Consider the following 57,671-nt stretch of genomic DNA (forward strand, 5'->3'; position numbering starts at 1 on the left):
TTAGCGACTAATCAGATCGCACAAACTGGACTGAGTTCCCTTCCTCCGGTGATCTACTATTCGGAACAGCTATTTAGACTGGTTGCAATAGCCGGGATACCGGCACTCAAATAATGTATATGTTGGCGTAATACATCCTCTGATGTTTTCTGGTTTTTCAGAAATCTGGTTTGACATATCAGGCGGATAAAACGCAGCCAAAATGAGCTATGTATATCGCAGCTCACCAACTGCATAAATCCATTTTTAGTTGCTCGGCGGGTTAGCGTCATTTCGCTATCAAACAATTTCATCGTGGCCAATGTTCCGACAAACATCAACGGGATCCCCACTCGATTTAATAGTTCCTCTAAAAATTTCATGGTCGTTTTCTCGTTGTTACTGATCACTTCATTCTTGGCAGACCTGGCCAGGTTCTGCGCTTCATCAAGGATCAGCAAACCAACCCCATGGCCGATAAACGATTTTTGCACTACCGAAATCAACTCATTAACAGAGCGGTTTCTATGGGTATGGCTATAACTCTCACCAGTGACAGCGTCGAGTGATTCTAACAAGTTCAGCAAAAGTGCTTTTTGGCCACGGCGATCATGAATTTCAATGTACAGATAGGTCACCTGCACTCGACTCACAATAATTTCGTGACCATGCATGTCCGTATAGCGATCATGCTCTATCGTTTGTGGTATCTGTTGGCAAATTTGCCTAACCATCGTGCTCTTCCCACGTCCACTGAGCCCTAGCAGTAACAGGCTATACTGAACTGACAATTCTAGTTCCAATACATGTGAAGCTTTCCATGGCTCGGCCTTGTCACGATCAATCGCAGCTAATATCCGGCGTACATCGGCCCCAATTGGATTGCGTCGAGCATACCCAGCCTCGATCATCCGTCGTATCTGGTCATATAAACGGTACGCCTCATCTGGGGAGGTATACACGTCCGCCAGTTGATCTATGGCAGTGCGGATAAAATATGAATGCAGCGATTCATCCACCCCTGTAAGATCCAGATCACACTGAAAAGGGATCTCACAGTTCGCATAAAATTGTGCCGTTGAGAGCGGCAAGCCAAGCCCCTCGATATAGGGGTTTCCCCGATATTTTGAATTGGGATGTGGGTAATATTGAGGTGCGGCCATGACTATTTCTCCTGAACTGTAAATATTGTCGGATCAGCAAGGTTCTGACTGGGTGTTTTTTTAATATAATTATCTGGCTGACATGGATTTCTTAAATCAGCAGCAATAGCCATTTCCTCATGATGACGTTGCAAGTTCCCTTCGACCTGTTTATGGCTTTTCATTCCTGACTGTATATTTTTTGCAGTGGATTTTTTCAGTCCACGATTAGTTTTTCGAATTACCTCATCACATTCGCGAAAGTCCATTTCTAACACTGCGCGAGCATTGAATCTCTTCTCATCCAACGCAGCCAATTGTTGTTTAACAATATACAGGCGATGCATGACATTTGCCCAAACCTGATTCCGATATGCCTCACTGCGATCTGTCAGCTCAACCTGATAGACCTCATCACTCTCCTCAGTTTTAAACCAAAGATAATTAGTACATGTATCTATGTACCTGACTCTGATTTTGAAACGTCCGAGATTTTTCGCCTGATCCAGCCACTGCATTCGAACAATTTCATTACTGCTATAGTAAAGGCCTCGAAAAAATATCCCCTCAGCACGCACCGTAGCCTCATCCTCTGGCAACAGCGCAAATCGCAGGCGGTCTATGGGAACAGGCCTCACCATCACTGAATTTTTCAGACCCCAGTTCCATACATCACGAGGAGTAAAACCAACCCCATCACGTGACATTTCTAGGTTGTGCGAGGTCACGCGCTGACGATGATTATTTGAATAGATAATGATATTAATGAGTCGATACATGAACTGTTCATACGTCAGCAGGGGGCGACGAGATGCGTGCTGATCCTCCTTATGTGGATACTTAACCACCTTGCCTGCCTCGAACGGGATCGCTAGAGTCTGAATAATGTCGAAAGTTTTCTCCACTTGGCCTTTCATATCCCCGCGATGATAGGCATTAAAATTACCGACTGTGATACCAATGAGTCCGCGCAGCAGGCTGCAAATATTGGTATCAGTATTCTCAGAGCCCCGGTCGAACGTTAATTCACGACATGGTAAATTGCAGGGCCAGTCAGCCTCTTCGATCTCCACACCATACTGCCTACAAAACGCTTGCTTACTGCTCATCGCATTGAATAGAGCCTGACTTGCTCCATGCCAACAAGGCGAGTCGAAACCGACATGCAATCCAACAATCATACTGCTGGCGGTATCAACGACAAAATATATAACCGGTCTTCCAGTACTCAGTAGTTCATCGTTACTGTACGGGTAACGGATGTAAACATCGGCAATAGTACTGTCTATTTCATATCGTGACGTTGGCCCCCTCAGGCCCGCACGGGCAAGACCAGGCTTTCCTGCATGGTCACGAGAATAATTAATACTGCCTACTCGTTTTTTCAGGAACGTGAGATTACTGACGAATTTTTTTAGATGATATTTAAATATTCTTGGTGATATTAAATCTTCCCTATGAAGTAACATTTTAATTGGTTCTGCTATGTCACAATCCTCAACACCCTTCGGTAAAACATTGACACACTCATATTTCAAACAATAGTCAAAGTATAGCTCTGACAACCTCACTTCCGAGCCAGATTTAATAGATTTTGAAAAGCGCTCAATCTGTATAATATCTCGCCGTGTAATGCCACGATATGGTGTACCATATCGCGTAATTGGGCCGCTCTTGGTTGCTCTCTGACCTAAGGGCACATCTGGCAGTTGAAAGTTGCTGCCACAATTAAAATAGTGTGGGAGCAATGAATTTGGAAATGAACCAAAAATGAAATAACTGTTCAATTGAGCACAAATGTATTTCCTACTTCGACCGGAATTTTCAATCAACGTTTTCAATATACCACTTGCATCACCATATAAATAGCAATGTAACAATTCAGGCTGACTAAGCAGCGGACTAATTACAGCCAGTCTCTCATTGCGAATCTTGATCCATTGAGGTTCTAGCTCACTATCAGAGAAAAACAAAACTTGTGGAAATTGATGTTCAGCCAGAGTCCACTCACCACTTTCAATATTAGACTCGACGTTCTCTATTAATAGATTAATCGGCCGTTTTGGTGGCCCATCCAATAATTCACTTACAGCTAAGGAAAGTGCGAACAAGTATCCCACGAACAAAAAATGAAAATTTTAGTCATTTAATATCAATGGGTTACCAGTAAATGCTCTCGTGCCATATGACTTATTCGCACCTTCCCTAACAACCCCATGTCATAACAAATAGAGACAATCAGAAACTCTGAACCACCATTTGTATTAGTGATCAGTTTCTGGTTAACTCGCATGAACCACCTCGTTGAATGGCACAGGCCTATACAACTCTAAACGTTGCGTAAGATCAACGATTATAACACCATGGTAAACTGCATATTGAAATACACATTTCACCTGCACGTCAGAAATATTCAACTCCTTGGCCACCTGCTGGATCAACACTAACAACGTATTTGAGGGATGGGCAATCAGGTGATGTTTGATACGTCCCAATACAATGAGGTATATGGTCTCAGATACCTGAATATACTCAGGCATATCAAAGCACTCACGTAGAAATTCCAGATTATATATATGTGTTTTATTGAAGCTTTTTTCCGTTAACAACACATGATCAATATTTTGAGTGCGCCAATACTCAAGGGCAATTTTCTCTTTTGCTCGTGTTCGATTAACGACTCGGGGACTTGTGATCGCAGGATCCAGTGCATCAGAATATTTAAAGCTGTATGCTGTCAATCGTGCTTTACCACTATCGGATTGCCTCAGCACGACAAAATCCTGAGTCATAGTTTTGGCAGGGATACGGCCCCCATAATTAACTCGATCGATGTAATTACCAGGATGGACAATGTGCAGAGATGCCGCAATTTTGAGCGTTTCATGCAGTGGTAACGGATACTGTTCGAGAATGTCGATAACAGTTGGATCGCGTTCGAAATAGAAAAATGGTGCCCTCTCGCCACGACTCAGCAGATGATGCTCACGCCGAGTTTTGTGACTATACACAATCTGCCCCTGACCATAGGTATGGGACTGCCGCACCGTGACCCAGGGCCGATACCCCCGAGCCTGGATACTGCGGTTGTACCGTTCTGTTTTTGCGATCTCCGCATCGGTGACGATGGGCTGCTGAACCGTTTTTTGCTGCATGACTACTCCTACCTGACCTGCATACAACCTAGTAACTGGGTAGGGGATCGTCAACCGCAAGAGCGAGCGTAAGCCATTGTTTTAACTTATTTATTTTTATAAATAATAACTATCGACGCTATCATGGCAAAAATGCCACACTCAACACAATTTCATTTTTCACCTTAAAAAACATATAGTTATAAAAAATCACATAAGCATACATAATCACGAATATTTATTTTTATAAATAATAAGTAAATGTTTTTTATTCCTTTTTTGACATAAGAGGATGGCGGATATAGAACATTATTCTGAAGCGATTGATGATTCCGCTCAGAAAAAATGTCCGTTTTTGGCTACAAAAGGCTCCATGCGAAGAGTAATCAATGCATCCATAACAAAAAATTCAGCCCGGCAAGGGTGGCCTGCCGGGCTGTGGGTGACTGACGAGCGGATAACTCACGTCAACAAGCGGTTAGCCATGCCATCCAGCTTCGCTTTGGTCTTTTCCCAACCGGGCATCACCTGACCCATCAGCCGGTAAAAGTGCTCGCTGTGATTGTGCTCAGCAATATGGCAGAGCTCGTGCAGGATCACGTAATCGATACACTCGCGGGGCGCTTTGACCAGATGCGGGTTAAGCGTGATCCGGCCATTGGGGGAACAACTGCCCCACTGGGTCTGCATGGTCAGGATGCGCAGGGGCGGACGCTCGGTAACCCAGATGGCCTGATCGAGCATGGCATTGAGTCGTCTGGCAAACACCTCCCTGGCACGAGCCTTGTACCAGTCAGCGAGCAGTGCCTGGACTTTCTCGGCTCTCTTTGCGCTATCAGTGACTAGGCTCCTGACCGACACCTCCAACTTGCCACGCAACATCTTGACCCCCTGCACCGAATCAGGGGCTTTGATCACCTTGAGCAGGTACTGTTTGCCGAGGTAATAGTGGCTCTCACCGCTGATGTACTGGCGTGGGGTGACGTGCTCCAACTGCTGGCGAAAATCGCGTAACTGTTCGTAGATCCAGCGTCCGCGCTGCTTGACCGCTGCGAGAACCGCATCATCAGCCGCCTCACGCGGGGCCGAGACCACGACGCGGCAATCGGGATGCACCTTGATAAGCACCTTGCCGCTAGCCTGTCTCCGTTGCACCCGCTCGAAGGCGATCCGCTCATCGCCGTAGCGAAAGCTAAAGGATGGAGCTGGAGCCTGGGGCTGAGCATCGCCCTTGGCCCGAATAGGCACATTCATCTGATCAGACTCCGCTCAAGCCGACTCGGGTGATCTGCACCACCATCTCGACGATCTTCTTGGCCTGCTCCATACCACTGCCGATTGCTTTGCACTCCTGGAACATGCGTGGCAACAGTTGCTTGCGAATACCCGCCTCGATGTTCTGCGGGTTGATGGAGTGCTCAGCCACAGACGCATCCACGACCGTATCGATCTCGAAGGCCAGCTTTATCCACTTATCCTGTACTTGGCTGTCGGTAATGGCGAACACCTCCGGCAGTACCTTTTTGAACACCCCAAAGTAGGCCTGAGCGTGGCGATGCCCAGCAAAGGCGTCAGGTATGTCACTCAGGCGGCGCTCCTGCACCTGCTCTTCGAACTCCCGAAACAGCATGTACTGCTTGAGCGGGTGCTCGAACAGCTTCTCTGCCTCCTCGATAGCTTGTCGCAGCAGCTTGGAGAAGGCTTCCTGGGCGTAAGGGTCATCTCGTAGCTCCTGCTCAATCATGCGGCTGACCCGCGTTTTGATGATGTCGGTCTCGTTGCGGGTCTTGTTCTCGTTCCACTCTTCTGGCTGCTGCTGGCCCATCTTGCCGACCTCGTAGACGCCACCCGGCTCTTTGACCTCTACACCGACCACATGCTTATCCAGCAGCTTCTTCACCTGCTCGGCATATTCGTCGTAGTCAATCTTCTCACCTGCATCCTGCTGCACCAGTTGGCGCAGGCTGGAGAGCTGTTTCACCGTCTCTTTGTAGTGGCGACGATCCGCCTCGCTAAAGGCGCTGTCCTCGAAAAAAGAGGCCGACTGCAACGCCACTTTCAGGCAACTGGCAAACGCCGTGAGCGCCTCGTAGAAGTCTTCTCGCACCTTGAGGTTCACATCCACCAGTTCGCCGTCCAGTTCCTCCATCTTGGGCACCAGCACTTGGCGCAGTTGCTCGATATCCTGCTTGTTCTTCACCCCGGCGAAGATGTTCCACAGGGTCTGGTAGAGCTGAGGCAGCCGCTTATATTCGGTGCCCATCTGGTTGTAGAGGCCTTTGAGATCGTCAACGTCATAGCCGCCCTGAGTACGGGAAGCGAGATCCTGATACTTGCCGATGGTGGTATCCAGCTCGGATAAGATGCCGCGATAGTCGATAAGCAGGCCGAACTTCTTCTTCGGGTGCAGCCGGTTGACCCGCGCAATCGCCTGGATCAGGTTGTGCTCTTTGAGTGGCTTGTCGATATAGAGCACTGTGTTCTTTGGTTCATCGAAGCCGGTCAGCAACTTGTCCACCACGACCAGCAACTTGAGGGGATCATTCTCATCGGCAAAACGCTCGATAAGCGCCTTGGAATACACCTGCTCATCCTGAGTGCCGACATTATCCTTCCACCACTGGGTAACCAGCGGGGTGGTTGATTCATCCACCTCGGTGTTGCCTTCCCGGCTGTCGGGCGGACTCATCACCACCGCCGACTCGAACAGCCCCGCCTCGTCGAGGTACTTTTTATAGAGCACCGCCGATGCCTTGCTATCGCAGGCCAGCTGGCCCTTGAGCCCCTCGACAATGTGGTTTGAAAAGTGACTGGCGATATCGAACGCAATCAGCTTGATGCGATCTTCCGCGCTGTAGATCTCGCCCTTGCGGGCAAATTTGCGTTTCAGATCGGTCTGCTGCTGCTCGTTTAACCCCTGGGTTATGCGCTCAAACCAGCTGTCGATAGCCCGCTCGTTGACCTCCAGATCGGGAATGCGCTCCTCATAGAGCAGCGGCGTCACCGTCTTGTCCTCGACCGCCCGCTGCATGGTGTAGGCATGGACGATGGGGCCAAACTTATTGGTGGTCTTGTCATCCTTGAGAAGCGGCGTGCCGGTAAAAGCCACAAACGCGGCGTTGGGCAATGCCAGCTTCATGCGGACATGGTTCTCGCCCCCCTGGCTGCGGTGGCCCTCATCGATCAGCACGATGAGATCCGGGCTCTTGTTGATACACTCCGGCAACTTGGTCGCTGAGTTGAACTTCTGAATAAGCGAGAAGATGATCCGCTCGCTGCCCTTACCGATCTGCTCGGCCAGCCGCTTGCCCGAGGTAGCCATGGCCGCTTCTTTATCTTTCTTGCCCGCGAGTTCACCGCTGGAGGCAAAGGTCTTGCTGAGCTGGCTCTCCAGATCCACCCGGTCGGTCACCACCAGCAGGCGACACTGTTTCAAACTGTCATGCAGGATCAGCGCCTTGCTGAGGAACACCATGGTGAACGACTTGCCCGAACCGGTGGTGTGCCAGATCACCCCACCTTCTCTCCCGCCATCGGGACGTTTCTGGTTGATACGCTCGATTAACCGCTTGATGCCAAACACCTGCTGGTAGCGGGCGACTATCTTGCCCGCCTTCTTGTCAAACAGGGTGAACAGGCGGGTCATCTCCAGCAGCCGATCCGGGGAAAGCAGGCTGATTAGCAGCCGATCCTGATCGCTGACCGCCAGCTCGCCAGCCGCAACCAGGGACTGATACCAGCCCAGATCGGCGGCGGGCCGGTGGCTAAACAGGGCAGAGCGTTGTTCGGATGAGAGCGGCTGATTCTTGATGGCTGTCATCTCACCATCGCCGATGTCTTCCTCACGCCAGGCGGCCCAGAACTTCTCCGGCGTACCGCAGGTGCCATATCGCCCTTCGATGCCATTGATGGAGAGCAGTAACTGGCTGTAGGCAAACAGCAGCGGGATCTCATCCGGGCGCTGGTTGCGCAGGCTCTGGGAGATCCCTTCCTTGATGGTCGGCCCTTTTTTGGCGTTGCCATCCGGGCGCTTGGCCTCGATCACCACCAAGGGCAAGCCATTGACGAAGCAGACGATATCCGGGCGACGCGACTCGATGCCGCCTGCGCGGGTAACCCGAAACTCTTCGGTGAAGGTGAAGCGGTTATTGTGCGGGTTGTGCCAATCAATAAGGGGGATGGTTGGGCTCACCTTCTTGCCATCAACAAACTCGGTGACCGACATGCCATAGAGCAAGTGGTTATAGAGCCGCTCGTTGGCCGCCTGCAACCCTTCATTCAGGGCCGGGCTGCACAGCTCGCTGACCAGATTGTCCACTGACTTAGGGGAAAGCGGATAGGTTTTGCCCGCAAACACAAAGGTGCGCTCGGCCAGTACGCTGCGCAGTTGTTGGCGCAGCACCACCTGATCGAACTTGTTATCCCGTGCCGCCAGCGTCTGTTCAGGGGAGAAGAAAGACCAGCCCAACTGGGTCAGCAGGGTCAGGGCTGGGATCTTGGCGCTGTACTCTTCTTGAAATTTCGGCAAGGCCTTCATAACGGGGATGCCTCAAACTGGTTGTCAATTTTTTGCTGAAAGCCGATCAACTCATGAATGGTACTCGTCGTCGGGTTATACACCCACTCATGGTCAAAGAGGCGCTTTAGCCGCTGAACCATATAAGCAGAGCCGACCACCAGAGAGTAAAAGCGGTTACCCTTACCACGCTGTTGCTCGATATTTGCCAGGGTCTCCGGTGGCAGATCCGCCATGATGAAGTCAGAAATCATCAACAGGTCGGCCTTCTGGTAGGTCTCTGCGGCCATGGTTTTCAACGCATGGCCAAGGGCTGGTGCCGCATCAGTACCACCATGAAACGACATTTTCAGAAAGTCGATTATCGACGCAAGGCCCCATTTTCCACTCAACTCCAAGGTCCTGATACCCGTAGAGAAGTTAATCAGGTAACAGGGGCGTTGCTCCTCTCTCGCTTTGGTTGCCAGAAATAGCGTCATCGCTTTGGCGATCGTCTCGGGCGCCCCGCTCATCGAGCCACTGGTATCAACGCAGAGGATCATGGGGCCGCGCTTCTCCTCTTCGTTGACCGGCCTCTCCTCTTCTCGTTCAACATGCAGATGTTGAGTCTGCATACCTGCCATATCAAAGCTCATCAGTCGTGACTCGACGAACTTCAAATCAAACAGCAATGCGGTCTCGTCATCAGCCAACAGGGCTTTCTCGCTGGGCAATACATGCTCCAGATCTCGTCCCAACCTAATACCCACTATCTCCTCTCGGGAGTTGATATCGGGCAGACAGAGATCCAGAACGTGGTTGACCTTCACCCGCTCAATCTTTTCGGAGAGTTCAATCTGCCGGATCTTGCCGAGCAAGTCGCATAACGCATGCAACCCCTTGTCGTTTGCCAGATAGCTTGCCCACTTCTGGAACTGGGCCAGATCTTGGGCAGAGAGCTGGCCACTGGAGAGATCAACCAGTCGCCCCGGATCCAGCCCCAACGCTTCAAGCAGCGGTTGCAACTGCTGCAACAGCTTGAGCATGCTCTCCAATCGTTCCATTAACTGGCGACGCAGCTGCTCGATCCTGGCCAGCTCCCAACTATTGCGGGCTTTATCCAGCACCTTTTGCCATTCAGTAGCCAGCAGTTGGCAACTGACGGCCTTATCCTCTCTCGGCTGCTCTACGTCCTGAGCGAAACTATCGGCAACCTGCTTTTGCCAAAATGGCGGGTCCACCGGGTGCTGGCTGGCTTTACAGAGCGCGAGATAATCCTTCACCGCCCCTTGAAAAGAGGCTTTGGATATATCGCCAAGCGCACTCTCTCTTCGCCAATGGTTCAGCTTGTGGGCATGCTCAGCGAATGGACACTCGTTGGTCAACGCTGCCTCAGTATCTCTCTTCCACTCCTCGATGTGCTGCGAGACCTGGCTGGTCAGCGAGCTGGAGTGAGCCAGCAATCCACCATAGCTGTCGCGGAGTTCTCTGTGAGCGAGAAGCGACGCACTCTCCACCTGACTTATTTGCATAAGGCTTCCAGCCGTTCACAATCTTTGATACGCAATTTGAGCCGAGCAATCTGCTCGGTAATGCCATCAATAGCCAATGCGCTCTGCTGGGCAGGAACGAAAATGGATGCCAATTTTTTCTCATAGCCTTGGCACTGTTTTTCTATCTTATTCAGAGTGGCTATAAGCTGTTCTCTGGTTTTTGCCACCGACTCAGCCAATGAGGTGATAAGCCGCTTGTTAATATTTGGTTTCTTGTCACCTTTATGGAAGAGAACTTCTGGTTTGAAATTAAAACTGCCATATCGGCTCTTCATTGATATCCGACAAGTACCCTGGCCATCAAATTGACAGACAATATAATTTAGTTCATTACCCGTTTCACTTGTCGGGTGGAATTCATGTGTGTTCTTAAGGTTATCCAATGGAATAAAAATGTAAGAACTAATCCTAGTATTATCAAAGTCGTTCTTCACTTTGAAAAAAGCGTGCCCATTAATAATCTGTGTATCGTAAATATCAGTGGCACTGAAAAGTTCATTATGGATCTCTTTCTCCAATGATTCTTTTTCGGCATCAATCTGCGCGAGATTAATACCACTGTCAAAACCGGTATCCTTAACGGCTTGCTCGACGATATCGTTAACGGCAAGACGGTTCTCTTCATGGGTCCACAAGCAGTGCCGCAATAGCAAGGCATCACTGTGATTGGTTTCGCTGCGGCCATTAAAGAGGGCAGCGGCCTTGAGCAGTTGGGTCGCCCGCTGCCAGCGGCGGTCGGAAACATAGACCTTCAGTTTGTCATATTTGGTGGCGAGTTCACTGCGGATCAGGCGAATAATGGTCAGGGTTTCCGGTGACAAACTCACCTCATGCAGTTGCTCTCGCCATTTAGCCCACTCATCGGCCTTCACAATAAGCGAGTCATCAACCCTGATGGCCGCCTCGGTCGGTTTGCACGCCAGCAATCGTTCAAAATTATCAGACTGCTCAATGGGCCCGACCATCAGGCGGATGATAAAGCGATCATAGAGCGCATCCAGCCCCTGATTGGCATCGGGCGTTTCATTTGATGCAGCCACCAAGGCTTTCAGTGGGGCCTGCTCGATCTGTTCGCCGTTGCGAAAGGTGTGCTCATTGATAAGTGTCAGCAGGGTATTGAGGATCGCCGGGCTCGATTTCCATATCTCGTCCAGAAACGCGAAATCGGCCTGGGGCAGATAATGCTCGGTTTTACGAACATACCGATCCTCTTTGAGTGCCTTGATCGAGATGGGGCCAAAGACCTCCTCGGGGGTACTGAACCGGTTCATCAGATACTCGAAGTAGGCCGGATTGGCAAAGGCACAGGCGATGCGACGGGAGATCAGGCTTTTGGCCGTGCCGGGTGGGCCGTAAAGAAAGGTATTCTGACCACACAAGGCACCCAGCAGCGCCACTGAGATCACCTCCTCCCGCTCAAACATCCCTTCACATACCGCGTTGACCAGCCGTTCCATCCGTTGTTGTAATTTCATGTTTATCCCTAACTGACTGTTTATCTTATTTAATTTTTATGGTGATGCGATGCAACCAAGGCTCGCCATTCGCCTGGCCGTCACCCTCACTGAGGGTACGGGCCGAGCGCCTGATCAGTGCAAACAGCACTGCTTGTACTTCTTGCCGCTACCACAGGGGCAGGGCTCATTGCGCCCGACCTTGGCAGGGGCCTTTGCCGGTTTCACCGATGGCACCGCGACAGGCCCCCTGTTTGGCCCCCGTTGGGCGAGAAAATAGGCGTGCAATTTCAACGCGGCAGGGCCCACTTCGGCCACGCTCTGTTGATGTTCCGGCAGCGACAGGCTGGCAAGCAGTGGCAATTGGTCATCGCTGCCATGCAGGCGGATCACCTCAAGCCAGGTATCCAGCTCCTCTGGCAGCGCAGGCCAGTTCCCCAGCGCCATACCACGCAGATAGCCAAAGCACCACTCTTCGGCGTTGCAGATCTCTTGTTCTTCGAAAAGATTGACCATCAACACAGGTATAAAGTGCTCGGGCTGATAACAGAGGGTATGGGCCAGAATATTCATATGGCCGATGATAAGGTCCAGCGCCCGTTTCATCTCCCGCTCGGATGACCACTCGGGGGGCATGCCGCCCCAGAGTACCGGCCACCACTGACTCGGTGATACCAGCTCGGGGCCGGAGAGCACGGCAGTCAGAAAGCCGTCGAGTGCCGACAGACTCAGCATCGAGTCGTCATTGCCATAGTCCATCAGCCGCTGCTCCAGCCACTCAACGTCGGCCTCGGTCATGGGGTGAAGGGTCACTTTTTTCATGCGGCCTCCTCCACCTTGACCCGCCGTTTGCCAGTCAACAGTTGTTGCATTAGGGCTTTTTTCTCTTGCTTTAGGGCATCGAGCTTTTGTTGCAGGGCAATAATTTCTTGATCGGCGGTGGAGAGTATGGTGGCGATTTTTTGTTGTTCTTCTAGTGCGGGAATTTTCACCACGTGAGTTTTTATATTTCCCGTAATCTGTGGCTGGCCAGATCCTGATATTAAGTACGACAGATTGCTTCCATCCAATACATAGAAGAGGAACTTTTTACTTATAGCGGGAAAATTATCGGTATTAATAACCATTGCATTCCCTGTAATCCATGACTGAGCCTGAGTCCAGTTAACAACGCCGCATGTACTACCCCGACAAGTAACCGCGATTTGCTCAGTTGCGTGATTAAATTCTTCGTAGAGGCCAATAATTCCGTTTGCGCCATAAACGGGATAACCAGTTTCAGTCAACATTGACTGCGATATAGTCTTTGGCTGATAGACTTCTGCTATGTCTGATAGAGACTTACTTTCCCACTCCCCACTAAACCTAACTCCATTGTTATCCAGCAGGCGCTTTTTTCCGGTGAGCAGTTGTTGCATCAGCGCCTTTTTCTGCTGCTGACTATTAGCTAGTAGTCGTTCGGTGGTGTTGATCGCCTTATCCCAAGTGGAGAGAATGTTGGCGATTTTCTTTTGCTCTGAAATTGGTGGGATATTGAATAGCCATTTAAACCAATTTTCCACCTTGAAAATCATTTTTTCAATATGAACGCCAATACTTGAATGGAAGCAGGTTTGTTGAAAATATAGTGTTTCAGATAAAAACTCCATATATGGTAGATGGAAACCAGGCTTTCCTGTCATCACGCAATATTCATTTGATACTATTGAACCAGACAATTTTTTAGGCACAATTCCGCATGCACCATGAACTATTTGACGTTTTGAGATTAAGAAGTCACCTTCGTGAATATAGAATTGAGACTTTACAGAAATATCTTTTCCTTTAAGGTGCTCGCGTCTTACGACACCTCCACGAGATCGTTTTACGGTAACCAAATCATATTCTTGGTCATCCAGTACATCTACTTTACGATTTTCTACATTGAGACACTTTTCTAAACTAATGAGATGCCAGCCGTGGGGGCGCGAGCTAAGTGTCGGCTTACCAGCTTTAACGCTTACTGGATATTTTGAATCACGCGCCATATCCCAACTCCTTCAGATAGTTGGCCATCTCGCTTTCCAGCTCGGTCAGCTGGGCTTTCAGCTGCTCGCGCTCGGCCCGCACCGCCAGCAGATCGATCTCCTCTTCCTCCTCAAAGGTATCCACATAACGGGGAATATTGAGGTTGTAGTCGTTCTCCTTGATCTCTTTGAGCGAGGCAAGATAGGCGTATTTATCGACATTGCCACCATTGCGGTAGGTGGCGACAATTTTGGCGATATTGTCCGCGCTCAGCAGATTCTGGTTTTTACCCGCCTTGAAATCGCGGCTGGCATCGATAAATAGCACATTGTCATCCACCTTCTGCTTTTTAAAGATCAGAATGGCGGCGGGGATGCCGGTGCCGTAGAAGAGCTTATCTGGCAGGCCGATCACCGCATCGAGCAGGTTTTCATCGATCAACTGCTGGCGAATTTTCCCCTCGCTGGAACCCCTAAACAGCACGCCGTGGGGCACCACCACCCCCATGCGCCCAGTCTTGGGTTTGAGGGTTTCAATCATATGGAGGATAAAGGCGTAATCCCCCTTGGTTTTGGGCGGCAGCCCGCGCTTGAATCGACCGAACTTATCGTTCCCCGCCTCCTCATAACCCCATTTATCCAGCGAAAAAGGCGGGTTGGCGGCCACGATATCGAAGCGCATCAGGTCGCCGTTTTTATCGAGCAGCTTGGGGTTGCGGATGGTATCGCCCCACTCGATCTTGTGGTTGTCTTCCCCGTGCAGGAACATGTTCATCTTGGCCAGCGACCAGGTAGAGCCAATAGCCTCTTGACCGTAGAGGGCGTAGTGCTTCTCGCCATGGTTTGCCACCACCTTGCGGCCGCACTTCATCAACAGTGACCCCGAGCCACAGGCCGGATCGCAGATGGTGTCGCCCGGTATCGGCTCCAGCAGCTCGGCAATGAGATCGGAAACTTCGGGCGGGGTATAGAACTCCCCCGCCTTCTGGCCGCCGCTGGCGGCGAAGTTCTTGATGAGATACTCGTAGGCGTTGCCGATCACATCCAGGGTGCCAACCCGACTCGGTTTGAGGTTGAGCTCATCCTTGGCAAAGTCTTCCATCAAATGGCGCAGTATGGTGTTCTTCTGCTTCTCTTCGCCGAGGCGGTCGGTGTTGAAGCTGATGTCCTGAAACACGCTCTTGCCCGCGTCTTTGAGCTTGGTGCCGTTGGCCTCTTCGATGGCGTGCAGCGCCTGATCGATCCGCTCGCCGTTGCCCGGTTCAAAGCGACGCTCGAACAGGCTGTAGAAACTGGCCTGTTTGGGCAGCACGAAGCGCTCGTTTTTGAGCATCTCTTCAATGAGCTCCGGCTCATCACCATATTCGGCCCTGTAGCCATCGTAGTGATCCTGCCAGACATCGGAGATGTATTTCAGGAACAGCATGGTGAGCACGAAATCTTTATAGGTATCAGGGCTGACAGTGCCCCGGAAGGTGTCGCAGGCAGACCAGAGGGCCTTGTTGATATCGTCCTGGTTTATCGAGGTAGTCATAAGTCACAATTCCTTGGGTATTTCTTGGAAAAATGGGCTGCTCAGCGAAACTATTTCGGTTGCTGATCGGATTGTTCGAGCAGGCTGGCAGCGATGGCCTGCATCATCTGCTCGCCGTTACGTTGCAGTTGTTGCATCAGGTTCCGTTCTTCACGCAGGCTGTGGGCCAGCTTCATGATGGCGGCTTGTCTCGCAAGAGATGGGATGCCGATAGGGGCCTCCTCCAACACCTGACGGCGAATACTTTTTGCAGCGCTGCCTTCGGCGTGCAGTTCGAAATAACGCTGGCAAGGGGACTGATTGAGCTGCCAGGCCAGAAATTCGGGACTGAGCGCCTCGCTATGCAACCGCACCACATAGAAGTGAGGGGCAGCTACGGCGGGCAATGATGCAAGCCCGGTATCGACCAGCACGGCATAGTTAGTGCTGCCACGGGCCGCCACCAAGATATCGCCGGTTTGCAGCCAATCAGGCTCCTTCTTGCTGGTAGGCTCAGAACGAAGGCAGGCAGACCAGTCAACCCCCCCTTCTGGCGAGGCATCTCTCATCTGCACCACGGCCATGCTGCCGGAATCGATCTCCGGGATCTTGCCGCGATAGGGGTGCCCAGCACTGATGGTGGCAATTTGGTTCAGCTTCACAAAAAATCTCTTCATCGTTAATGATGCAGTTACAGTGTGTCGCATCTGACGCTACTGAGTCAATATCAATGCCCATTATTTTTGCATCAATGGCAATGATGCTTTTGTGTGTGCCATTGACAAGAGGTAGACCCTGACTTGCTTGAAAGATCCAACCGAGATCATTTTTGTAATTTAATTACAGATAATCACCGCACAAAATAAAAAGGCCCTGCTGTTGCAGGGCCTTTGAGTTTCCAACTCAATTGTCGGTTTCCAACTTCAATGTCACGGTTTCCAACTTAAATGTCCGTGATCAGGCGCCGCGATTACTTGGCGTAATCCTCGGTGGGCACGCAGGAGCAGAACAGGTTGCGATCGCCATAGACGTCGTCGATGCGGTTGACCGACGGCCACAACTTGCTGGCGCGCACCGCGTCGGATGGGAAGACCGCCTCGGCGCGGCTGTAGCCACGGTTCCACTCTGCATCCATCACGTCGTCCTGGGTGTGCGGCGCATGGACCAGGGGGTTGTCGGCGAGGCTCCAGTGACCGTCCTGTACCCGGGCAATCTCTGCGCGGATGGCGGTCATGGCTTCCACGAAGCGATCCAGCTCTCGCTTGGATTCGGATTCGGTCGGCTCGACCATCAGGGTGCCCGCTACCGGGAAGCTCATGGTAGGCGCGTGGAAGCCGTAGTCCATCAGGCGCTTGGCCACGTCCATCTCGCTGATGCCACTGGCTTCTTTGAGCGGGCGGATGTCCAGGATGCACTCGTGGGCCACCCGGCCGTTGCGACCTGTATAGAGCACGGGGAAGGACTCGCCGAGCTTCTTGGCCAGGTAGTTGGCGTTGAGGATGGCGACCTGGGTGGATTTCTTGAGCCCCTCGTCACCCAGCATGGCGATGTACATCCAGCTGATGGGCAGGATGCTGGCCGAGCCGAACGGGGCGGCAGACACGGCGCCGTTGTCACGGCTCTCCTTGTCGGTCTTGACCACGGCGTGACCGGCCACAAACGGTGCCAGGTGTTTCTTCACGCCGATGGGGCCCATGCCCGGACCGCCACCGCCATGAGGAATGGCGAAGGTCTTGTGCAGGTTGAGGTGAGAGACGTCCGCGCCGATAAAGCCTGGCGCCGTCAGCCCGACCTGCGCGTTCATGTTGGCGCCGTCGAGGTACACCTGACCACCATACTGGTGAACGATGTCGCACACCTCCTTGATGGTCTCCTCGTACACCCCGTGGGTGGAGGGGTAGGTCACCATCAGGCAGGAGAGCTGGTCTCCGACCTCGGCGGCCTTGGCCCGCAGGTCGTCCAGATCCACGTTGCCGGCCTTGTCACAGGCGGTGACGATGACCTTGAGGCCCGCCATCTGGGCGGAGGCCGGGTTGGTGCCGTGGGCAGAGGCCGGGATGAGGCAGACATCGCGATGCCCCTCGCCGCGAGACTCGTGGTACTTCTTGATGGCCAAGAGGCCCGCGTATTCGCCCTGAGCGCCGGAGTTGGGCTGCATGCAGACCGCATCGTAGCCGGTCACCTTCACCAGCCAGTCTTCCAGATCTGCCAGCAGCAGCTGGTAGCCTTGAGTCTGCTTGAGCGGCGCGAAGGGGTGCAGCTTGCCGAATTCAGGCCAGGTCACCGGGATCATCTCGGCGGTGGCGTTGAGTTTCATGGTGCAGGAGCCCAAGGAGATCATGGCGTAGTTCAGGGCCAGATCTTTCGCTTCGAGACGGTGGATGTAGCGCAGCATCTCGGTCTCGGAGTGGTACTTGTTGAATACCTCGTGGGTCAGCACGGCGTCGGTGCGCAGCAGATCCTGCGGGATGGCCTGATGAGTCTGGGCGGCCTGGTCGAGGGCCTCCACATCGAGGCCGTGACCCGCCCCAAGGAACAGGTCGAACAGCTCGGCCACGTCGCCTCGGGTGGTGGTTTCAGAGAGGGACACACCGACCACACCGTCCAGATCCCCACGCAGGTTGATGCCGAGCCCCTCGGCCTTGGCAATGAGTGCAGCCTTGTCCGACGTCAGTACTGTGAGGGTATCGAACCAGCTTCCGTGCTTGAGGGCCACGCCCTTGGCGGTGAGGCCGAGCGCCAGGATGGTGGTCAGACGGTGCACGCGGGAGGCGATGGTTTTCAGTCCCACCGGACCGTGGTAGACGGCGTAGAAGCTAGCCATGTTGGCCAGCAGCACCTGGGCGGTACAGATGTTGGAGTTGGCCTTCTCGCGGCGGATGTGCTGCTCGCGGGTCTGCATGGCCATGCGCAGGGCGCTCTTGCCACGGGCATCCTTGGAGACGCCGATGATGCGACCCGGCATGGAGCGCTTGTAGGCGTCGCGGGTGGCGAAGAAGGCGGCGTGGGGGCCACCGTAACCCATGGGCACACCAAAGCGCTGGGCACTGCCGAACACCACGTCGGCACCCAGTTCACCCGGGGATTTGAGCAGCAGCAGGGAGAGCATGTCGGTCCCGACGCAGGCCAGCCCCTTCTGGGCCTGGACGGCGGCAATGAGGGAACGCAGATCGGCCACATTACCGGTGGTGCCCGGGTACTGGAGCATGGCACCGAACACCTCTTCGCTCACGGCCTCGCCCGCAGGGCCGACCACCACATCGAAACCGAAGTGGACCGCGCGCTCCTTGACCACGTCGATCACCTGGGGGTGAACGTCGTCGGCCACGAAGAAGAGGTTGGATTTGGATTTGGCCATGCGCTTGGCCAGCGCCATGGCTTCGGCGGCGGCGGTGGCTTCATCGAGCAGGGAGGCGCTCGCCAGATCCATGCCGGTGAGATCCAGGGTGAGCTGCTGGAAGTTGAGCAGGGCTTCGAGACGGCCCTGGGCCAGCTCGGGCTGATAGGGGGTGTAGGCGGTGTACCAGCCCGGGTTTTCCAGCACGTTGCGCAGGATGACGTGGGGCACGTGGGTGTCGTGGTAGCCCATGCCGATGTAGCTCTTGGCGATCTGGTTCTTGGCCGCATAGCCCTTGAGCTTGGCCAGGGCCTCCACTTCGGTCATGGGGGCGCCGATACCAAGCGGCCCCGGACGACGGATGGCGGCGGGGACCGTCTGCTCAATCAGATCGTCCAGGCTCTCGGCACCCACGGTGGCGAGCAGGGCCCGCAGTTCTTCCTCACCCGGGCCGATATGACGGCGGATGAAATCGGTTTTTTGCTCGAGTTCAAACAGTGACTGGGTCATTTCCCTATTTCCTGGTAATAGGTCCTGGCATGACATCCTGATAGCCAAGACCTGATGTTCCTGTAGCCGGTCGATACCGGCTCCACTCATGTTCTGTGTCCGCCGCGGGCAGACGGGGAATGCGGCAAGGGCATCCCGAAGGCGCAAAGGCTGCGCCTTTCCTGCAACCGCCATGGCCGCAGGATGGCAGTCATACAAGTGGGCCCTGCTGTGTTGGCAGGGCCCGGGGGCATTACTCTTCGTCCACCACGTTCTGGTAGCCTTCGGCATCCAGCAGGTTGGCGAGCTCGCCTGCGTCGTCCAGCTTGATGCGGAACAGCCAGCCGGCGCCGTAGGGGTCGGAGTTGACCAGCTCGGGGCTGCCTTCCAGCTCTTCGTTGACGGCCAGGATCTCGCCGCTCACCGGGCTGTAGATGTCGGAGGCGGCCTTGACGGACTCCGCCACGGCGCAATCTTCACCGGCGCTCACCTGCTTGCCCACTTCCGGCAGATCGACGAACACCATGTCCCCCAGCAGATCCTGGGCGTGCTCGGTGATGCCGACCACGGCTTCGCCGTTGGCTTCAACACGGACCCACTCGTGGGAGGTGGCATATTTCAGTTCGCTCGGGATATGGCTCATTTGTGCTTCCTTTATGCTCTTGGATCGCTTCAACAAAAATGGGGCGGCGAAGGTCAACCCTCGCCGCAATCAATGATTACACCAGCGGCTGGCCGTTGCGCACGAAGGCCGGCTTGGTGACTTTCACGGTGACCTGCTTCTTGCGGATCTCCACCTGGGCCTGCTCGCCGATATCACGGGGCACCCGCGCCAGGGCAATGCTGTAACCCAGAGTGGGCGAGAAGGAGCCGGAGGTGATCACCCCTTCCCGTGTCTCGCCGCTCTCGCTGGTGAAGGTGACCGGCATGCCGGCACGCAGCACGCCCTTTTCTTCCATCACCAGACCCACCAGCTTGGGCTGGTTGCCGGCGGCCTTCTGGGCTTCCAGGGCGGCGCGGCCGATGAATTGGCGGGAGGCAGGCTCCCAGGCCAGGGTCCAGGCCATGTTGGCGGCAAGCGGAGAGATTGACTCGTCCATGTCCTGACCGTAAAGGTTCATGCCCGCTTCCAGGCGCAGGGTATCACGGGCACCCAGGCCGCAAGGGGCCACGCCGTTGTCCAGCAGGGCCTGCCACAGATCGCACGCCTTCTCTTGGGGGACCACGATCTCGTAGCCATCTTCGCCGGTGTAACCGGTGGTGGCGATGAAGAGATCCCCGGCCTGCACACCGAAGAAGGGCTTCATGCCTTCGACCGCCGCATTCTGTTCGGGGGTGAACACCTTGGCCGCCTTGGCCTTGGCGTGGGGGCCCTGCACCGCGATCATGGCAAGCTCGGGGCGCTCGGTCACGCTCACGGCAAAGTCGATGGCGTGATGGCGGATCCAGGCCAGATCCTTCTCGCGGGTGGCGGAGTTCACCACCAGGCGGTAGAAGGTATCGGTCAGGAAGTAGGTGATGAGGTCATCGATGACGCCGCCTTCCGGATTGAGCATGCCGCTGTAGAGGGCCTTGCCGGGGACGGTGAGTTTGGCCACGTCGTTGGCCAGCAGGTGTTGCAGGAAGGCTTTGACCCGCTCGCCGGTCAAATCGACGATGGTCATGTGGGAGACATCGAACATGCCTGCATCGGTGCGCACCACATGGTGCTCTTCCAACTGGGAACCGTAGTTGATGGGCATCTCCCAACCGTGGAAGTCCACCATCTTGGCACCCGCTTCCAGGTGTTTCGGATGCAATACAGTAGTCTGGATCATCGCTGTGTTTCCTTAAGCGTTCGCGACAACACTCGCAATCCGCCCCGGCTCGTCGGGAACTACGGACCACAAGCTCTGTGCTCGTTCCCGCCCGGGCGGGCAGGAGTGATTCCTTGAACGGAGCGGATTATATGACAAGCGTGCCGGGGCACCGCTCAAAAAAAACTAATCCTCACCCGACTCACTGACACCAGACACTAAGGCAAAAACAGTGATAAAAACAGCCAAAACCGCGCCATTGCGGGATTTAATGTTGATTTTTACCGTCCCGTCACAATTTACAGAAAAACGTTTCGCTTCTCGCCAACATTAAAGGCTGACACCCCGAAGGGGCATCTCGCCCTGTCAGATTAGTTTTTTTGTTAAAACCCCGGGGTAATATTAGATTTTTTCACCTTTGGCCAGGGTGGGCAGCTCCCCATCCAGCCCCATGGCGGCCCGGATCATGCCCTGCTTGAGGGGGCCAAGACCGTCGACGGTGCGAAGCCCCACCCCGCGCACCAGCTTCTTGAGGGGGTTGCTGCCCGCAAACAGTCGCTTGAGCCCCTCCATGGCCGCCAGCATGCGCGCCGCCTCGCTCTTGCGCCAGCGCTCGTAGCCCCGCAGGTTGGCGAGCAGGCCGATGTCCGCGCCCTTGCCGTGATGAATGAGGATCTGCTCCGCCAGGGCGGCGGCATCCAGCAAGCCCAGATTCACCCCCTGCCCCGCCAGCGGGTGGATGGTGTGGGCCGCATCCCCCACCAGCACCAGGCGCTCGCGGGCAAAGTCGCGGGCGTAGCGGGCGGTCAGCGGAATGGCGCTGCGAGCCCCCTCCACCTTGCACAGCCCGAGGCGCCCATCAAAGGCGGCGGTGAGCTGGCGGTTGAAGCCGTCATCATCCAGGGCGCAGAGCGCCTCGGCGCGGGCCGCGGGCACAGACCACACGATGGAGCAGAGGTCGGGCTGCCACAGGGGCAGGAAGGCGAGCGGCCCCTGGGGGGTGAAGATCTGGCGCGCCACCGCCTCATGGGGCTCGGCACAACGCACCGTCGCCACCAGGGCGTGATGACCGTAATCCCAGCTGGTGAGCGGGATATCGGCCTGACGGCGCACCCAGGAGTGGGCGCCGTCGGCGGCCACCACCAGCTTGGCCGAGAGGGCCTGGCCATCTTCCAGCAGCAGCAGGGCGCCCGCTGGCCCGCACTGCAGGCTGGTGGCCCGGGCCGGGGTCAGCATCTGGATATTGCTGGCCCCCGCGATGGCGTCCAGCAGCGCAAGCTGGATCACCCGGTTCTCGACGATGTGGCCAAGGGCCCCCTGACGCAGGCTGGCAGCATCGAAATCGATGTGGCCGAAACTGTCCTGCTCCCACACCTGCATCTTCTCGTAGGGCTGCAAGCGGCGCGCCACTATGCCGTCCCAGGCGCCGACCCCTTGCAGGATGTGCTGACTCGCGAGGCTCAGGGCACTGACCCTGTTGTCCGGCGTCTCACCGAGCGTTGCATCGGGCAGCCGGCCTTCCACGATAGCCACCTTGATCGCCCGGTTCTTGAAGGCGGCAGCGAGCCCCAGGCCCACCATGCCCCCCCCCATGATCACCACATCCACATCTTGCATCTGCATTCTCTTGTGTCCTTTCCGGGCGAGTCGCCAGGATCTGCGAGGCGACGCCCACAGGCGTGCCTCTTGCTCGAAATCGTCTTTGCCGCCGGGGCGACAGCGCTTATTGGCCGCACACCTCGCCCACGAATCCCAGGGTGCGGGAGGCGAGCGGTGCCTTGAGCCAGGGCACTCTGCCCATCAGGGAGAGCGCCAGATTGCGGCCCACCACCAGGGGAGCGTGATGGTTTGAGAAGAGCTGGGCCAGGGAGGACGTGAGCCAGACGGTCTGGGCCTGATCGTCCCGCCGCTGCTGCCAGTAGCCGCTTAACACCTCAAAGCCGCCGATGTCTTCCCCCGCCGCGAGCGCACGGGCCAGGGTCCGGGTCAGCACGTCCAGATCCCGCATGCCGAGGTTGAACCCCTGACCGGCGATGGGGTGCAGCAGGTGGGCGGCGTTACCCACCAGCACGGTGCGCTGGGCCAGCGGGTAGTCGGCCACCGTCAGCACCAGCGGATAGAGGTGGCGCACGCCTGTACGCTCGATGCGCCCGAGGCGCCAGCCAAAAGCCTGCTGCAGACGGGCGAGAAAGGCGGCGTCATCCAGTGCAAGCAGCCCCTGTGCCTCGTCCCGCGGCACGCTCCACACCAGGGAGGAGAGGCCGTCCTGCATGGGCAGCAGGGCCAGCGGCCCTCCATCGGTGAAGCGCTCGAAGGCCCGTCCGGCGGGATCCTCGGCGGTCTTGACGGTGGCGATGATGGCGCTCTGGCCATAATCGTGGCGACTGACCGGCATCTTGAAATGCTGGCGCACGAAGGAGTGGCCCCCGTCGGCCGCCACCAGCAGCCGGGTGCGGTAGCGCGCGCCGCCCTCCAGGGCGAGCGTCACTCCCGCCTCGTCGGGGTCGATGGCCTCAAGCCTGGCCGGGCACAACATACGGATCTGCGGGCAGGCGGCGATCGCCTCTTGCAGCACGATGCCCGCCGCCGACAGCTCGATCACCTGACCGAGGGCGGGTAGACCATACTCCGCCGCCGACAGCCGGGTCTGGCCACAGTGGCCCCGATCCGACACATGGATATGGGTGATGGGGGAGCAGTGGGGTACCAGGTGCGGCCAGAGGCCGTGACGGGCCAGCGCCTCGCAGGTACCGGCGGAAAGCGCGATGGCACGGGCATCGAAACCGGGATGAGCATTGAGCTCGGGCGCACTCGCCTCCAGCAGCAGGATCTGCAGGGGGGCACCATCCTGTCCTTTCAGGGCGGCAAGGGAGAGGGCCAGCACGGCACCGCTCATACCACCGCCGACGATAGCCACGTCGACGTGAACCAGATCAGATTGAGACATGAGAAGAGGGCATAGGCGAAAAAACGTGGGCCAATCCTACCACAAAGGTGGCGGACGGGATGCGAAGCCACGGGCAAAAAACCGCTTTGGCACCATGGGTTAGCAGAGTACCTCCCCTGCTCTCACCCCTTGTAAAACAGAAAGAGCGCCGTGATGCGCTCTTTCATTGACCCGCTGGGCGGGCAGATCAGTGCAGGGTCGGCGGCGTGCTCGGCGCGGCCGGGCGCTTGCCAAACTCCTCGAACGCCATCATGACCCCGAGGCGCACGTGTTCGTAGAGCACCAGGAAGGAGGCTTCGTTCTCTTCATCTTCCTGATCTAACTCGGCAGAGACCTGGGTGATGCTGGCGATGTCCTGAATCATCTCCTGCAGCTCTTCGGATGCCTTGGAGAGCTCCTGTTGGACCACGCCAAAGCCGGCCAGAAAGGCCTGGGACCAGTCCACCAGCGAGTCGATGCGCTCATCGAGCGGCGCCTCGTCGCTTGGCAGCAGCAGCTCGACGCCCTTTTGTGCCATCAGGCTCTCGATCACCTCGTGATAGAGGTCGGTCATCACCTGGCGCACCGGTGCCGGCAAGCCGAAACCGTCGTTGATCAGATCATTGAAATGGGGCTGCCAGCTTTTGTCATCCAGGACCACGCCACCGCACACCAGGCCGCAGATCACGCCATGGGCCTCGACGGCCGTCGCCATGAGGTCGTGCTGTGCCATCAGGTCCGCCACGGCGGCGTATTTCAGGGGGTTTGTTTTGCTCATCTAGGATCCGCTCAAAGTTCAGGCAAATATGCAGAATTTATGGCCGAGATCCTAGCATTCTCCCCCTGCCAGAGCCAGCAAGGCCTTGAAACTTCTGCATCTGCGCTATATAGTCCCGCCCAGTTGTCCACGTGGATAAAGGCGGAAATCATCCCCGCCGTATTGAGGAAGGCATGAGCATAGAGGCCGTAGAAATCGTCATTCTGGGACGTCCCTACAAGGTGTCCTGTCCCCTGGGACAACAAGATGCCCTGCGCCAGGCCGCCGACCAGCTGACCGACAAGCTCATCGAGCTTCGTCAACGTTCCAAGGTCTCCAGCAACGAACAGCTGGCCGTCATGGCAGCGCTCAATTTCTGTCATGAGCTCTGCCTTGAAAAAGAGAAAAACCACCAATACTCTGAGACCATGGACAAGCGGATCAAGATGCTGCAACGCACCATCGAAGCCGCCTTGATCGAGCACGGACAATACGGTGAATCCAGCGAAGAGGCGCAACAGCCCTAATCGCACCGAGTTTTGAAATTCCCTGGAGTGTTTGTCAGCCGGTTCAAGTCCCCGAGCCGATATTCATACCAAACAGGGGGTCTGCCTTCTGGCTATTGAGCATGCTCGGCCCGACCGAGAAGCCTGCGGCCAGATTAGATCTCCGCCTTGAACCGACGGTTCAAGGGCCCAAACCGGCAACGGCATCTCCGGGGTACCTACCCAAAAAAGCCCGTCATCACGACGGGCTTTTTCTTTGCCTGCGCGGCAACCCCCTTCCACTCGACTGCGGCGTCTCGCCACCCGGCAGGAGGCAGTAAAAAGCCCGCCAACGGGGCGGGCTCTTGGCCGTGTCAGACGGCCATCTGCTCGTGGGGCGCGCCGTGGTGGCGCAGCCACACAAAGCTCAAGGCCACGATCAGCACCATCACCGTCATGATGGCCCCCAGGGTCACCTGCCCCGTCATCGGGAAGCTGGCGGCCAGCAGGGTTACCACGCCAGCCCCCAGATTCTGCATGCCCCCGAGCACGGCTCCCGCGGTGCCCGCCTGACCCGGGAAGGGCTCGATGGCACAGGAGGTGGCGGTCGGATAGAGGATGCCGCTGCCAATGAAGTAGACCGCAGCCCCGCCCACCAGGGAGGCAGCACTCACCATGCCGAGCAACCCGGGTACTAGGATGATGAGCGACCCCAGGGCCAGGAAGGCGATGCCAAGGCGCATCAGCTTGCCCTGGCTCAGGCGAAAACTCAGTCTGGCGGAAAGCCAGGCGCCGAACAGATAACCGGGCAGCGGCAGCACGAACAGTACGCTGACGGTGCGGGCACTCAGCTTGAGCACGTCCCCCAACAACACCCCGGCCGCCGCCTCGAACACCGCGAGGCCGGCAAAGGTGGCCATCAGACAGAGCAGGTTGCCTTGAAAGCGCGGGTTGCCGAGCACATGACGATAGGCGGCGCCCACCCGCAGCGAATGCTGGCGGGCGGATGCTGGCAGCGTCTCCCCAAACCAGGCCAGCAGCGCCAGGGTGGTCAAGGCACCAAAACCGAATAGGAACCAGTAGCCGGCACGCCAGTTGAACAGCTCGGTGAGCCAGCCGCCCAGCACAGGTGCCAGCAGCGGGGAGAAGATGACCCCCATGCTTACCAGGCTGTTGGCACGGTTGAGCTCGGCGCCACTGTAACGGTCGCGCATTACGGTCCGGCTCATGGCGCCCCCTGCCCCGGTGCCCAGCCCCTGGATCAGGCTGCCCGCCAGCAGGGCGGTGAAGCTTGGGATCAGCTGGATGGTGAGGGTGCCGACCAGGAAGATCATCATGCCGATGATGAGCACAGGGCGACGACCGATGCGATCCGACAAGGGGCCATAAACGAACTGGGAGAGGCCGTAGGGAATGAGGTAGCAGGCCATCACCGCCTGCATCTGGCCGGAGGCCACATGGAAGTCCCCCGCCATCATGGGAATGGAGGGCACATAGAGGGTCTGGGTCATCTGACCCACGGCGACCATCAGAATGGTCAGGAAAAACAGGGGATAGAAGCTGTGCCGATACATACTGTCGTCCGAAAAAGATCAAAAAGCCGCCACCCTCCGGGCAGGGATCTGCAGGAGGTGTCTGACAAAGGTCGTTGAAGAGGAACAAGGCGGAGGACCCGCACCCGCCAGCAGCAGGACGCTCTCTGGCTTACGACAATATTAGTGATTCATATCACAAAAAACGAACGAAACTTTATAATCTGCTTACCCAAGTTTTTCTAATGCGACGGGGCCCAAGGCCCCGTCACTGTCATCTCATCATGGGGGAAGGATTCATCCTGTCCCCTCTTTATCCCACTCTTCTCACCTCGGCCGACGCGCCTTCGAACATGGGGGTACCCGCCTCCCCCAGTCTCAGACAACGAGGAGCAACCTTGCCGGCCAGCCCCTCGTCATGGGTCACCAGCAGCAGGGCGCAGCCTATCTCTCCCAGTTCCTCCAGCAGACAGGCGATGGTCTGTTGCTGGCTCAGGGGATCGAGCCGGGACGTGGGCTCATCGGCGAACAGCAGCACGGGGCGCAGCAACAGGGCCCGGATAAGCGACAGCCGCTGCAGCTCCCCTCCCGAGACCTGGTTTGGCAGGCGCGTCAGCAGCCGTTCATCCAGCCCCAACCGGGCCAGATAGTCGACAAGCCGATGGCGAGGCAGCCTGTGCAGACGCAGCACATCATCGAACTGGGTGGCGAGGCGCACTCGGCTGGCAAAGGCCAGCACCGGATCCTGATAGAGCTTCTGCCAGCGGCAGGGGGCTATCCCTTCCCGGCGCAGCACCTCCCCTTGCAGGGGGCGTTGCAGACCCAGCAGCACGTTGCCGAGGGTGCTCTTGCCCGCGCCGCTCGGCGCCATGATGGCCATTCGCTCCCCTTGCGCCAGGGCAAGGTCGAGCCCCGTGAACAGGGGTTGATCCCCATATCCCATGGCAAGCCCCTTCCCGCGGATGAGCCAGTCACCGGTGGGAGGGATGGTCGCCTCGGGCCAGGCGGAGGGCTCCGCCGCCAGCAGGGCCCGGGTATAGGCATGGGATGGCGTGTGCAGCACACGCTCGGCGGGCCCCTGCTCCACGATCTCTCCTCCCTTGACCACCAGCACCCAGCCCCCCAATGCGCGAGCCAGGGAGAGATCATGGGTGATGGTCAGCAGATGGCGTCCACGGGCCAGGTAGCCCAGCAACAAGGCACCCAGCCTGGCTGCGGCCTGGCTGTCGAGCCCCTTGGTGGGCTCGTCGGCCACCAGCAGACGGGCCTCCCCCAGGGTGGCGGCGGCAAAGGCCGCGCGCTGGGCCATGCCTCCCGAGAGCTGGTGTACAAAAGCGCCCTCCCGCCCGGCCAGTCCAAGCCACTCGAGGGCGGCGCGGGCCCGCGATCGGGCCTCCTTACCCCCTGGCAGCCACCCCTCCTCCACCTGGGCAAGCAACCCCATGGTGGGATCCAGCGCCAGCACCGGCTCCTGGGGTAGCATCGCCAGCTCCCTCCCCCAGAGAGTGCGCAGGCGAGGCGTGTCGGCCAGGTTGTGATGGCGGCCACCCGACACCATCTCACCCCGGCCTGTCAGAGGGGCTGGCAACGTCCCCATCAGGGCATGAGCCAACAGGGATTTGCCCGAACCGCTCTCCCCGATCAGGGTCAGGGCGGTGCCGGGATGAATGGTGAAATCCAGCGCCTGCAACAGAGTTTTCTGGCCATCATCGACCTGCAACCCCTTGATTTTAATGGCCGTCATGAGGTGGCTCCTTGTGAAGATGGCATGTCAAGGCCGCGCGTCTGATGAAGCAGCACCAGAGCCAGCAACATCAGCCCCATGACAAGAATGGGGGCCAGTAGCAGACGGGGAGCCTCCTGATAGTGGGGCAGCGCCTCCGTCATCATCAGCCCCAGCTCGGGCGTGGGCGGCTGAATGCCCACTCCGACAAAGCCCAGGGTAGAGAGGGTTAGAATGGCACCCGCTAGGCCGAAGGCCATCATGGTGAGCAACTGGGGGGCGAGCTCGGGCCAGAGATGGCGCCGCACCACATGGGCATGGCCGAATCCCAGCAGACGGGACGCCTCCACCTGGGGCGAGGCGAGCAGCCCCCGGCTGCGGGCACGCACCACCCGGTAATACTCCACCCACTGGGCCATGGCCAACCCGAGATAGAGGATGGCAAAGCCCCCCTGGGCCATGGCGGAGAAGAGCAGCACCAGCAACAGGCCTGGCAGGGCCAGCACGCCGTCGGCCAGACTGCGCAGCAGACCGTCGACCCAGCCGCCGCGCCAGGCCGAGAGCCAGCCCAGCAATGACCCCAGCAGCGCCGCCGTGATGACGCACAGCAGTCCCAGCAGCAGGGAGAGCCGGGTCGCCGCCGCGAGGCGCGCCATCAGGCTGCGCCCCATCTGATCCCGCCCGAGGGGCTCCTGCCAGGAGGGATCAGCCAGAAACTGTGCCAGATCCTGAGCCGCCGGATCGGGCCAGAGCACGGGGCCCAGCAGGGCAAACAACACCACCAGCAGGAGCAGGCCCAGCCCCGTTTTGACAGACAACGACATGATCAGAACTCCTTGGGACCACGGGGGTCAATGGCAAGACAAAGCAGATCGGTGAGGGTATTGAGCAGCACGAAGAGCACCGCCAGCACCAGCACAGTCCCCTGAACCATGGGGATGTCGCGCCAGAAGATGGCGTGCACCAGCGCATGGCCGATCCCGGGCCAGGCAAACAGGCTCTCGACCACCACGACCCCCTCGATGAGCAGCACCAGCTGCACGCTGGTGTAGGCGATGATGCTGACCCCGGTGTTGCGCAGACCGTGGCGCCAGAAAACCCGGGCCGGCGAAAGCCCCTTGGTGAGGGCAAATCGGTAATAACCGGACTGCACCACGGTGAGCACGCTTTCACGCACCACCCGAGAGAGCACGCCGGAGAGCCCCAATCCCAGGGTCAGGGCGGGCAGCAGCAGGTTGCTCCCCTCCCCGTGCCCTGCCGCACTGACCCAGCCCAGCTCCACCGAGAGCATCACCATGAGCACCAGGCCGAGCAAGAAGGGGGGCAACGCACGCATCAGCACGCTCCAGCCCAGGGTCAGGCGATCACACCATCCCCCCGGGCGCAGCGCACTCAGGCTGCCAAGCGGCAGCGCCACCACCAGCGCCAGCACCACGGAGGCGCTCGCGAGCGTCAGGGTGGCGCCCAGGTGATGACCCACGTCGGTGGCGACCGGTGCGCCCGTCACCAGGGAGCTGCCGAGATTCCCTTGCAGCAAGGCCCACAGCCAGTCGCCAAAACGGGCAAGGGCCGAGCCGGCCAGCCCCAGCTCGCTGCGCACCGCGTTGGCCGCCTCGGCGGTGACATAGTCATAGCCATAACGACCCGCCGCGATGCGAAAGGCGATGTCTCCGGGCAGGGACTGCACCATCAGAAAACAGAGTCCGGCCACCAGCAGGGCAACCACCAGCGCCTGCATCAGACGCTGACCCAGTATCACCATGACGCGAGACAAGGGGGTCGCTGTCATCGTGCGCTCCATGTCAACTTGTCCAGGCCATAGCTGCGCTCCTGGGGATCGAGTTCAAACCCCTCCAGCCCCCGACTGACCGCCGCGCTCTGGCGGTACCAGGCGATGGGCAGGAGCGGCAACTCCTGTTGCAGTGTCGTGGCTATCTCCCGGCGAGCCGCGGCGGCGTCTGTGGGCGACAAGGCTTGCGTGGCAAGGCGGGTCAGTGTTTGCGTCATGGCCGGGGAGTGCCAGTTCATCACCCCCCAGTCCGCACCGGCAGGGGCCAAGTCCCCCAGCAAAGTGACCAGGGGATCCGGTACCAGGGCATAATTGCGGGCGTAGAGACCAAGCTGGAGCGAGCCGTCCTGATGGCCCGCCGGGATCTCGCTCGAGTTGCCCACCGCCACCTTGAGATCCACCCCCACCGCATTCCACTGCGCCTGCAGTGCCGTGGCGAGGAGCGGCAGCTCCGGACGGTCAGGGAAGGTACGCAGGGTCAGGGCGAAGCGCTCTTCCCCCTTGCGCAGCACACCGTCCTCCCCCGGCTGCCAGCCTGCCGCCTCGAAGGCCGCCCGGGCCGCCTTGACGTCATAGGCAAGCGGCGTCAACCCGAGCTGGTGCCACTCCCCCAGAGTGGGAGGAAAGAGCTGGGTTGCCGCCATCTCGGGATCCCGCAACAGGGCGGCTGCCATACCACGACGATCGATGGCGAGACTCAGGGCACGGCGCACCACCGGATCACTCAGACGGGGATCGGCGCCATTGAGCTTGAGCTGGATGGTTCGTGGCAGGGTGACCGAGGCGATGGAGACCCGTGACGCCTGCTGCAAGCGGCGGATGCTGACCGGATCCAGCCCCCAGGCGATGTCGGCCTGACCGCTCTCGGCCATCAGGGTGCGGCTCTCTGCACGCCCCACCGTCAGGTAGCTGACCACCTCGATTGCGGGCCTGACCCCCTGCCAGCCGTCGAAACGCACAGTCTCTATCCGCTGGGGTTGTTGCAGGCGGGTGATGCGGTAGGGGCCAGAGCCTATCACCTGGGTTACCTCCCCCTTGGCATCGTAGGCGGCCTTCGCCAGGATCTGGGTGCTGGGGTGGGCCAGCACGGCCGGCAGGGAGGCGAAGGGTTCGCTCAGGGTGACCTTCAAGACGCCATCTCCAGATCCGATGGACGCAATGGGAGTGCTGGTCATCACGCCGGGCTTGCGCCAGGCCTGTTGCAGGGCAAAAGCGGCCTGCTCGGCGCTCACCTCGCTGCCATCGTGAAAACGGGCCCCGGGGCGCAATGTGAATCGCCACTGCAGACCGTCATCGCTACGCGACCACTCACTGGCAAGCCCGGGTTGCAGATTGCCTTTCCCATCGACATCCACCAGGGTCTCCGCCACCTGCATGCGAGTAAAGAAGACCCCGTTGCTGGCGGGGTCGACACTGTGGATCTCCCAAGGCCCCACCATGGCAAGCGGTTTGCCGTCGGCTGCAGTCGTTCCTGCCATCAGAGCCAGGGCGAACCACCCGGCTGCGGTGCATTTTTTTGTCATCCTTTCCATCCAAGCTTCATGTTCATCAACCAAAGAGGCAACGTTATAACATAACAATTAATCAGGAAGAATGACTTTTGATTTTTGATAAATGGCTTATTTGAAAGACAAAAAGCGACTGCGATGCAGATCGTCAAACAACGGGGAGTCAAAGGGGAATAAAAAAGATGGCCCGTCAGGGCCATCATGATGGCGTCAGCGAGTCACCATCTGCTGCGCCCGCTTGACCTGATCCTCGGGGCTCTCATTGCGCGGTGGAATGGTGATACCCTTCTGGCAGGCGGGCCTGGCTTCCATGCGTGCCATCCAGGCCTGCAAATGCACCAACCCCTCGATGGAGATACCACTCCAGTCGTGGATGCGCACCCAGGGCCAGGTAGCGATGTCGGCGATGCTGTACTCGTCTGCCAGATACTCATGGTGTGCCAGATGGCCGTCGAGCACCTCGAACAGGCGTCGCCCTTCCTTCTGGTAACGCTCGATGGCGGCCGGGATCTTCTCGGGGAAATAGCGATAGAAGACGTTGGCCTGCCCCATCATGGGACCGACGCCTCCCATCTGGAACATCAGCCACTGGATGGCCTGGGAGCGGCGCTTGGGATCCTGCGGCAGCAACTTGCCGGTTTTTTCCGCCAGATAGATAAGGATGGCGCCGGACTCGAACACCGCGAAGTCACCATTGTCCCGATCGATGATGGCCGGGATGCGGCCATTGGGGTTGATGGCCAGGAACTCGGGCTTCTTCTGCTCCATGGTCGCGAAATCAAGGGGAATGACCTTGTAGGGCAGCCCCAGCTCTTCGAGGGCGATCGACACCTTGAACCCGTTGGGCGTGGCGGCAGTGTACAACTCTATCATCTTGGACTCCTTGAACGTTCAGGGGAAAGGATCAGGCCTGGGCGCTGGGCCGGGCACTCACCCGGTCATGCCAGTCCTGCAAACGGGGCTGTTCGGGGGTGATACGCAGGCCAACCACCTTGCCAAAATCAATGGTACAGAGGGCAAGAATGTCGGCGATGGTGAAGCGCTCCCCCGCAATATAGGGCACCTCGGCAAGACGGGCATCAAGCTTGTCAAACCAGATCTGAGCCTGTTGCTTGCACTCCTCCCCCCATTCGGGGAAGACCCGCTCCCGGTCTTTGTAAAAACCGGTGATATGACGAAACGCCATACCGGTCGGCAACCAGAGGTTGAACTCGATGAAGCGACTCCACATCTCTATGGTGGCGCGCTCCAGCGCGGTGCTGCCAAACAGGTTCGGCTCGGGGTGGAGCTCTTCAAAATAGCGGCAGATGGCCAGGGTTTCACTCAGACAGGTTCCGTCATCGAGTTCCAGCACAGGAATGCGCCCGGCCGGGTTCTTGGTCAAAAAGGCGGGCGCCAGGTTTTCCCCCGCCCCCAGATCGACCTGTTGATATTCCATCTCGATCCCCTTCTCCGCCAGAAACATTCTGACCCGACGGGCATTGGGGGCTCGTCTCAACTCATAAACCTTCATGTCACCTCCGTCGACGAACACACAGTGAGCCGCTGCGCAGGCCATAGCAAAGCGGCACAATGTCGGTCAGTTATGACAAATATTGTGCCGCTTGAACAGCCCGCATCGAGGGGGAGATGATTAGCTGCTCAGTCCCCCTGGTTGGCGCTGGCGCAGCAAGATAAGACGGGAAAGCAGCGGGAAATAGGATTCAAACTTGCTTTGCAGCACCAGGCTGCAGGCAGGATCCGCCAGTTCGGCCTCATCCAGCAGAATACCGTTGGAAACGAAATAAAAATGCGGATCCCGGACATCCGGCCCCTGTGGAGTATGTTCATACTGTCGATGCACCAACAGGGGAAGCACCGGCAATCCCAGTGTACTGCCTCCTGCTGGCCAGAGCGGAACAGGCCAGGCAGCGCCCTCTTCTTCCAGCAGCAGGATCGCCGCTTCGTCCTTCGACGGTTGCCACTGCTGGGGCTGTGCCACCCGGACCTCGGTGACATAATCGCTCTCTTCGCTGGCGGCACGCAGTGCGGCCAACACACCCAGAGTCGTCGGCGACGACGGTTTCTGACTAACTAATGACAGATTCATGGCTCATATCCCTATGCTCACCACAGCCTGTTATCCGGCTGTCGCGATAAGACTAGTTGATTACAGGTCTTTATTGGAGCCGTCAGATCTGTCAGTCACCACCCTGACCGAATGAGGGCATAGCAGTTGCTATTCCCGAATATCTTGGTAAGATGTCGCGTCCTTTTATCCCCCGTTCTTTAACATCCAGTGGTGAACCTATGCATCCGATGCTGAATATCGCCGTGCGCGCTGCGCGCAACGCCGGTCAAGTAGTAGTAAAAGCCTTTTCTCAACCCGAGAACATCGAGATTATCCAGAAAGGCAGCAATGACTTCGTGACCAACGTTGACCGTGACGCCGAAGCGGCCATCATTCACACCATCAAAAAATCTTACCCGGAACACAGCATCGTTGCTGAAGAGTCTGGCGAGATTGCCGGTACCAATCCGGACTACCAATGGATCATCGACCCACTGGATGGCACGACCAACCTGGTCAAAGGCGTTCCGCACTTTGCCGTTTCCATCGCTCTGCGCGTCAAGGGCAAGACCGAACAAGCCGTTGTCTACGATCCCATCCGTGACGAGCTGTTCACTGCCACCCGCGGCAGCGGCGCCCAGCTGAACGGCTACCGCATCCGTGTCGGCAAGGCCAAAGAGCTCTCCGGCACCATCCTGGCCACCGGGTTCCCGTTCAAGCAGAAGCACCACATCGAACCCTACCTGAAGATGTTCCAGAGCATGTTCATCGAGTGTGCAGACATCCGTCGTGCTGGCTCCGCCGCGCTGGATCTCGCCTATGTGGCCGCTGGCCGCGTCGACGGTTTCTGGGAAATCGGCCTGAAACCCTGGGACACAGCCGCCGGTGAGCTGCTGGCCAAAGAAGCCGGCGCCATCGTCACCGACTTCGTCGGTGGTCACAACTACGAAAACTCCGGCAACATCGTGGTAGCCAACCCCCGCGTGCTGAAAGAGATGCTCGGCAAGATCCGCGAAAACCTGCCGGAATCCCTGGCCAAGTAATCCCGGATACCCGCGAAAAAAATGCCAGTCGGTTCGCCGACTGGCATTTTTTATTCCTGACTACAGCGAAAATCCCGCCCCTCTCGATGACTCAGCGGGATCAGATAGTGCCGTTGCGTCCCATGTTGATCACCACCCGGCGGTTCTTGGCTCGGCCAGCTTCCGTTTCGTTGGAGGCCACGTGCTGTTTCTCACCGTGCCCTTCCACCGAGATCTTGCCCTCCTCGATGCCGAGATCCACAAACACCTGCTTGATGGCATCCGCCCGCTTCTCGGAGAGCTTCTGGTTTGGCCAGCGGCCGCCATAGCTGTCGCTGTAGGCGTCGATCACCACCACATCGATGCTCTTGTCTGCCTTCACATAATCACCGATCATCGCCAGCCGCCGCTTGGAGGCCGGTGACAACTGATCGCTGTTCTTGTCATAGGAGAGCACGCTGAAGGCGATTTCGTTGAAGCTGTAGGGCAGCAAGCCACTCAGGCAGTCCATGAACGCCTGGTACTTGACCCTGAAATTGACCGACGAGAGCGATACCCGCACCGGCCTGTCCTGACGATACCAGTCGCGATACTGGAAAGTCGGCATACGCCCTCCTTCCAGCTCGTCCAACATGGTCCAGGCGGTCTGCCCCGCCACCAGGCCGTCAAACTGCTGATAGAACTGCAACTGGCTGATCTGTCGCCCGGCCACCCCGGGACGCCAGCTGGGGGGCATGATCCCGAGGCTCACTGTCTGGGTACGCGCCTGGGGTCGCTGCCCCTTGAGCTCGAAATCCAGATTGATCTTGCGCCCGGCCCGGCTGACAAAGGCCCCGGTTCCCCAGCGGGGAATAGGATGCTCCAGCCTGCACTCCACCTGGGTATCAGAGGTCAGGCGCCAGACGGATTGATCCAGACCGGCGCCAAATTCGGTCACGCCCGCCTGCAACTGCATACTCACTGATATGCTGATCAACCCCAACACCCAAGCATTCAACGGCTTGTCCTCCACACTATCTCGAATTATCTATCGGCAGCGGCAGGACAAGCTTTAGGTCAAAACGCTCAGTGGGGGGAAGAAGGGGCCATCAGCTTGAAGCTGGCGATGCGTCCCGCCAGATCCCGGGCCAGGGCATCCAGTTCGGCACTGTGTTGTTGCAGGGTATGGGAGTGCTGGCGATGGGCCTCATACACGTCACGGATGGTCATCACGTTTTGCTGGATGTCGTCGGTCACGTAACGCTGCTCCTCGGTGGCGGTGGCCACCTGGGCCGTCATGTCGCTCACCTTGCGCACCTCGTTGACGATGTCGGTCAGCTCGCTCCCCGCCCGTTTGGCCTCCGTCACGCTAAGGCCGGCCTGTTCGGTGCCCGTGTGCATGGCAGCCACCGCCTCGTTGGCCCCCTGGCGCAAGCGGCCCAGCATCCGCTCTATGTCATCCGCCGCCTGCTGGGTACGGGAGGCAAGCGCTCTCACCTCGTCGGCCACCACCGCAAAGCCGCGCCCGGATTCACCGGCACGGGCCGCCTCGATGGCGGCATTGAGGGCCAGCAGGTTGGTTCTGTCCGAGATCTGCTTGATGAGGCTCAAGGCCTCCCCCACCGACTCGGTATCCCGATGCAGGCTGTCCACCAGGTGCCGGGTATCCACCAGCGTGCCCGCGACCTGCTGGATGGTGTGGATGGTCTGATCCACCTCCTTGTCACCCTGCTTCGCCCGGCCGATGGCCTGCTGGGTCGCCTGGGAGGTCTGGGTGGCGTTGCGGGCAATCTCCGCGACAGTCGATGCCATCTCGGTGGCGGCAGTCGCCACCAGATCCACCTGCCCGCATCCCCTGACTACGCCGGCATTCACCTCGGCAATGACCTCGGCCGAGCTGGCGGCGCTGCGTATCAGCACGTCACAGGAGTGGCGCACAGCCAGCAGCAAACTCTCCAGGTGCCCGAGGAAATGGTTCAGATCCCGCGCCAGGGCACCCAGCTCATCCCCGGATCGCCAGTCGACCCGCACAGTCAGGTCGTTCTCCTGCACCAGGCGCTTGAAGGTCTGGTGCAGGGCCATGAAGCCCAGATGCAGATCCCGCACCACCCGCCAGCAGACGAAGGTGGTCAGGACGATGCACAGCAACACGCCAGCCGCCCCCCACCAGAAGTCACTGGCACTCCCGACCCGCATCTGTTCAACCCGCTCGAAGAGCTGCTGATAGAGGCTGTCTTCTATCTCCTTGAGCAGGCCTATCTTGTCGGTACTCAAGGCAAACCAGGCCTCCGCATCGACACCAAAACTGCCGCTTGCCGCCTTGTCCAGGGCCAGTTTCTCCATGGCGGCCACCTTGGCCACCACGGGTGAGGCGAGGCTGTCGTTCAGCAACTGACGCTGGGCTGGACTCGCCACCGCCTGGAAACGTTCGAGATAGGTGTTCTGGGCCGCCAGCAGGGAGATGAACTGCTGCAACAGCGCAGGCGTGAAGCTGTCACGGCCAAAGACGTTGCTGAGCGTCGCCCGCTCCAGCCCCGCACGCTCCTTGCTCTGCAGGAAGGCGGCGTAGGCATTGGTCTGCAGGGCGATGGTGGCATCCATGCTGTCGACGCTTATCTTGTCCACTACCGCCAGCAAGGCGGTCACGAGGCGGGTATAGAAGCCGACCTGTTCCGCCACCTCGACCCCCAGGGCGCTGACCCGCTCACGCATGGCGGTGAGTCCCGCCACTCCCTGCTGCACCTCCGTCAGAGCCAGCAAGGCAGGATCCTGATGAAAACGCTGCAACAGGCTGTCCACCACCTTGCGCTGGGCAGGCAGCGCATCGCGAAACTTGTTGCCGCCAGAGCCGAGGAAGCCGGCCGACATGCCGCGCTCCCGTTGCAGCTCATGGGCCAGCTGCGCCGCCTCCTTCACCACCGCCAGCGCGACCAGGGCGCCGCTCATCTCCTGTTCGACCCGATAACGTTCGTAGACGTACCGGCCGGAGAAAAACAGCAGGGCCAACAGCGGCAGACAGACCACCAACATCATCTTGTGTGCCAATCCCAGCTTCTTCATCGTCCTCTCCCTCCATGGTTGACGTCGCCAATTATAAGCACAGGTGTTTCAAAATGGCCCTCTTGCCGTCCCATGGCGGCAGATAAGGGACAAGGGCACGCTTTTTTGCCATAATGCCGCCTCCTTTCACGCCGACCGAGATACCATGACCGACGCCGTTCACACCCTCAAGGGCCGTTTTCGCGGCTTTTACCCCGTCGTCATCGATGTTGAAACCGCCGGATTCAATGCCAAGACCGATGCCCTGCTGGAAATAGCCGCCCACACCCTCAAGATGGATGAGCAGGGCTGGCTCGTCCCTGACCAGATCTTCCATTTTCATGTCCAGCCCTTTGAGGGCGCCAATCTGGAGAAAGCGGCGCTGGAGTTCACCGGCATCGACCCCTTCAACCCGCTGCGGGGCGCGGTGGACGAGAAGGAAGCACTCACCGAGATCTTCAAGGGGGTGCGCAAGGGCATGAAGGAGCAGGATTGTGGTCGCGCCATCATAGTGGCCCACAACGCCACCTTCGACCACGGCTTCGTGATGGCCGCCGCCGAGCGGGCCGGCCTCAAGCGCAATCCGTTCCACCCCTTCGCCACCTTCGACACCGCCGCCCTCTCGGGTCTTGCCCTGGGGCAGACGGTGCTGGCCAAGGCCTGTCAGAGCGCCAATATCCCCTTTGACAACAAAGAGGCCCACTCGGCCCTCTACGACACCGAGCGCACCACAGAGCTCTTCTGCCACATCGTCAATCGCTGGAAGAGCCTGGGAGGCTGGCCTCTGGCCAACCCGGATGAAACGACGGACACCGAAGACGAGGGCTGAACACTCCCAGCCCCTGCCCAGACAGGCTGCCCATGGCAGCCTGTCTGCATGAGGGGACCTGTCTGGGCAACGAAGAAGGGCCATTTTCCCGGTTCCCGTTCACCTCCAGCAGAAGATGCGTCCCTTGGCCGGGATCCGCCGATTTTTTTCTCGACATTTAGCCTGTTTTTCGCAAACTAGCTGGCTTTCACACGACTGACAGCAACACAATCCATAAGGAAATCAAATGAATCCTGTTGTTATCGCGGTGGCGCTGATGCTGGTGCTCAGCCTGCTGCGGATCAATGTGGTGGTCTCCCTCGCCATCGGTGCCATCGTGGGTGGCCTGCTCGGCGGACTCTCCCTCGAGCAGACCCTCAGCACCTTCACCGGCGGCCTGGGCGGCGGTGCAGAAATCGCCCTCTCCTACGCCATGCTGGGGGCTTTCGCGGTAGCCATCTCCCGCTCCGGCATCACGGATCTGCTGGCCCGCAAGGTCATCAACCAGCTCGGCAAGGATGCTAGCAGCACCCGCATTCTCTGGGTCAAGAGCCTGCTGCTCACCTCGGTGCTCGCGGTCTCCGTCTCCTCCCAGAACCTGATCCCGGTGCACATCGCCTTCATTCCCATCCTGATCCCGCCGCTGCTGCATGTCATGGCCCAGATGCAGATCGACCGCCGTCAGGTGGCCTGCGTCATCACCTTCGGCCTGACCGCTACCTACATGCTGCTGCCGGTCGGCTTTGGCGGTATCTTCCTGAACAACATCCTGGCCAAGAATCTCGTCGACAACGGCGTACCGGTGGAATTCAGCCAACTGCCCCTGGCGATGGCCATCCCGGTATTCGGCATGTTCCTCGGCCTGCTCATCGCCGTCTTCTTCAGCTACCGCAAGCCGCGTCAGTATGATCTGGAGCAGATCCTGGCCGCCGAACCCGAGACGGTCGAGCTCAATCTCAACCACATCTGGGTAGCCCTGCTGGCCATCGCCGTGGCACTCGGCCTGCAACTGATGACCAACAGCATCGTGCTGGGGGCGCTCGCAGGCTTCATCATCTTCACCTGCGGTGGCGTCATCAAATTCCGCGAGAGCCAGGATGCCTTCACCCAGGGTGTGCGCATGATGTCCCTCATCGGCTTCATCATGATCTCCGCAGCAGGCTTCGCCGCCGTCATGAAGGAGACCCACGGGGTGGAGAGTCTGGTGCAGTCCGTCTCCAGCATGATGGCAGGTCACAAGGGATTGGCGGCCTTCCTGATGCTGCTGGTGGGCCTGCTTATCACCATGGGGATCGGCTCCTCCTTCTCCACCGTGCCCATCATCGCCACCATCTATGTGCCCCTGTGCATCCACCTCGGCTTCTCGCCCATGGCGACCATCGCCCTGGTGGGCACCGCGGGCGCGCTGGGGGACGCGGGTTCCCCCGCCTCCGACTCGACGCTCGGCCCCACATCGGGCCTCAATGCCGACGGTCAGCACGACCACATCTGGGACAGCGTGGTGCCAACCTTCATCCACTACAACATCCCCCTGGTGATCTTCGGCTGGATTGCCGCCATGGTGCTCTGAGTCCATCCCGAGCAGACAGACAAAAGGCGACCCCGGGGTCGCCTTTCTTGTCTTGCACATGCCTCAGATGGCCGGTTGCAGTCCCCGCCTGCCGGCCAGGGCACAGAGACAGGCCACCAGGGCCAACCCCATGCCGGCTGCTCCCACCCCGAGCCAGTGACCCTGTTGCCAGACCAGCATCCCCAGGCTGGAGCCGAGGGTTCCCCCCAGGAACATGCCGGTCATGAAGAGGGTATTGATGCGCCCCCTGGCTTCAGGTCTCAGACCATAGATGCGCTGCTGATGGGCGATGAGTGCGCTCTGCACTCCGAGATCCAGCAAGATGACCCCGCACGCCAGCCCGGCCAGAGAGAGCCACAGCTCGAAGCAGATCCAGGCAAGCACCACCAGCACAGCACCGGCCAATACCACTGGTCTGGCCCCCAACCGATCCGCCATCCGGCCTGCCAGAGGGGCCGCCACCACCCCAGCCACCCCGATGACGCCGAAGAGACCCACCATGTCGGCCCCCAACCCATAGGCAGGTTCGGCCAGGTAGAACGCCAGCACGGTCCAGAAGGCGCTGAAGGAGGCAAACAGCAAGGCCTGGGTCAGGGTCGCGCGGCGCAAGGCGGGCTCCTCGCGCCACAGACCGACCAGAGAGTGAAGCAGACGGCCATAACCGAGGGGAGAGCGCGGCAATCCGGACGGTATCATCCTGGCCATCAGCAGGGCCCCCGACAGGGCCAGGGGAATGGCCAGCCAGAACATGGCGCGCCAACTGCCATAGGCGGTGACCAGGCCGGCGACGGTGCGGCTGAGCAGTATCCCGGCCAGCAGGCCGCTCATCACGCTGCCGACCACGGCACCACGGCGGGCGGGATCTGCCAGGGTCGCCGCCACCGGAACTATCTGCTGGGCAGCCGTGGCCCCGATGCCGAGCAGGACGGAGGCCAGCATCAAGGTGGTGGCACTCGTGGCCGTGGCCGCCAGCAGGGAAGCCAGCGCGATCAGTGCAAACTGCCCCGGAATGAGCCAGCGGCGCTCGACCACATCGCCAAGCGGCACCAGCAAAAGCAGACCCATGGCATAGCCAAGCTGGGTCAGCATGGCGATCAATGGCATGCCCGAGTGCCCGGGAAAGTCCTGCGCCATCACCGCCAGCATGGGCTGGTTGTAGTAGATGTTGGCAACTGCCAGGCCGCATGACAGGGCCATGGCGAAGAGCAGGGAGGGGCCGGGGGTTGCGGCCCCTCCGGCAGAAGGCGATGTACTCATGATCTTCTCCTCGTGGTAGAAGGGCTCCCGCCAGGATACGGGCCCCATGCGCACAGCCTACCCGGGGAGCGTCGCCACCAGTAGAGCGGTGGGGACCATAACAGTTATTCCGCTGGCGTATGCCCCACGCCGGGCAGGCCGGTCACGAATGCCAGAAAGGCGCTCGCCTTGGCACCAGGCTGGCGACCTGCCGGGAGCAGGGTCCAGAGCTCCTGCATGGGCAGTTGCCACTCGGGCAGCACCGCCACCACCTCGCCGCGGGCAAGCTCGGGGGCAAACATCCACTCCGAGGCGATACCGAGCCCCAGTCCAGCCAGCACGGCGGCGCGCATGCCTTCGGCCGCCGAGACCATCAGCCTGCCTTCTCCGGAAACCACCCTCTCCTCGACGCCACGGCGAAATCGCCACTGCTGCCCCATTCCGGGCCGTGGACTGTAAAGCACCAGGTCATGCTGTTGCAGGGCCTGAGGGGTCTCAGGCTCTCCTTTGGCGGCCAGATAGGCCGGCGTCGCCAGCACCCGCATGTCGCTTCGAGCGAGACAGCGGGCGACCAGCGACGAGTCGGCCTGTTTGCCGATCCGCAGAGCCACCTCGATGCCCGCCGAAATGAGATCCACATTGCCGTCATCCAGCAGGATCTCCAGATCCAGTCCCGGGTGAGCCGCCAGAAAACCGGCAAGATGGGGAATGATATGCAGGCGGGCGAAGGTGACGGGAGCGCTCACCCGCAGACGCCCGCTCAGGCCCGCCCGGCATTGCTGCACCATGGCATCGGCCTCGTGGACCTGGGCCAGGATCTCTCTCGCCCGCAGATAGTAGGCCTCTCCGGCCTCGGTGGGCGCCAGCCCCCGGGTCGAACGCAGCAACAGGCGGCTGCCAAGGTGCGCCTCAAGCTGGGCAATCAATCTGGAAACCGTGGGTTGCCCCATCCCCAGTCGGCGGGCCACCGCCGAAAACGAGCCGGTCTCCACCGCCAGCACGAACACCTCCATCACCCCCAAGCGATCCATTTATGGCTCCTCTGCCCTGTGGCACTGTTCGTGGCACAAGGTAGCACCGGGCCTGCCCTCTCGCACCCTCGTTCTGGCTGGAGGCACAAGAAAACCGCGTCAAGGGCGGTCCTGCCATGGAAGAAAGGTGTCGGGATGAAATATCAACCAGGAACGATCGAACAGAGGGACTCGAAGACAAGGCTACAGGGGCTCGATTGCCCCAAGGCTACCCCAGTGCCACTTCCTGAATGGCGGCGCTGTGGGCGAAATAGCGGTGACAGAACTGCATGAACTCCGGCAGCGGCAAGGGACGCGAGTAGAAATAACCCTGGATCTCATCCACCCCTATGGTGAGCACCGCCTTGAGCTCATCGCTGTTTTCCACCCCTTCTGCCACGACACGCACCCCCAACTGATGAGAGAGGGTGGTGATGGTCTCGACGAACAGCGCCTGACGGGGATCCTTGTCGATGGCGGTGATGAAGGAGCGGTCGATCTTGAGCTTGTCGAAAGAGAGTTCACGCAGGTAAGAGAGCGAGGACCAGCCGGTCCCGAAGTCATCGAGGGCCACCCGCACCCCTATCTGGCGCAGGGAGTGAATGATCTGCTTGCTGAGGGCGATGTCATCGAGGGCGATGGTTTCGGTCAGCTCCACTATCAACTGGTGCAGCCCCAACGGCCCATCTTCCATCTTCTCTTCAATCTCCCTGGCCAACCCCATGTTGAACATGGAGTTGGAGAGGTTGATGGAGATCTCGAGCGGTGCTAGCACCTCCTCCGGGAAGCCGGACAGATCGAGCTGCATGCGCCGGATGATCCAGCCCCCGAGCGCCTCGCCCAACCCGTTCTCTTCTGCCAGCGAGATGATGTCGAGGGGGGCAATAAAGCCATATTCCGGATGATGCCAGCGGATCAGCGCCTCGGCCCCCAGCCTCACTACACTCTGGCCGCGCACGATGGGCTGATAGTAAAGGGCCAGTTGCGGGCATTGCGGGCAGTGGATAAGCTCCCGCAGCTCGGTCGACAGCCGGCGTTTGCGCTGATAGTGCTGATACATGCTGCTGGAGAAGAGCACATTGTCATTCAGCCGTTTGCGCTTGGCGCTGTCGAGGGCGATATCGGCAAACAACAGCATCTCTTCCGGTGAATGATCCGGTTTCACGTACTGGCTGGTGCCCATGAAGACCCGCACCCGGTGCGCCGGATCGGCGGCAAACACCAGATCCGCCAGCTCGCTGCGCAGTTGCTCCAGAAACGGGAAGCGCAGATAGGTGGGCATGGTGCCGGTGATGATGAGGGTGAACTCGTCACTGCCGGTTCGGGCAACGAAGATCCCCTGGCCAGAGGCGGCCTTGATCCGCGCCGCAAGCCGTTTGAGCAAGGCGTCCCCCACTTCGTAACCCAGACTGTTATTGACCTCCCTGAAATGCCCCAGATCCATGAGGCAGACGGTAATGCTGCTGCGCCGCCCGGGGTGGCTGGTCCACTGCTGGAGGTGCTTGATGAGCGCCGCCCGGTTAGGGAGACGGGTGAGAGGGTCGTTCCACGCCAGAAAATGCTGGCGACGCACTTCGCGAAACAGCACCATCAACATCACCATAGTCGCCAGCATCAGAAACCCCAGGATGGAGAAGTTCTGGGTTCTCGACTCGTTGAGCAGCTCACGCTGGGCGATGGCAGAAGGCCCGGTAAAGTTTTTCACCATCACGTCCCGCACCCCGCGCATCTCGTCATCGAGTGCGGCCGTGAACATCTTGAGTGCGGGGGAATCCGGCTCCCCTTGCACCACATCCTGCTCATAGCGTTCGAAGAGGGCGAGGATCTTGCCGACCGCCTTGTCCGCACCGAATCGGGCCCTGACCGACTTTGCCTCCTTCCCGTGCAGGAAGACATCGAGCCGGTTCCAGGCAATGTCAAAGCGTTTGTTCATCTCCTCCCGGCTGACGGCACCGGCACGATAGAGCTTCAAACCCTCTTCGAAGGCGTGGATCTCCAGCTCGAGCTGGGCCAGTGCCCAGGCGGAGAGCTGGGTGTAGCGCGTCACCTCATTGAACGCGCGGTCATAGTTCCAGACCGACCAGAGGGTCACCCCCAAAAAGGTGGTCACCATCAGGATCAGGCTCAAGAACTTGCTGCTCAGCATCTTATTTGCTCTCCAGCGCCGTCAGCTGCCACACCATCCGGCTGTGATAGATCTCCTTGTTGAGTTCGGGATGGTCGGTGAGGGGATAAATGACCCAGAGCGGCCCCTTGTTGCGCAGGGTCAGAGCCTTGCCATCCTGCTTCTCGGCCACCAGCACCGGGTACTTCTCCCCGTCTTCCAGCGGCAGTGCGGCCCAGTATTCATTGACCGCGAGGGCCTTGACCTCCTGGCTCTTGAGACCGTAGATCCTGACCAGGTCCCGCAGCAACACCCCGCGATAGAGGTGCTCCCCCTCGGTCCAGGGCGTCCCCGTCTTAACTTCCGTCTGCGGCAAGGCCTCAAACTCGGCACGGGTCAGCACCACCTCCCCCTTGCCATTGCAGCACCCCGCCCCCGCAATTCTGAAGAAGGGCTCCTCCGCCAACACCATACCCGACACGAGCCATCCAGATATCAGCAACACCTTGCCAAGCCACTTGCCCATCACGCACCTCCCTGTCATACGGTTTATTTATTCATCTCACTCTGCTGACTCATATGCAAACAACAGAATGCACCTTCAGACCAAAGTCGCAGTCGTTTGCAACCAGCAACGATTGTGCGCCTTCCAAAAGTATCCAATCGCTTCCCAAAGAATGACACCAGGCGCCACCCCCAGGCAAATGGATTGCACCATTTTTCTTTCACTGGCTCCTCATCAAACCGGATGCCCACCACGGCCGGAAAAAGGTGACAATCTTCGCTACGCATCTGAAAAACAGACACAAAAAGGGCCACTCCATGGAGCGGCCTTCTCATCAGTGCAGTCAGGGTTTAGCTGTCGCGGCGCTTGTTGCCACCGAATTTGCGACCCTTGTCGAAACCGCCTTCACGGCGATCCTTGTTGAAGGGACGGTCACCCTGGGGACGGCGATCCTTGTTGAAAGGACGGTCGCCACGGAACGGACGATCACCACGGGGCGGACGGGGAGCAGTGTTGCCACCGGCCGGCACTTCGGTGTAACGGGTGATCTGCAGCGGACGCTGGCAGACACGGGCCTTCTTGATCACTTCCAGCACCTCGGCGCTCATGCCCTTGGGCAGATCGACGGTGGAGAAGTCATCGGCGATGTCGATGTTGCCGATGAAGCGGCTCTCGATGTTCGCTTCGTTGGCGATGGCACCCACGATCTGGCCCGGCTTGACGCCGTGATGGGCGCCCACGTCGACGCGGTAGCGCTCCATCTCCACGTCCGGGTTGTCTTTCAGCGGACGCGGTTCGAGGGACGGCATGCGACGGGCCGGACGATCGCCACGGTCACCGAAGTCACGACCGCCACGGTCGCTGAACTCACGACGCTCGAAGCCACCGCGATCGTTGCCAGCGTTGAACACCGGATCCGGAATGGAGTCATCCAGCAGCAGTGGTTGGTCGCCCTGTACCAGCTTGGCCAGTGCAGCAGCCAGCTCCAGCGGATCGGCAGAATCTTCTTCGATCAGCTCGTTCACCAGGTTGTGGTAGATCTCGAGCTCTTCACCCATCATGGTTTCGCGGATGCGCTCCTTGAACTTGGCCAGACGGTGCTGGTTGATGTCCTCGGTGCTCGGCATCTTCATCGGTTCGATGGCCTGACGGGTAGCGTGCTCGATGGCACGCAGCATGCGACGCTCGCGCGGCGCCACGAACAGGATGGCTTCACCCTTGCGACCGGCACGGCCGGTACGGCCGATACGGTGAACATAGGATTCGGTGTCGTAGGGAATGTCGTAGTTCACTACGTGGGTGATGCGCTCAACGTCCAGACCGCGGGCGACCACGTCGGTGGCGATCAGAATGTCCAGCTGGCCTTGACGCAGCTTGTCAACGGTACGCTCACGCAGCTTCTGCGGGATGTCGCCGTGCAGCGCTTCACAGGCGTGACCACGGGCAGCCAGCTTGCCTGCCAGCTCTTCGGCGGCGTTCTTGGTACGCACGAACACCAGCAGGGCTTCGTAGGATTCCACTTCCAGCAGACGGGTCATGGCGTCCAGCTTGTGCAGACCGGTCACCTGCCAGTAACGCTGACGAATGGTGGTTGCGGTCGCGGTCTTGGAGGCGATCTTGATCTCTTTGGGCTGCTTCAGGTGCTTCTGGGCAACACGACGGATCTGCTCCGGCATGGTGGCAGAGAACAGGGCAACCTGACGACCGGCCGGGCACTGATCCATGATCCAGTCCACGTCGTCGATGAAGCCCATGCGCAGCATTTCGTCCGCTTCGTCCAGCACCAGGGCTTTCAGACCGGAGAGGTCCAGGTTCTTGCGACGGATCAGGTCCATCACGCGGCCCGGGGTACCCACGACAACCTGAGCACCGCGGCGCAGGGCGCGGGTCTGGGTTTCGTAGGAAGCGCCGCCGTAGATGGGCAGCACGTGGAAATCGGGCATGTGGTGGGCATAGCGTTGGCACGCCTCTGCCACCTGCAGGGCCAGCTCGCGGGTCGGGGCCAGCACCAGGATCTGGGTGTTGCGGTTACCAGCTTCCAGACGAGACAACAGAGGCAAGGCAAAAGCAGCGGTCTTCCCTGTACCGGTTTGTGCCTGCCCCAGCAGATCGTGTCCCGCCATCAGGTGGGGAATTGCTGCGGCCTGGATGGGAGACGGGCGCTCATAGCCCACGTCCTGCAGCGCTTTCAATACAGGCGCGGCCAGTCCAAGCTCACTAAAAAGGGGCAGTTGTTCGGTATCAGACATAGATTCTTCCAGATTAAGGCAGGCGGCTAACACCGCGGAATAGCAAAAAGGCGGCGATTATAGCGCCACTTTGTTCTGCTGTCTTGAAAAATGTGATAGGTGTCTCAAGACGTTGGCAATTATAGAGGGATCTCGCGACTATGGCTTGCTTATTTTTCACTCATGATGCGTTATTGCGGATCACGCTTCGCCAGAGTCCTTGTCCCGCTTGTGCTTGAGCACCGCCATGGTCAATCGGCTGGTGCACAATAAACGACCACGTTCATCCCGAATTTCGATCTGCCACACCTGAGTCGTGGTCCCCAGATGCAGCGGGCTGCAGCGCCCCGTCACCACCCCTTCCCGCTTGGCCCTCAGGTGGTTGGCATTGACCTCCAGCCCCACACAGTAACTCTCCTCCCCGACCGCCATGTTGGCCGCAAGCGATCCCAGCGTTTCCGCCAGCACCACGGAGGCGCCGCCGTGCAGCATGCCGAGTGGTTGATGGGTGCGGTGATCCACCGGCATGGTGGCCTCCAGCCAGTCGGGGCCAAAGGCGCTGTAGACGATGTCGAGGTGGGCCATCAGGGTGTTGCGGGAGCTGGCGTTGAGCCCCTCCAGGCTCATGGGTTTGCGCCAGATGGGGCTGCTTTCTTGACTCATGGTGAGCGGACTCCTTGCGTGATCAACGGGTTATCGCTGCGCTGTAGCGGCAAACCAGCAGTGTCGGCGAAAAAGGCGCAAAAAAAAAGATGCCCACGCCGGGGCATCTTGCATCGAGGTTTGCCCTCACCAGGGATAGGTCACCCCTGGCCACTCGGCCCAGGGACCGTCCCGCCCCGGCAGGCGCGGCTCGGACCAGCGCCATACCTTGCCGAGCCAGGTGCGCAGTTCGGCTTCGAGTTCGCTGTCAGTGAGCGGCGCCTCGGCCACCTTCCAGAAGAAGAGCTCCACCTGCACCTCCGGCAGCACCGACGGATAGAGGTAAACCCCGCCCCAGAAGCGGGGCTCCCTGTCCGGGCTCCAGAGGCCATAGGCAAAGGAGCGCTTGGCCAGAAACTCGGCGTGCTGCCACTCCAAGTCGGCCTCGTGCTGACTCAGGCTGAAATTGGCGGAGGGCCACACATCGTCCGGGCGAAACAGCTGATGGAGCTGATCCCGCTCGCGCAGGATGGCGACAAACTCCACCACGGCCTGGGACGGCGTGGTGGGGAGCAACAGAAAATGCGGGTGCCGATAGGCCTTTGGCACCCGGAATCCCTTGGGAAAGTGGAGCATCAGATCAGTTCCAGCAGGGCCTGCAGCGGGTGCTTGAGCTTCTCCCCCTCCATCCGCTTGACCTGGCTGCGGCACGAATAACCGGTGGCCAGACAACGGGCTTGCGGCAGGCGAGCCAGGGGCTCAGCCCAGCTCAGACCGTAGATCCCCTTGGAGTTCTCCACCTGTTTGGCGTCGTGACCATAGGTGCCCGCCATGCCGCAGCAACCCACCGACACCGGCTGCAAACGTGCACCGAAGCGGCCGAACAGGGTGCTCCAATCACCGTGGGTGGTGGGCTTGGCGGTCTTCTCGGTGCAGTGGGCAAACAGATACCAGGGGTCGGTGCCAACCTCTTCCCGCAGCGGCAGCGCCTCGGCAGGCAGGGAGAGCAGCCACTCCTGGGGCAGCAGCACCTGGAAATCGCCGCGGGCGGGGCCGAGCGCCTTCACGTACTCGTCCCGGTAGCAGAGCACCAGAGAGGGGTCGACCCCCACCATGGGGATGCCGAGGGCCGCCACCTTGTTGAGGAACTGGGCGCTGCTGGCAGCAGTGCGGGCGAAGGCGCGCAGGAATCCCTTCACGTGCTGAGGCTTGCCGTTGGGTTTGAACGGCAGCAGGTAGGGCTGATAACCCAGCTTGCTGGCCAGCTTCACTAGGTCACGCACCACGGGGGCGTCGTAGTAGCTGGTGAAGGGATCCTGCACGATGAGCACCACTTTTTGGCGCTGCTCGGGGCTCATGGCCTCGAGGCCCGGCAGATCGAAATAGCGGGCGCGGTGATCCCGCAGCTCCTCGGCCAGGGTCGGCACGGAGAGCAGCGGCACATCCACCATGCCGATGCTCTTCTCGGTCGCCTTCTGGGCCCACTCTTTTTCGAGGAAGAAGTTGACCAGCTTGGGGGCCTTGGCCAGCAGGGGCGCATAGCTTTCTACCGTGCCCACGAAGTAATCCTTGGGGCCGCGCAGATATCGGCTGTGATAGAGCTGCATGAAGCGGGCGCGGAAGGTGGGCACATCCACCTTGATGGGGCACTGGCTGGTGCATGCCTTGCACGCAAGGCACCCCTCCATCGCCTCCATCACCTCGTGGGAGAAGTCATACTCGCCCCGGGCGCGGGCCACCGTATTGCGGAACTTGTCGACGATCTGCTTGAAGCGCAGACCCCCGCTTTGCAGCGCCACCTCTTCGGCAAGGGGATCGAAGCCCTGCTCCGACAACTGGCGCAGCCATTCACGCATCAGGCCAGCCCGCCCCTTGGGGGAGTGACGGCGGTCGCGGCTGATCTTGACCGAGGGGCACATGGGGGAGTCGGTCTCGAAGGTGAAACACAGACCGTTGCCGTTGCAATCCAGCGCCCGTGTATAGCTCTCGCGCACGGCAATCGGGATCTGGCGGTCGAACTTGCCGCGCTTGGGCCCGTCCACCGAGACAAGCGAAGCGCCGCTGCCATAAGGCATGCAGATCTTGCCCGGGTTGATGCGGTTGGCCGGATCGAACACCCCCTTGACCCGTTGCAGCTCTTCCCACAGCTCGCCGAAGAAGGCGGGGCTGTATTCGGAGCGAAAGCCCTTGCCGTGCTCCCCCCACATCAGGCCGCCGTATTTGGCGGTGAGCGCCACCACCTGATCGGAGATGCGCCGCAGCAGCACCTCCTGCTCGGGATCGCACAAGTCCAGCGCCGGGCGCACGTGCAGCACCCCGGCATCGACATGGCCGAACATGCCGTAGTCAAGGCCGTGAGCGTCCAGCAGGGCGCGAAACTCCATGATGAAGTCCGCCAGGGATTCCGGCGGCACGGCGGTGTCTTCGGTGAAGGCCACCGGCTTCTTGCGCCCCTCGGCGTTGCCGAGTAGCCCCACCGACTTCTTGCGCATGCCATAGATGGTCTCGATGCTCGGCAGGTGGTCGCACACCTGATAGCCAATGACCCCCGCCTCCCCCCTGGCCAGCAGGGCGTCGATGCGCCGGCACAGCTCCGCCACCTTGGCCTTGTGCTCATTCTCGTCGGTGTCGGCAAACTCGACGATGTTGAGCCCCTGCAGATCCTTGCCGGGCACATCCTGGATGAGATCCTTCACCGAGTGCCAGATGATGTCGGCGCGAGCCAGTCCCAGCACCCGGGAGTCCACCGTCTCCACCGACAGGGCGTGGGCCTGTACCATAAAGGGGGCGTTTCTGAGCGCGGAGGGGAAGCTGTCGTACTTGACGTTGACCAAGGTGCGGTAGCGCGGGATGGGGGTGATGTTGAGCCGGGCTTCGGTGATGAAGCCCAAGGAGCCTTCCGAGCCGCACAGCACCCGGCTGACGTCCAGGGTGTCGCTCTCGGGTTGATAGAGGTGCTTGAGATCGTAACCGGTCAGAAAGCGGTTGAGCTTGGGGAAGGTGGCCTCAATGTCGGCGCGCCGCTCGCGGCCGATGCGATAGAGGGTGCGATAGATCTCCCCTTCACGGGTCTCGAGGGCCAGCTTGTCCGCCAGACGCTGACCGGTCACCGGCTCGGTCGCCATGAGATCGCCGTTTTCCAGCACGGCCTTGAGGCCGAGCACATGATCCGAGGTCTTGCCGTACACCAAGGAGCCCTGCCCCGAGGCATCGGTGTTGACCATGCCCCCTAAGGTGGCCCGGTTGGAAGTGGAGAGATCCGGCGAGAAGAAGTAGCCGTGGGGCTTCAAAAAGGCGTTGAGCTGGTCTTTGACCACTCCTGCCTGGGCCCGCACCCAGCCCTCTTCCAGATTAATTTCCATGATCTGGTTCATATGGCGCGAGAGATCGACGATAATGCCGCCGCCCAAGGATTGACCATTGGTGCCGGTACCGCCGCCGCGAGGGAAGAAACTCAAGGTTGCGTACTCGGGCCCCTGGGCCAGCTTGAGCATCACCGCTATGTCATCCGCGCTGCGCGGATAGAGAACCGCCTGAGGTACGACCTGATAGACGCTGTTATCCGTCGCCATCGCCAACCGGCTTGCATAAGACTTTTCGATATCACCACGAAATGCTGATCGCGCCAGCAACTCAAGAAACTGCAGGGTTGTAGGTGACAAACTGTCCTGGTAATCGAGTCTCGGGATCATGAATCCTTGTTCCCATCCTTTGCTTGATGCCGGCATTCCGGCGACAACGACCGTTCGGACCTGCCTCTTTGCGGGTGTCCGAACCAGTCCGCTCACATGTGAGCGGGCAGTATATCAGCTAGAAAACCGCTTGCGCGCGCAATCTTCACCATTTGAAAGGAGGACTTTTATGGCTCACTACAGCCATGTTATCAGTACGCTGATTCGCACCGAAAAACAGGCGCTGACTCTGTCGCTGTTTGGTTGCATCACCTTTGCCATTTTCGGGATCGGCTATGGTCTGTTCGTCGGTTCCAACGCCATCATGCTGGACGGCATCTTCACCCTGTTCAGCATGGGCATGACGGGCCTTGGGCTCATCACCGCCTACCTGGTCACCCGCCCCTCCGACGCCCGTTTCCAATACGGCTACGCCCACTTCGAACCCATCGCCAACGTCATCAACGGCGCCATCATTCTGCTGCTCTGCCTCGGCGCCCTCTATGGCGGCATCACCTCCCTGCTGGCAGGAGGACGGGAGATCGATCTCGGCCACGCCCTCATCTATGCCGTCGTCTCCACCTTCTTCTGCGGCATCCTCTATCTCATCGAGGCCGACGTGGCCGAGCGGGTCAACTCCGAGCTGGTGCGGGTGGACTCCAAGGAGTGGCTGGTGGATACCCTGCTCAGCGCCACCCTGCTCATCGGCTTTCTGGTCGCCATCGGGCTCGATACCCTGGGTTACGGCCACTACAACCGCTACATAGACCCGGTGCTGGTCTCGCTGCTGGCCCTGTGTGCCACCCTCATCCCCATCAAGGTGCTCGGTCGCAACCTGCGGGAAGTGCTGAAGATTGCCCCCAAGGGGGATGTCTCCCGGCTGGTGGCCAGCGAAGTCGAAGCCCTGCGCCTGCGCCATGGGGTCGAGTGCTACAGCCACCTGGCAAAAAGCGGCCGCCGCTTCGATCTCGAGCTCAACATCCTGGTGGCCCCCGGCCAGGAGTGGCCCGTCGAACGCCAGGATGCCCTGCGCCAGGAGCTCTGGTCCCGCCTCGGCGACACCCTGGGAGACGCTTGGCTCTCGGTCTGCTTCACCCGGGAAAAACGCTGGTTGTAAGCCTCAAGGCGGGGCTTGCCTGGCAAGCTCCGCCTGTCCCTGTTGCCCTGTTGGGCGAGCGCCTCTCCCTGCGCGTCCAGACCCCCTTGCCAAATGGCGGCGAGTCGTTATCATCAGGGCTCACTTTTGACCCGAGGTTTTATTGCCCATCATGGACAATCCCCGAAGTAGCCCTTCGTCTTTTCCCATCAAAGCCTATCTGTACCTGCTCAACCAACGCCTCTGAAGCGATCGTCTCCGTCACCACGGCCACGCCGTGACCACGATTCACTGCATCTGTCTTCATTGAGGTCAATCACATGGAATTCTTGCTGGACCCGTCAATCTGGGTCGGTCTGCTTACCCTGATCATCCTGGAAATCGTTCTCGGGATAGACAACCTGGTCTTCATCGCCATCCTGGTGAAAAAACTGCCCCCCGCCCAGCGGGACAAGGCGCGCATCATCGGTCTCTCCCTCGCCCTGCTGATGCGCCTGGGACTGCTCACCATCATGTCATGGCTGGTCACCCTCACGGCTCCTCTGCTGCACATCTGGGATCACCCCTTCTCCGGTCGGGATCTCATCCTGATGGGAGGCGGACTCTTCCTGCTGTTCAAGGCCACCTCCGAGCTGCATGAGCGACTCGAGGCCAAGCCCGAGGAGCAAGGCGGCACCGGCGTCTATGCCGGGTTCGGGGTGGTGATCGCTCAGATCCTGGTGCTGGATGCGGTCTTCTCCCTGGACTCCATCATCACCGCCGTCGGCATGGTGGATCACCTCGGCGTCATGATGGCGGCCGTGACCATCGCCATGGTAGTGATGGTGCTCGCCTCCAAGCCCCTGACCCGCTTCGTCAACGCCCACCCCACTGTGGTGGTGCTCTGCCTGAGCTTCCTCTTGATGATCGGCTTCAGCCTGGTGGCGGAGGGCTTCGGCTTCCACATACCGAAGGGCTACCTCTACGCGGCCATCGGCTTCTCGGTGCTCATCGAGTTCTTCAACCAGCTCGCCCAGCGCAGTGCCCTGCGCCATGAGGCGCGCCAGCCCCTGCGCGAGCGCACCACCGCCGCCATCTTCAAGCTGATGGGGGGGAACAAGCGCTCCGCCCACCCGCAGGAGGACGAAGAAGAGGTGCAGGCTCAGCCCCTGCCCCCTGGTTTCGGTGAAGAGGAGCGTTACATGGTGAGCGGCGTGCTGTCGCTGGCCGAGCGTTCCATTCGCACCATCATGACCCCGCGCTCCGAGATGGAGTGGATCGACGTGAGCGACAGCGAGGACGAGATCCGCGCCCTGCTGCAACGGGCCCCCCACAGCCTGTTCCCGGTCTGTGACGGGGAGCTGGACGAGATCATCGGGGTGGTCAAGGCTCGGGATCTGCTGTTTGCCCTCAACGAGGGGCAATCCCTGGCAGCACTAGCCAGACAGAACGAGCCCGTCATCGTGCCCCAGACCATCAACGTGATCCGGCTGCTGGCGGAGCTGCGCCAGGCCAGGGGCAGCCTCATTCTGGTGGCGGACGAGTTTGGCGTCATCCAGGGGCTGGTCACCAACCACGATCTGCTGGAGGCCATCGTCGGCGAGCTGCCGGACGAGGACGAGACCCCCGATGTGGTGCGCGAGGGCGAGCATTGGCTCATCCACGGCACCACCAACATCCATCAGGTGGAGCAGGCCCTGAACTGCGACGGGCTGGTGAGCGAGAGCGACGAGTACGTGACCCTGGCGGGCATGCTGCTCTCCCACTTCGGCAGTCTGCCCGACGTCGGTCAGCAGTTGCACCTCGGCCAGTTCTGCTTCGAGGTCATGGCCGTGAGCGAGCGGCGCATCGAGCGAGTACGGGTCACCCCACTCTCCCCCTGATCATCGGTGGCAATGCAGCAAAAGAGGGCCTTTGGCCCTCTTTTTTCTGGCCCGAGCCCGGCCCCTCCCGCGCCATTGCTGCGATAACGGCAATTCTCTTCTGCAATACCCCCTCTTTTTCACAATAACAATCCCCTCTAGAGTCACCTCACTCCCAAAGATTGAGGAATCCATCATGCACCACGATCCCCTGTTCTGCCCCCTTCGCCTCGGCCAGCTGCACCTTGCCAACCGCATCGTCATGCCCCCCATGACCCGCTCCCGCGCCAGCCAGCCCGGGGACGTGGCCAACGCCATGATGGCGACCTACTACGCCCAGCGTGCCGGGGCCGGCCTCATCATCAGCGAAGGCACCCAGATAGATCCCCTGGGCAAGGGCTACGCCTGGACGCCGGGCATCCACAGCGCCGAGCAGGTGGCAGGCTGGAAGCAGGTAACAGACGCGGTCCACGCCGAGGGGGGCATCATGTTCGCCCAGCTCTGGCACGTGGGCCGGGTCACCCATCCTGACAACATCGGCGGCGCCCAGCCCCTCTCCTCCTCCGCCATCCAGGCCAAGGGAGTGAAGGTATTCGTCGACAACGGCAGCGATGCCCCGGGGTTTGTGGAGACCGTCACCCCGCGCGCCATGACCCAGGCCGACATCGACGCCGTGGTGGGGCAGTTTCGCCGGGCCGCCCGCAACGCCATGGAAGCGGGCTTTGACGGCATCGAGTTGCACGCCGCCAACGGCTACCTCATCAACCAGTTCCTCGACTCCGAGTCCAATACCCGCACCGACGGCTATGGCGGTTCGCTCGAAAACCGGCTGCGTTTCCTCAAAGAGGTGACCGAGGCGGTCTGTGACGAGATCGGTCCCGACCGGGTCGGGGTACGCCTTGCGCCACTCACCACCCTCAACGGTACCGTGGATGCCAACCCCCAGGAGACCTATCTGGCCGCCGCGCGCCTGCTGGGCAAGCTCGGCGTGGTCTATCTGCACGTCGCCGAAGCGGACTGGGACGACGCCCCCCTGATGGCGGAGAGCTTCAAGCAGGGGCTGCGCGACGCCTTCCCCAACACCCTCATCTACGCCGGCAAATACGATGGGGAGCGCGCCCGCGCCGCCATCGAGGCGGGCTGGGCCGACATGATTGGCTTCGGTCGCCCCTTCGTGGCCAACCCCGACTTGCCGAACCGCCTGCGCCACGGCCATCCGTTCGCCCCCCACGATCCCGCCACCCTGTTTGGCGGCGGCGAGAAAGGGCTGACGGACTACCCCGTCTATGGGGCAGAGCGGGCATAAGGCGGCTGGCGCCGAACCTCTTCCCGGGCGGACCCCACCAGCGTGGGGTCCGCCTTGTTGTCTTGCCAGTGCAACAACAACCCAAGACATTGTTACGCCATGTGATTCAATCTGCGCCCCTCTCTTTCAAGGAGTCACCATGAACCATACCCAGGCCTGGTGCTGGCACGCCCCCGGCGAACCGGACCAGCTCACCCTCACCCGGCAAGCGCTCCCCACCCCCGGGCCCGACGAGGTCCTCGTCGCCAACCGGATCATCGCCTTCAATCCGGTGGACTGGAAACTCATCGAACAGGGTCATCCCCACTGGCAGCCAGGCCATGTGCCCGGCGTCGATGGCATGGGCACCCTGGTGGCACTGGGGGCCAACGTCACCCACCTGCGCCCCGGCACCCGGGTCGCCTATCACACCGACCTGCGCCACGGCGGCAGCTTTGCCCGCCACACCCTGGTGCCGGCTCGCGCCCTGATGCCGGTGCCCGATGCCCTGAGCGACGAGGCGGCCGCCGCACTCCCCTGCCCCGGCCTCACCGCCTGGCAGGCGCTGGCCAAGCTGCCTCACCTCCACGGGGAGGCCCTGCTCATCACGGGGGCTGGCAGCAGTGTCGGCCGCTTCGCGGTGCAACTTGCCCTCCAGAAGGGGGCCCGCGTCTTTGCCAGCGCCAGCCCGCGCCACCACCAGTGGCTCAAACAGCTAGGCGTGCAGGGGGTGGCGGACTATCGGGATCCCGACTGGCTGGTCCAGTTGCAGGCCGCCAACGGCGGTGAACCCTTCGAGGGGATCATCGATCTGGTCTCCAGCCAGCAGGCAGAAGCCTTGCTGCCTGCCCTTGGCTATTACGGCCACATGGTGACGGTGCTCGGGCGCATCGCGCGCAACCCGCTGCCCGCCTTTAGCCATTGCCACTCGTTGCACGAGATTGCCCTCGGCGCCCAGCACGCCTTTGGCTCGAACAAACAGTGGAGCCGTCTGGTGGCGGCCGGTGTCGCCATGATGGCGCAGATGGCGAGCGGTGAGCTGACCCCGCCGCCGCTGGTGGTGGGCGACTTCGACGCCCTGCCTGCCCTGCTCACCCGCGTCAAGCAGGAGGGACAAGGGGAAAAGTATCTGGTGAGGGTGGGTTGATACCCGCCCAACGATGGCACAAAGTGGCCCGCCATGGCGGGCCTCCTCCATTCAAGGTGTGCAAGACAGCCTGCTCAGTGCAGGCTCACCCCGTGCAGGGCGGCATGGAGGCGAATGTCACGGGTCAGGCGCACCTTGTCCGCAAGGCTCAGCCAGCTCGCCTCCACGGCATTGAGACTGAGGCGGCACAGCTGCTCCTGACTGGCGCCAAGCCCGTCGGCCAGGGCCTGGAAGTTGGCCCCCAGGTATCCCCCGAAATAGGCGGGATCGTCGGAGTTCACGGTGACGCAGAGCCCCTGCTCCAGCAGCCTCAGCACATTGTGGTGGGCCATCTGGTCAAACACCCTGAGCCGCACGTTGGAAAGCGGGCAGACGGTGAGGGGCAACCGTGTGTCGGCCAGGTAGCTCAGCAGCGCGGGATCCTCGACGCAGCGCACCCCGTGATCGATGCGTTGCACCCCGAGCTCCCGGATCGCCTGCCAGATGTAGTCCGCAGGTCCCTCCTCCCCCGCATGGGCCACCACCGGCAGCCCCAGTTCCCTGGCCCGGGCAAAGACCCGGGCAAACTTGACGGGGGGGTTGCCCTGCTCCCCCGAATCGAGGCCGATCCCGTGCAGGCGCGCCAGGTGCGGCGTGGCCTCTGCCAGGGTGGCGAATGCCGCCTCTTCACTCAGGTGGCGCAGGAAGCTCATGATGAGCCGCCAGCTGATGCCAAAGGCTGCTTCCCCAGCCTGCAGCGCCCGCTCGATGCCCCCCAGCACGGTGGCAAAGGGCACGCCGCGGGCGGTGTGGGTCTGGGGGTCGAAGAAGATCTCCACGT

General features: G+C 59.7%; 44 protein-coding genes and 1 other RNA gene (1 of these 45 running past the window's edge). 9 read left to right on the forward strand and 36 right to left on the reverse strand.

The features are described 5' to 3' along the window. Positions 1 to 56: 56 nt before the first annotated feature. From PG879_RS06875 to PG879_RS06955, 17 genes are all read right to left on the reverse strand, one after another. Positions 57 to 1,142, reverse strand: coding sequence for an AAA family ATPase (locus tag PG879_RS06875; RefSeq protein ID WP_270829933.1), 1,086 nt, complete (start codon positions 1,140 to 1,142; stop codon positions 57 to 59). Between the two features lie 2 nt (positions 1,143 to 1,144). Continuing rightward, positions 1,145 to 3,232 (reverse strand): transposase, encoded by a 2,088-nt coding sequence (locus PG879_RS06880; protein ID WP_270829934.1) that lies wholly within the window; start codon positions 3,230 to 3,232, stop codon positions 1,145 to 1,147. A gap of 171 nt (positions 3,233 to 3,403) precedes the next feature. Next, on the reverse strand, positions 3,404 to 4,276 hold the full coding sequence (locus PG879_RS06885; RefSeq protein WP_069785179.1) for a TnsA endonuclease N-terminal domain-containing protein: 873 nt from the start codon (positions 4,274 to 4,276) through the stop codon (positions 3,404 to 3,406). Between the two features lie 441 nt (positions 4,277 to 4,717). Next, positions 4,718 to 5,509 carry a M48 family metallopeptidase gene (locus tag PG879_RS06890; RefSeq protein WP_270829935.1) on the reverse strand — a complete coding sequence of 264 codons (792 nt, stop codon included), beginning with the start codon at positions 5,507 to 5,509 and terminating at the stop codon, positions 4,718 to 4,720. A 4-nt stretch (positions 5,510 to 5,513) separates the two neighbouring features. Next, positions 5,514 to 8,792: a type I restriction endonuclease subunit R gene (locus PG879_RS06895; RefSeq protein ID WP_270829936.1), complete on the reverse strand. Its 3,279-nt coding sequence runs from the start codon at positions 8,790 to 8,792 to the stop codon at positions 5,514 to 5,516. Continuing rightward, positions 8,789 to 10,282 (reverse strand): VWA domain-containing protein, encoded by a 1,494-nt coding sequence (locus tag PG879_RS06900; RefSeq protein WP_270829937.1) that lies wholly within the window; start codon positions 10,280 to 10,282, stop codon positions 8,789 to 8,791. Before PG879_RS06900 ends, PG879_RS06895 begins: the two co-directional genes overlap by 4 nt. Beyond that, on the reverse strand, positions 10,273 to 11,778 hold the full coding sequence (locus tag PG879_RS06905; protein ID WP_270829938.1) for an AAA family ATPase: 1,506 nt from the start codon (positions 11,776 to 11,778) through the stop codon (positions 10,273 to 10,275). The genes PG879_RS06900 and PG879_RS06905 overlap by 10 nt, the downstream gene beginning before the upstream one ends. A 114-nt stretch (positions 11,779 to 11,892) precedes the next feature. Beyond that, complete coding sequence (locus PG879_RS06910; RefSeq protein WP_064339926.1) at positions 11,893 to 12,579, reverse strand: UPF0149 family protein; 687 nt, start codon at positions 12,577 to 12,579, stop codon at positions 11,893 to 11,895. Then, positions 12,576 to 13,784 carry a restriction endonuclease subunit S gene (locus tag PG879_RS06915; RefSeq protein ID WP_270829939.1) on the reverse strand — a complete coding sequence of 403 codons (1,209 nt, stop codon included), beginning with the start codon at positions 13,782 to 13,784 and terminating at the stop codon, positions 12,576 to 12,578. The genes PG879_RS06910 and PG879_RS06915 overlap by 4 nt, the downstream gene beginning before the upstream one ends. After that, a complete protein-coding gene (locus PG879_RS06920) occupies positions 13,774 to 15,297 on the reverse strand; it encodes a type I restriction-modification system subunit M (RefSeq protein WP_270829940.1) in 1,524 nt (507 codons plus the stop codon). The genes PG879_RS06915 and PG879_RS06920 overlap by 11 nt, the downstream gene beginning before the upstream one ends. 50 nt (positions 15,298 to 15,347) lie before the next feature. Further along, on the reverse strand, positions 15,348 to 15,983 hold the full coding sequence (locus PG879_RS06925) for a restriction endonuclease subunit S (protein WP_270829941.1): 636 nt from the start codon (positions 15,981 to 15,983) through the stop codon (positions 15,348 to 15,350). Between the two features lie 263 nt (positions 15,984 to 16,246). Further along, positions 16,247 to 19,123 (reverse strand): aminomethyl-transferring glycine dehydrogenase, encoded by a 2,877-nt coding sequence (gene gcvP, locus PG879_RS06930; RefSeq protein WP_270829942.1) that lies wholly within the window; start codon positions 19,121 to 19,123, stop codon positions 16,247 to 16,249. A 232-nt stretch (positions 19,124 to 19,355) separates the two neighbouring features. Further along, entirely contained in the window at positions 19,356 to 19,745 is a 390-nt protein-coding gene (gene gcvH, locus PG879_RS06935) for a glycine cleavage system protein GcvH (protein ID WP_010675081.1), read from the reverse strand. A 76-nt stretch (positions 19,746 to 19,821) separates the two neighbouring features. Next, positions 19,822 to 20,919, reverse strand: coding sequence for a glycine cleavage system aminomethyltransferase GcvT (gene gcvT, locus PG879_RS06940; protein ID WP_010675082.1), 1,098 nt, complete (start codon positions 20,917 to 20,919; stop codon positions 19,822 to 19,824). A 381-nt stretch (positions 20,920 to 21,300) separates the two neighbouring features. Further along, entirely contained in the window at positions 21,301 to 22,521 is a 1,221-nt protein-coding gene (locus tag PG879_RS06945) for an FAD-dependent 2-octaprenylphenol hydroxylase (protein WP_270829943.1), read from the reverse strand. Positions 22,522 to 22,621: 100 nt separating this feature from the next. Beyond that, positions 22,622 to 23,845: a 2-octaprenyl-6-methoxyphenyl hydroxylase gene (gene ubiH / locus PG879_RS06950; RefSeq protein WP_143237669.1), complete on the reverse strand. Its 1,224-nt coding sequence runs from the start codon at positions 23,843 to 23,845 to the stop codon at positions 22,622 to 22,624. 187 nt (positions 23,846 to 24,032) lie between these two features. Beyond that, the gene (locus PG879_RS06955) at positions 24,033 to 24,602 is read right to left on the reverse strand and encodes a UPF0149 family protein (protein ID WP_270829945.1); all 570 of its coding nucleotides are present in this window, start codon (positions 24,600 to 24,602) and stop codon (positions 24,033 to 24,035) included. A gap of 173 nt (positions 24,603 to 24,775) precedes the next feature. Here PG879_RS06955 and zapA point away from each other — a divergent pair, with 173 nt between their 5' ends. Beyond that, complete coding sequence (gene zapA / locus PG879_RS06960) at positions 24,776 to 25,108, forward strand: cell division protein ZapA (protein WP_010675086.1); 333 nt, start codon at positions 24,776 to 24,778, stop codon at positions 25,106 to 25,108. Positions 25,109 to 25,124: 16 nt separating this feature from the next. Next, positions 25,125 to 25,307: non-coding RNA, 6S RNA (gene ssrS, locus PG879_RS06965), on the forward strand. Between the two features lie 133 nt (positions 25,308 to 25,440). Here ssrS and emrD read toward each other — a convergent pair. The 8 genes from emrD to PG879_RS07005 all read right to left on the reverse strand — a co-directional run bounded on the left by emrD (position 25,441) and on the right by PG879_RS07005 (position 33,707). After that, positions 25,441 to 26,640, reverse strand: a complete 1,200-nt coding sequence (emrD, locus tag PG879_RS06970) for a multidrug efflux MFS transporter EmrD (protein ID WP_109112651.1) — start codon at positions 26,638 to 26,640, stop codon at positions 25,441 to 25,443. A gap of 271 nt (positions 26,641 to 26,911) precedes the next feature. Then, positions 26,912 to 28,342 (reverse strand): ABC transporter ATP-binding protein, encoded by a 1,431-nt coding sequence (locus PG879_RS06975; protein ID WP_052816373.1) that lies wholly within the window; start codon positions 28,340 to 28,342, stop codon positions 26,912 to 26,914. After that, positions 28,339 to 29,145, reverse strand: a complete 807-nt coding sequence (locus PG879_RS06980; protein ID WP_010675089.1) for an ABC transporter permease — start codon at positions 29,143 to 29,145, stop codon at positions 28,339 to 28,341. Before PG879_RS06980 ends, PG879_RS06975 begins: the two co-directional genes overlap by 4 nt. Positions 29,146 to 29,147: 2 nt before the next feature. Next, positions 29,148 to 30,110, reverse strand: a complete 963-nt coding sequence (locus tag PG879_RS06985; RefSeq protein ID WP_052816372.1) for an ABC transporter permease — start codon at positions 30,108 to 30,110, stop codon at positions 29,148 to 29,150. After that, complete coding sequence (locus PG879_RS06990) at positions 30,107 to 31,633, reverse strand: ABC transporter substrate-binding protein (RefSeq protein WP_270829948.1); 1,527 nt, start codon at positions 31,631 to 31,633, stop codon at positions 30,107 to 30,109. Before PG879_RS06990 ends, PG879_RS06985 begins: the two co-directional genes overlap by 4 nt. A 195-nt stretch (positions 31,634 to 31,828) precedes the next feature. Further along, positions 31,829 to 32,491: a glutathione S-transferase family protein gene (locus PG879_RS06995; protein ID WP_052816370.1), complete on the reverse strand. Its 663-nt coding sequence runs from the start codon at positions 32,489 to 32,491 to the stop codon at positions 31,829 to 31,831. 31 nt (positions 32,492 to 32,522) lie between these two features. Beyond that, on the reverse strand, positions 32,523 to 33,131 hold the full coding sequence (locus PG879_RS07000) for a glutathione S-transferase family protein (protein WP_052816369.1): 609 nt from the start codon (positions 33,129 to 33,131) through the stop codon (positions 32,523 to 32,525). A gap of 120 nt (positions 33,132 to 33,251) precedes the next feature. Continuing rightward, complete coding sequence (locus tag PG879_RS07005) at positions 33,252 to 33,707, reverse strand: hypothetical protein (protein WP_080990068.1); 456 nt, start codon at positions 33,705 to 33,707, stop codon at positions 33,252 to 33,254. 200 nt (positions 33,708 to 33,907) lie between these two features. Here PG879_RS07005 and suhB point away from each other — a divergent pair, with 200 nt between their 5' ends. Then, on the forward strand, positions 33,908 to 34,711 hold the full coding sequence (gene suhB / locus PG879_RS07010; protein WP_270829949.1) for an inositol-1-monophosphatase: 804 nt from the start codon (positions 33,908 to 33,910) through the stop codon (positions 34,709 to 34,711). A gap of 100 nt (positions 34,712 to 34,811) precedes the next feature. Here the strand turns inward: suhB and PG879_RS07015 are convergent, their stop codons facing one another. Both PG879_RS07015 and PG879_RS07020 read right to left on the reverse strand, forming a co-directional pair. Beyond that, a complete protein-coding gene (locus tag PG879_RS07015; protein ID WP_270829950.1) occupies positions 34,812 to 35,687 on the reverse strand; it encodes a flagellar protein MotY in 876 nt (291 codons plus the stop codon). Positions 35,688 to 35,755: 68 nt separating this feature from the next. Further along, positions 35,756 to 37,729: a methyl-accepting chemotaxis protein gene (locus tag PG879_RS07020; protein ID WP_162540591.1), complete on the reverse strand. Its 1,974-nt coding sequence runs from the start codon at positions 37,727 to 37,729 to the stop codon at positions 35,756 to 35,758. A gap of 145 nt (positions 37,730 to 37,874) precedes the next feature. On the opposite strand from PG879_RS07020, the gene rnt reads away from it, so the two are divergent. Together rnt and PG879_RS07030 are read left to right on the forward strand one after the other, a co-directional pair. Beyond that, positions 37,875 to 38,537 (forward strand): ribonuclease T, encoded by a 663-nt coding sequence (rnt, locus tag PG879_RS07025; RefSeq protein WP_010675098.1) that lies wholly within the window; start codon positions 37,875 to 37,877, stop codon positions 38,535 to 38,537. Between the two features lie 226 nt (positions 38,538 to 38,763). Beyond that, entirely contained in the window at positions 38,764 to 40,086 is a 1,323-nt protein-coding gene (locus tag PG879_RS07030; RefSeq protein WP_103858439.1) for a Na+/H+ antiporter family protein, read from the forward strand. Between the two features lie 63 nt (positions 40,087 to 40,149). Here PG879_RS07030 and PG879_RS07035 read toward each other — a convergent pair whose 3' ends face one another. The 8 genes from PG879_RS07035 to ydiJ all read right to left on the reverse strand — a co-directional run bounded on the left by PG879_RS07035 (position 40,150) and on the right by ydiJ (position 51,503). After that, positions 40,150 to 41,343, reverse strand: a complete 1,194-nt coding sequence (locus PG879_RS07035) for an MFS transporter (protein ID WP_103858451.1) — start codon at positions 41,341 to 41,343, stop codon at positions 40,150 to 40,152. Positions 41,344 to 41,447: 104 nt separating this feature from the next. Continuing rightward, positions 41,448 to 42,353, reverse strand: coding sequence for a LysR family transcriptional regulator (locus tag PG879_RS07040; RefSeq protein ID WP_210556052.1), 906 nt, complete (start codon positions 42,351 to 42,353; stop codon positions 41,448 to 41,450). A 208-nt stretch (positions 42,354 to 42,561) separates the two neighbouring features. After that, complete coding sequence (locus tag PG879_RS07045; RefSeq protein WP_270829951.1) at positions 42,562 to 44,478, reverse strand: putative bifunctional diguanylate cyclase/phosphodiesterase; 1,917 nt, start codon at positions 44,476 to 44,478, stop codon at positions 42,562 to 42,564. A gap of 1 nt (position 44,479) precedes the next feature. Continuing rightward, a complete protein-coding gene (locus tag PG879_RS07050; protein WP_043154943.1) occupies positions 44,480 to 44,962 on the reverse strand; it encodes a molybdopterin-binding oxidoreductase in 483 nt (160 codons plus the stop codon). 329 nt (positions 44,963 to 45,291) lie between these two features. Continuing rightward, a complete protein-coding gene (locus PG879_RS07055) occupies positions 45,292 to 47,190 on the reverse strand; it encodes a DEAD/DEAH box helicase (protein ID WP_164882899.1) in 1,899 nt (632 codons plus the stop codon). Positions 47,191 to 47,370: 180 nt separating this feature from the next. Continuing rightward, the gene (locus tag PG879_RS07060) at positions 47,371 to 47,832 is read right to left on the reverse strand and encodes a hotdog fold thioesterase (RefSeq protein ID WP_103858442.1); all 462 of its coding nucleotides are present in this window, start codon (positions 47,830 to 47,832) and stop codon (positions 47,371 to 47,373) included. 126 nt (positions 47,833 to 47,958) lie between these two features. After that, positions 47,959 to 48,447: a hypothetical protein gene (locus PG879_RS07065; protein WP_052816362.1), complete on the reverse strand. Its 489-nt coding sequence runs from the start codon at positions 48,445 to 48,447 to the stop codon at positions 47,959 to 47,961. Continuing rightward, entirely contained in the window at positions 48,447 to 51,503 is a 3,057-nt protein-coding gene (ydiJ, locus tag PG879_RS07070) for a D-2-hydroxyglutarate dehydrogenase YdiJ (protein ID WP_270829952.1), read from the reverse strand. The genes PG879_RS07065 and ydiJ overlap by 1 nt, the downstream gene beginning before the upstream one ends. Before the next feature lie 169 nt (positions 51,504 to 51,672). Between ydiJ and PG879_RS07075 the strand changes: the two genes are divergently transcribed. From PG879_RS07075 to PG879_RS07090, 4 genes are all read left to right on the forward strand, one after another. Further along, entirely contained in the window at positions 51,673 to 52,599 is a 927-nt protein-coding gene (locus PG879_RS07075) for a cation diffusion facilitator family transporter (protein ID WP_041214996.1), read from the forward strand. Between the two features lie 299 nt (positions 52,600 to 52,898). Further along, a complete protein-coding gene (locus PG879_RS07080) occupies positions 52,899 to 54,440 on the forward strand; it encodes a TerC family protein (RefSeq protein ID WP_039038766.1) in 1,542 nt (513 codons plus the stop codon). 175 nt (positions 54,441 to 54,615) lie between these two features. Beyond that, a complete protein-coding gene (locus PG879_RS07085; RefSeq protein ID WP_201997056.1) occupies positions 54,616 to 55,725 on the forward strand; it encodes an alkene reductase in 1,110 nt (369 codons plus the stop codon). 139 nt (positions 55,726 to 55,864) lie between these two features. Then, a complete protein-coding gene (locus PG879_RS07090) occupies positions 55,865 to 56,851 on the forward strand; it encodes a zinc-binding dehydrogenase (protein ID WP_270829953.1) in 987 nt (328 codons plus the stop codon). Between the two features lie 74 nt (positions 56,852 to 56,925). Here the strand turns inward: PG879_RS07090 and PG879_RS07095 are convergent, their stop codons facing one another. Then, positions 56,926 to 57,671, reverse strand: partial view of an adenosine deaminase gene (locus tag PG879_RS07095; RefSeq protein ID WP_270829954.1) — the 3' portion only. The gene runs 274 nt beyond the window's last position; only the last 746 of its 1,020 coding nucleotides appear in the window; its start codon lies beyond the right edge, outside the window; the stop codon is at positions 56,926 to 56,928.

The sequence above is a fragment of the Aeromonas sp. QDB63 genome, from assembly GCF_027707425.1.
Classification (GTDB): Bacteria; Pseudomonadota; Gammaproteobacteria; order Enterobacterales; family Aeromonadaceae; genus Aeromonas; species Aeromonas caviae.

Bases quoted from the DNA above. Each gene is read 5' to 3' on its own strand.
- zapA (WP_010675086.1), top strand. From the start codon at position 24,776: ATGAGCATAGAGGCCGTAGAAATCGTCATTCTGGGACGTCCCTACAAG.
- PG879_RS07085 (WP_201997056.1), top strand. From the start codon at position 54,616: ATGCACCACGATCCCCTGTTCTGCCCCCTTCGCCTCGGCCAGCTGCAC.
- PG879_RS07045 (WP_270829951.1), bottom strand. From the start codon at position 44,478: ATGCTGAGCAGCAAGTTCTTGAGCCTGATCCTGATGGTGACCACCTTT.
- PG879_RS07090 (WP_270829953.1), top strand. From the start codon at position 55,865: ATGAACCATACCCAGGCCTGGTGCTGGCACGCCCCCGGCGAACCGGAC.
- PG879_RS07060 (WP_103858442.1), bottom strand. From the start codon at position 47,832: ATGAGTCAAGAAAGCAGCCCCATCTGGCGCAAACCCATGAGCCTGGAG.
- PG879_RS06995 (WP_052816370.1), bottom strand. From the start codon at position 32,491: ATGATAGAGTTGTACACTGCCGCCACGCCCAACGGGTTCAAGGTGTCG.
- PG879_RS06915 (WP_270829939.1), bottom strand. From the start codon at position 13,784: ATGGCGCGTGATTCAAAATATCCAGTAAGCGTTAAAGCTGGTAAGCCG.
- PG879_RS07055 (WP_164882899.1), bottom strand. From the start codon at position 47,190: ATGTCTGATACCGAACAACTGCCCCTTTTTAGTGAGCTTGGACTGGCC.
- ydiJ (WP_270829952.1), bottom strand. From the start codon at position 51,503: ATGATCCCGAGACTCGATTACCAGGACAGTTTGTCACCTACAACCCTG.
- PG879_RS06875 (WP_270829933.1), bottom strand. From the start codon at position 1,142: ATGGCCGCACCTCAATATTACCCACATCCCAATTCAAAATATCGGGGA.
- PG879_RS06985 (WP_052816372.1), bottom strand. From the start codon at position 30,110: ATGACAGCGACCCCCTTGTCTCGCGTCATGGTGATACTGGGTCAGCGT.
- PG879_RS06895 (WP_270829936.1), bottom strand. From the start codon at position 8,792: ATGAAGGCCTTGCCGAAATTTCAAGAAGAGTACAGCGCCAAGATCCCA.
- PG879_RS06910 (WP_064339926.1), bottom strand. From the start codon at position 12,579: ATGAAAAAAGTGACCCTTCACCCCATGACCGAGGCCGACGTTGAGTGG.
- PG879_RS06945 (WP_270829943.1), bottom strand. From the start codon at position 22,521: ATGCAGATGCAAGATGTGGATGTGGTGATCATGGGGGGGGGCATGGTG.
- PG879_RS07005 (WP_080990068.1), bottom strand. From the start codon at position 33,707: ATGAATCTGTCATTAGTTAGTCAGAAACCGTCGTCGCCGACGACTCTG.
- PG879_RS06955 (WP_270829945.1), bottom strand. From the start codon at position 24,602: ATGAGCAAAACAAACCCCCTGAAATACGCCGCCGTGGCGGACCTGATG.
- rnt (WP_010675098.1), top strand. From the start codon at position 37,875: ATGACCGACGCCGTTCACACCCTCAAGGGCCGTTTTCGCGGCTTTTAC.
- emrD (WP_109112651.1), bottom strand. From the start codon at position 26,640: ATGTATCGGCACAGCTTCTATCCCCTGTTTTTCCTGACCATTCTGATG.
- PG879_RS06920 (WP_270829940.1), bottom strand. From the start codon at position 15,297: ATGACTACCTCGATAAACCAGGACGATATCAACAAGGCCCTCTGGTCT.
- PG879_RS07065 (WP_052816362.1), bottom strand. From the start codon at position 48,447: ATGCTCCACTTTCCCAAGGGATTCCGGGTGCCAAAGGCCTATCGGCAC.
- PG879_RS06885 (WP_069785179.1), bottom strand. From the start codon at position 4,276: ATGCAGCAAAAAACGGTTCAGCAGCCCATCGTCACCGATGCGGAGATC.
- PG879_RS07080 (WP_039038766.1), top strand. From the start codon at position 52,899: ATGGAATTCTTGCTGGACCCGTCAATCTGGGTCGGTCTGCTTACCCTG.
- PG879_RS07075 (WP_041214996.1), top strand. From the start codon at position 51,673: ATGGCTCACTACAGCCATGTTATCAGTACGCTGATTCGCACCGAAAAA.
- gcvH (WP_010675081.1), bottom strand. From the start codon at position 19,745: ATGAGCCATATCCCGAGCGAACTGAAATATGCCACCTCCCACGAGTGG.
- suhB (WP_270829949.1), top strand. From the start codon at position 33,908: ATGCATCCGATGCTGAATATCGCCGTGCGCGCTGCGCGCAACGCCGGT.
- PG879_RS06900 (WP_270829937.1), bottom strand. From the start codon at position 10,282: ATGCAAATAAGTCAGGTGGAGAGTGCGTCGCTTCTCGCTCACAGAGAA.
- PG879_RS06990 (WP_270829948.1), bottom strand. From the start codon at position 31,633: ATGACAAAAAAATGCACCGCAGCCGGGTGGTTCGCCCTGGCTCTGATG.
- gcvT (WP_010675082.1), bottom strand. From the start codon at position 20,919: ATGATCCAGACTACTGTATTGCATCCGAAACACCTGGAAGCGGGTGCC.
- ubiH (WP_143237669.1), bottom strand. From the start codon at position 23,845: ATGTCTCAATCTGATCTGGTTCACGTCGACGTGGCTATCGTCGGCGGT.
- PG879_RS07020 (WP_162540591.1), bottom strand. From the start codon at position 37,729: ATGAAGAAGCTGGGATTGGCACACAAGATGATGTTGGTGGTCTGTCTG.
- PG879_RS06905 (WP_270829938.1), bottom strand. From the start codon at position 11,778: ATGAAATTACAACAACGGATGGAACGGCTGGTCAACGCGGTATGTGAA.
- PG879_RS06975 (WP_052816373.1), bottom strand. From the start codon at position 28,342: ATGACGGCCATTAAAATCAAGGGGTTGCAGGTCGATGATGGCCAGAAA.
- PG879_RS07000 (WP_052816369.1), bottom strand. From the start codon at position 33,131: ATGAAGGTTTATGAGTTGAGACGAGCCCCCAATGCCCGTCGGGTCAGA.
- gcvP (WP_270829942.1), bottom strand. From the start codon at position 19,123: ATGACCCAGTCACTGTTTGAACTCGAGCAAAAAACCGATTTCATCCGC.
- PG879_RS07035 (WP_103858451.1), bottom strand. From the start codon at position 41,343: ATGAGTACATCGCCTTCTGCCGGAGGGGCCGCAACCCCCGGCCCCTCC.
- PG879_RS07030 (WP_103858439.1), top strand. From the start codon at position 38,764: ATGAATCCTGTTGTTATCGCGGTGGCGCTGATGCTGGTGCTCAGCCTG.
- PG879_RS07040 (WP_210556052.1), bottom strand. From the start codon at position 42,353: ATGGATCGCTTGGGGGTGATGGAGGTGTTCGTGCTGGCGGTGGAGACC.
- PG879_RS06890 (WP_270829935.1), bottom strand. From the start codon at position 5,509: ATGAATGTGCCTATTCGGGCCAAGGGCGATGCTCAGCCCCAGGCTCCA.
- PG879_RS06980 (WP_010675089.1), bottom strand. From the start codon at position 29,145: ATGTCGTTGTCTGTCAAAACGGGGCTGGGCCTGCTCCTGCTGGTGGTG.
- PG879_RS06925 (WP_270829941.1), bottom strand. From the start codon at position 15,983: ATGCGACACACTGTAACTGCATCATTAACGATGAAGAGATTTTTTGTG.
- PG879_RS07050 (WP_043154943.1), bottom strand. From the start codon at position 44,962: ATGGGCAAGTGGCTTGGCAAGGTGTTGCTGATATCTGGATGGCTCGTG.